Raw genomic sequence first — 57,671 nt, forward strand, 5'->3', positions numbered from 1 at the left:
CGCCAAATAGAAAAAAGCCCTTGTCTTGCGACAAGGGCTTTTTGAATTGGCTCCTCCTACTGGACTTGAACCAGTGACATACGGATTAACAGTCCGCCGTTCTACCGACTGAACTAAGGAGGAATTGTAATTGGTGCCCAGAGACGGAATCGAACCGCCGACACGGGGATTTTCAATCCCCTGCTCTACCGACTGAGCTATCTGGGCAAATGGTGCCGGCTACCGGAATCGAACTGGTGACCTACTGATTACAAGTCAGTTGCTCTACCTACTGAGCTAAGCCGGCACACTTTAAACCATTGTGCATGAACAAATTTTTTATTTCATGGCACCAAAATTGGTGCCCAGAGACGGAATCGAACCGCCGACACGGGGATTTTCAATCCCCTGCTCTACCGACTGAGCTATCTGGGCGTGGGCGCTATTAAACGGATTTTAAGGCGGATGGTCAACGGGAAATTTCACTTTTTGTCTCGTTCGTCTCTTTTTTGCGCAACATCGTCCATTTCTGCCATTTCCTCGGCACAAGCCGCGCGTTTTCGCCCCCAGACTCTGGGTTCCTCCCCCTTGAGCAGGCGGGAGATATTCTCGTGATGGCGGATCAGAATGAGGCAGGAGAGCAGGGAGACTGGCAGGGTATATTCGGGTTTGAGCAGATAGGTAAAGAGCGGCGTCAGCAGCACGGTAATAATGGAGGCCAGCGATGAGTAGCCGCTCACCAGCAGCACCAGCAGCCAGGTGCCAATCACGGCGCCCCCCATGGTAAAGCCGATGGGCATCATGGTGCCAAGAGCGGTGGCGACCCCTTTACCACCACGAAAATGAAAGAAGATTGGATACATATGGCCGAGACAGGCGGCGACCCCGATAAAGCCGAGGTAGACGGGTTTGATCTGCAGATACCAGGCGAGATAGACGGGCACAGTGCCCTTGAGCACATCGAGCAGCAGCACCACCAGCGCCGCCATCCGGCCACCGAGGCGCAGAACATTGGTTGCCCCCGGATTGTGGGAGCCATGATCCCGCGGGTCGGGAAGACCGGAGCAACGGGAGACCAGCACAGCACTGGATAGTGAACCACCCAGGTAGGCCAGAATAATCATCAAAATCGTCAGGGCCGTCATCTTGGTCGTTTTTACCACGATATGAATGGGGTATGATGCGGGCCACATACGCTGGCATGGGCCCATGCCCACCCAGAGCGCCTCGGCAAGCCTGTTGCCCGGCCAGCATCCCTGCGCTGTCATCACAGCCCATCAAGAGTAAAGAAGAAGTACAGTCATGGACAAGGTGTTTATTCGCGGACTCGAAGTTTTGACCACCATAGGTGTATATGAGTGGGAGAAGGGCATTCGCCAAAAGCTCCGTTTTGACCTCGAGATGGGGTTCGACAACCGCCCCGCGGCAGCAACCGACGACATCAATCTGGCACTGGATTATGCCGACCTCTCCAACAAGATTTGCGAGCATGTCAGCGGCAAGGTGGTTGAACTGGTCGAAACCATGGCCGAGCAGGTCGCCATGCTGGTTCTGACCGACGAGCGGGTACAGTGGGTCAAGGTGACCCTCACCAAGCCGGGCGCCGTGCCCAATGCCGCCGGGGTCGGCGTCGAGATCCTGCGCCATCGCACGCCGGCCGCGAGCAGCAACTGATGACCACCATCTATATCAGCCTCGGCTCCAACATCGAGCGGGATCGCCATATCCGTGCCGGACTCGATGCCCTGCACGCCGAATTTGGCGAGCTGCGGGTCTCCCGGGTATTCGAGAGCGAGGCGGTCGGCTTCAACGGCCGCCCCTTCTACAACCTGGTGGCGGCTGCCGAGACCGATCTGCCGCTGGCCACCGTCTGCCAGCGACTGCGGGCCATGGAGTTCGCCCACGGCCGCGAGCCGGATGCCAAAAAGTTCGCCCCGCGCACCCTGGATCTCGATCTGCTGCTCTATGGCGATCGGGTCTGCGACACCCCGCTGGTGCTGCCGCGCGGTGAAGTGCTCACCAACGCCTTCGTGCTGTGGCCGCTGGCCGAACTGGCCCCCAATCTGCGCCACCCCGTCGATGGCCGCACCATGGGCGAGCTGTGGCAAGCCTATGACAAGGCCTCCCAGCAGCTGTGCCCTATTCCCTTTCACTGGGAAGCGTGCGAATTGCAGCATCACTGATCCGCAAGGGCGCCTCACGGCGCCCTTGTGGTTTCCACAGACAGGGTTGCTTATCACGGATAAGAAAGTGTCATTGGGCCTGACCCTGCGAGGCTGGCAGGATAACGCCCACTACAGGAGAACCCCATGCCACTCGATACAATTCACCACTTTAACTGCCAGCTGCTGGCAGAACTGCCCCACCAGCACTATGAGCATGAACCCATTCTCGACTACGCCACCGATGAAAAGGTCAAGGCCCGCCTCGGCTGGCAGGCGGAGTTCAGCAAGACCCTGTTTCTCAAGTTCAAGGATGGCCGCTTCGCCCTGCTGCTGACCCACAGGGACGGACGGCTCGACAACAAGGCGGTCAAGGCCGCACTCGGTGCCAAGCCCTCCATCTGCACCGCCGAAGAGATGCAGGCGGAGATCGGCTGCCTGCCGGGGGCGGTCTGCCCCTTCCTGCCCCGCGCCGATATTCCGCTACTGGTGGATCCGCAACTGCTCAACCACACAGCCTTCACCTGGACTCCGGGCCACCCGGAGCAGACCTTTCTGCTGGCGACCGAGCATCTGGCCGAGGTACTGGCGCAGCTCCCCTGCGAGGTCAGCTATCTGCCCGCGCCGACGTCGTAGCCCCATCGCGCGCCAGCTGGGCGAAGATCAGCGCAGCCAGCATGGAGAGCAGCCCGACACAGAGGTAGGTAAGGTGGAACCCGGCCAGCCACTGGCCCTCGGCCACTAAGGTGCCCGCTGAGGTGCCCGCCGAGAAGAGCCCGAGCAGGCTGGCGGCAATCGCCACCCCCAAACTCATGGAGAGCTGCATCACCACCGAGAGCAGACCGTTGCCACTGCTGGCCAGGGTCGGGCTGAGATCTTGCAGCGTGAGAGTGTTCATGGCGGAGAACTGCAGCGAGTTGATGGCGCCGAAGATCGCCAGCCACCCCAGCAAGACTCCGTAAGGGAGCTGGTTGTCGATAAAGTAGAAGCTGGCGATCATCGCCCCCAGCAACAGGGTGTTGCCGATCAAAATGCGGCGATAGCCCACCTTCGGAATCAGCTTGTTCACCAGCGTCTTGGTCAGCATGGCGCCAATCACGGTGGGGATCATGGTCATCCCCGCCTTGCTCGGGGAGAAGCCGAGCCCCAGCTGCAGAAACAGCGGGGTGAGGAACGGCATGGCGCCGCTGCCGAGGCGGGCAAACAGGTTGCCCCAGATGCCGATGGCAAAGGTGGTGGTCTTGAACAGGTTCAGGCTAAAGAGCGGCTGCGGTGCATTGGCAGCATAGAGCCAGTAGCTCGCCATCGCCGCCAAGCCGAAGATCAGTGCAAACAGCGCCCAACCGGTGGAGATGCTGTGCTCCCCCAGACCCTGCAAGCCGACCGACACCAACACCATGCCGACGCTGAACATCACAAAGCCCTGCCAGTCGAACCGGGCGGTCTGCTGCCGCAGCTCCGGCATAAAGTGCCAGCTGGCGATAAAGCCGAGCAGCCCCACCGGCAGGTTGATGAGGAACACCCAGTGCCAGCTCGCCACTTCCACCAGCCAGCCACCGAGCGCCGGCCCCATCAACGGGCCGAGCAGCCCAGGGATGGTGACAAACGACATCACCCGCAGCAGCTCGTGCTTGTCATAGACCCGCAGCACCGCCAACCGCCCCACCGGCATCAGCAGCGCACCGCCAATCCCCTGAAGCACACGGGCGGCCACCAGCATGGAGAGCGAATTGGAGGCGGCGCAGGCGAGCGAGCCGAGGGTAAAGAGCGAGATGGCGGCCAGATAGATGCGGCGGGTGCCGAATCTGTCAGCCAGCCAGCCGGAGGCCGGGATCAGCAACGCCACCGTCAGCATGTAGGCGATGATCACCGACTGCATCTGCAGCGGGCTCTCTCCCAAGGTCTCGGCCATGCTGGGCAGGGCGGTGTTGAGAATGGTGCCATCCAGCGCCTGCATAAAGAAACCGACCGCCGCCAGCAGGGGCAGCCACTTGCGCTGGGCATCTGTCACTGTGTGGCTCATTGCCACCTCCATTATTTTTGCGGGGGAGCGGCGGCGGTCAGGAAGAGATCGACACAACTCAGGGTCCAGGCATCCTGCTCGGCAGCACTCTGGGTCAATGGCAGACCCAGCTCACGGAGCATGCGCTCCTTGCCCTGCCACATCAGCAACAGCTGCAAGGCGGCCTGTTCGCTGTCTTGATGGCACAGCAGGCCTTGCTGCTTTTGCTGCTCCAGCCAGTTGGACAGCATCTCGGTCACATAGAGCGGGCCCGCCTCGAAAAAAAGGGTGGCCAGCTGGGCATCGTTGCAGCTGATGCAGGTGCGAAAGATATTGATGGCATCATCGCTCAGGATCAACTTGCGAAAGCTGCGACCAAAGGCAATCAGACTCTCCCGCACATTGTTGCCACGCAGCAACACCTCCGGCATCAGCTCGCTGCTGACGCACTTGCTGCCCACCGCTTCGGCAAACAGCGACTCCTTGTTGGCAAAATGGCTGTAGACCGTCTGCTTGGAGACGCCCGCTTCACTGGCCACCATGTCCATGCTGACCAGATGCAGACCGTGCTGACAGAAGAGCCGCCCTGCAGCATCGAGGATCGCAGCCCGCTTCTGCTGACTACGGGGTGAAATGTTCATTTTTCCTCCACAATCAAACTGGACAGTCTAGTTTCGAAAAACTAGACTCACCGGTGTGATTTGATGTTATGTCAACCAGAGGATGATGTCATGACACTTTGCTTAATCCTGCTGGCGCTGTTACTGAGTGGCTGCAGCCCGGTCACAGAGTCAGAAGAAACACCCGCCCTGACCCGGGTGATCGCCCAGCCGCTGCAAGCCAGCGATCACTACCCGGTGCTGCACCGTTTCAATGGCCGGGTGATCGCTCCCGAGCACAGCCAGATAGGCTTCGAGCTGGCAGGGCGGATCGCCACTCTGCACAAGGGACGCGGAGAGCCGGTCGCGGCCGGCGAACTGCTCGCCACACTGGACACCCGGCTGCTGGCAGTGGAAGCCAAAGAGCTGGCCGCCCGGGCCGCCCAGAACGAGGCCGAGCTGACCCTTGCCCGGCAGACGCTCGAACGACTCACCGCCCTGCGCCAGCAGCAGTTCAGCTCCCGTCAGGCGCTGGATGAACAGCAAGGCAAAGTCCGCATGCTGGAGGCAAGCGCCAACCAGCTGGCCGCAGCCCTCGAAGCCAACCGGGTCAAACAGGAGAAATCACAGCTGCGTGCGCCCTTCAACGGAATCGTAGTCAGCCGCGAGCAGGCATTGGGGGCCGTGGTGGCCGCAGGCCAGCCTCTCTTCTCCCTGACCCGCAGCGGCCAGTGGGAGGCCGATATCGGCGTACCGGTGAAACAGGCCGAGTCCCTGATCGTCGGCCAACACTATCCCCTGCAAAGCGGGGCGCAATCACTGGAGGGGCGCCTGCTTAATCTGGGGGTACAAGTGGACGGGCAGACCCACACCCGCACCGCCCGCTTCCAGCTGACCCGGGGCGGCGAACAGCTGGCAGAGGGGCAACTGATCACCCTGTTGCATCAGACCCGCGAGCCCACCCGCGCCTACGAGGTACCGCTCACCGCGCTGACCCAGGGATTGCGCGGCAGCTGGACCCTCTATCTGCTCAATGATGAAACACCACCCCGGGTGGTCAGTCGGGACGTCACCCTGCTGCAGCAAGATGGCGAGCGGGCCTGGATCAGTGGTGCCCTGAATGGACAGGAACAGCTGGTGACCGATGGCCTGCATAAACTGGTGCCGGGCCAGCAGGTCACCCTGACCACCAGCGTGGCTCATCAGGCAGGCCATCCGGAGCCACAGTCATGATCCGCCCGTTTATCGAGAATGGCCGCCTGCTGTTGTTGACGGTCGCGCTGCTGCTGACGGCCGCCCTTGCGGCATTGCAGACCCTGCCCAGAACCGAAGATCCCCAGCTCACCAGCCGCTTTGCCAGCGTGGTTACCCACTTTCCCGGGGCCAGCGCCGAGCGGGTGGAAGCGCTGGTGAGCGAGCCCATCGAGAACCGGCTGCGGGCCCAGAGCGAGATCAAGCTGATCGAGTCGAGCTCTCGCCCCGGTCTCTCCATCATCAATCTGGAGCTCAAGGATGAGGTCAGCGATGTCGAGCCCGTCTGGTCCAGAGTCCGTGACCGGCTGGCAGATCTTGCCGCCGGACTGCCAGCCGGCGCCAGTGCCCCCAAGCTGGATGATGAGAAGGGCTACCCCTTCACCCGGCTGGTCAATGTGGTCTGGCGTGGGCCGGGCCAGCCACAACTGGATCGCCTCGCCCGCTACAGCGCCGAGCTGGAACGCCGGGCTCGCCAGCTGCCGGGCACCGAATACGTCGAGCGGGTCGGGGCACCGCAGGAGGAGATCGAAGTACGGTTCGATCCCCTCGCCCTCAGTGCCAGCGGCATGAGTGGCGAACAGCTTGCCCAGGCGCTGAGCGGTGCCGATGCCAAAGTGGCCGCCGGGGAGTTGCAAGGCAGCCACAATCGCTTTCAGGTGGAGATCCGTGGCGCCCTCGATACCCTGGAGCGGATCCGCCAGATCCCGCTGCGTACCGGCGAGCAGGGCCAGACCCTGCGCCTTGGCGATCTGGCCGAGGTACGGCGTACCCTGCACCAGCCGGAGAGCCAGCTGGCCTTTGCCAATGGTGAGCGGGCCGTGGTGGTCGGCCTGCGCATGACACAGGATCACCGCATCGACCTCTGGTCGGCACGGGTCGATACCATGCTGGCCCAGCTGGAACAGGACTTGCCGGATAATATCGGCCTCGTCACCAGCTTCGATCAGCAGCGTTATACCGATCAGCGGCTCGACACCCTGCTCATCAACATTGTGCAGGGCTTCCTCATCATAGTGGCGGTGCTGCTGGTGACCTTGGGGGTCAAGGCCGCCATTATCGTGGCCCTGTCGCTGCCGCTTACCGTGGCGTTCTCTTTCGCCTGCATGAACCTGATCAATCTGCCCATTCACCAGATGTCGGTCACCGGTCTGGTGGTGGCGCTCGGGATCATGGTGGACAACGCCATCGTCATGGCGGATCGGGTGCAGTATCAGCGCCGCCACGGCATGGCCATGAGTGCCGCCGCACTGGAAGCCATCGGCCACCTCTGGCTGCCACTGCTGGGCTCCACCCTCACCACCATGCTCGCCTTTATGCCGATCATTCTGATGCCGGGCCCGGCGGGCGAGTTTGTCGGCGGTATCGCCTGGGCGGTGATCTGCTCGCTGCTGGGATCCTACCTCATCGCCCACACCCTGGTGGCTGGCCTCGCAGCCCGCTGGATTGCCAGTGACCAGGGGGGACGCTGGTATCAGGATGGCTTGCACCTGCCCCGGGTGAGCGCCCGTTTCCAACAGAGCATCGCCATGGCGCTGGCTCACCCCTGGCGTACCCTGCTGCTGGTCAGTCTGCTGCCCCTGCTCGGTTTCTGGGTGGCGGGCCGCCTCACCGAACAGTTCTTTCCCCCTGCCGACCGGGACATGATCCACATCGAGGCCAGCCTCTCCCCACAGGCGAGCCTGGCGCGCACCCGCGAGCTGGCACTGGGGATCTCCGCCGAGCTGGCCAGTCTCCCCGAGCTGGTTCGTCAGGATTGGGTGGTGGGCGACAACGCCCCCAGCTTCTACTACAACCTGGTGCCCAGAAAACAGGGGCGGGCCGATTACGCCCAGGGGATGATTACCCTGCAGGATGCCGATGCTGCTGAGCGGCTCATTCCACAACTGCAGCAGCGGCTCGATGCAAAATTTCCCGAAGCGCAGATCCTGGTGCGCAAGCTGGAACAGGGGCCGCCTTTCAATGCCCCCGTCGAGCTGCGGCTGTTTGGCCCCGACCTTGAACAACTACACCGTCTGGGAGAGGAGCTGCGCAGTCTGCTCGCCAATACCCCAGCCGTGGTGCAGACCCGCGCCACCTTGCAGGCAGGGGCACCCAAACTCTGGTTGCAGGTCGATGAGGAGGCTGCTCGGCTGACAGGCATGAGCCTGACCGATGTTGCCTCCCGGCTGGCGGGCGCACTGGATGGCAGGTTGGGCGGCACTGTGCTGGAAGGCACCGAGTCAATCCCGGTTCGGGTGCGACTGGCCGAACCCTTGCGTCAGGATCCGGATGCGCTGCTCAATGTGCCGCTGTCGCTCACCGGCACCGGCCAGCAAGGGGTAGCCAATCTCACCTTGCGGGCACTGGCCACTCCCGAGCTGCTGCCAAGCTGGGGGGAGATCAGCCGTCGGGATGGTGAGCGGGTCAATGTGCTGGAGGCCTATCTGGCGGTCGGCGTACTGCCGCAAACCGTGCTGGAGCAGGTCAAAGAGAGGCTGGCCGCCCAGGCGCTGGCGTTGCCACCGGGCTATCGACTGGAGTTTGGCGGGGAAGCCGCCAAGCGAGATGAATCGGTGGGTAATCTGATGGCCCATGTCAGCCTGGTCGCCGTGCTGCTGGTGGCCGTGCTGGTGCTCAGCTTCAACTCGTTCCGGCTGGCAGGCATCGTCACCCTGGTGGCGATCCAGTCGGCTGGGCTCGGCCTGCTGTGGGTCTGGCTAATGGGCTACCCCTTCGGGTTTACGGTGATCATCGCTCTGCTGGGACTGATGGGGCTGGCCATCAACGCCGCCATCGTCATTCTGGCCGAGCTGAAGGCAGACCCGCTGGCACAGCAGGGCAATCTGCCGCAGATCCGCGATCTGGTGGCCGGTTGCAGCCGCCACATCGTCTCGACCACCATCACCACAGTGGGCGGCTTCATCCCGCTATTGCTGGGGGGCGGCGGCTTCTGGCCCCCCTTTGCCATCGCCATCGCCGGTGGCACAGCGCTGGCGACCCTGCTCTCGTTCTACTTTGTGCCGGTGGCGTTTGTGCTGTTCAACCGTCGCCGTCCTGACCCAGTGCAGGAGAGCTGCAACGCGCAAGATCAGTTGTCGGGCTGACCCAGCATGGCTTTAAGCCGCTCTTCCAGAGTGGGCTCGGGGGCCTTTAAGGTCGCCATAAAGAGCTGCTCGATACCGGCCTTGTCCTGACTTTTCACGATAAACACCAGTCGGGACTGGGCCTTGCCCTCCGGCCAGTCACCCAATGCCTGCAGCGGATAGAGCTGGCCGTGGACGCCGTGGATCACCACCGGCTGGCTCTCCCCTTCCAGCTGCAAGATCCCCTTGAGGCGCAGCAGGGCATCGCCATACTGCGCCTGCACCGCATCGATGGCGGCCAGCAGACGAGAGGGCTTGAGCGGCTCGCCGATACGCAGGGAGAAACTCTCGATGTTGCCGTGCTCGAAGTGGGTGGGCGCAGCTGTGCCCACCTTGGCGGCGAACGGTTGCATCTTCGGCTGCATGGGTGACGCCAGCCCCTGCTTGGGGGATTCGGTGCGCAGCCAGGCCAGCAGCTGACGCACATCGCGCCCCGCCGCTTCGTTGTAGGCGCCGAGCTTCTCCAGCACCTTGGGCGACAGCTCGCCATTGGTCACCTGCTGGATGGGGGCCGCCGGATTGAGTGCCGCCAGCTGGGCTTCGACCCGCGCCAGCTGTTCGCCGTCCACCAGATCCCCCTTGCTCACCACCAGCAGATCCGCCAGTGCTACCTGTTTCACCGCTTCATATTGAGCCGCCAACTGCTGCTCGATATGGCCGGCATCCACCACGGTGACGGTGCCATCGAAGCGGTAGCGCTGGGCGATAAAGCCCTCTTCCCTCAACGTGAACAGCACGGGGGCCGGATCGGCGAGGCCTGTGGTCTCGATAATCAGCCGCTTGAACGGTTTGACCTTGCGCTGGATGGCCTTCATAAAGAGCCCCTGCAACGCCTCCACCAAAGAGCCCTGCACCGAGCAGCAGATGCAGCCGGAGTCGAGCAGCATCACCTGCTCATCCACCTGTTGCACCAGATGGTGATCCAGCCCCACCGAGCCGAACTCGTTGATCAGCACGGCGCACTCACCAAGCTCCGGCTGCTTGACCCAGTGGTTGAGCAGCGTTGTCTTGCCGCTGCCGAGAAAGCCGGTCAGCAGGGTCACTGGGATACGGGTATCTTGCATATCGGTCATGTCAGATCCTTACCGGTTGGCAAACAGGTCGCTGAGCCAGCGGTTTTCAAAACGACCGTGGGGGTCGAGCTCGGCTTTCAACGCCACAAAGTCGTTCCAGCGTGGCAGCAGGGCCGGGAAGTCGTAGAGATCCATCGCCAGATGCTTGCCGAAATGGGGGATACCGCCAAGGGGCACCAGCAGCTGCTGTAGCTCGCGCATCTGCTCCATGGAGCCGTTGACGAAGGTGCCGTCCGCCGCCAGATAGACCAGAAAACCGATCCAGCAGACCGGCTGGCCATAAGCGGCACTGAGCCAGGCCTCGGAAGGGCCGGTGCAGCGCAGGATAAAGGGATAGTGCAACACGCCCGGATTGGCCTGCTGCCACGCTTGCAGAGTCTCCAGCGCCTCGTTCATGCGATGCAGCGGCACCGCCACCTCGCAGTTGATCTGGGGCGCCGGGATCCCCTTGCAGAGGATCTGGTAGACGTTGCCCACCAGATCGGAGGCATCCTTGAAGCGGCGTACTGTCTCGAAGTGCTCACCGGCCAGTGCCTCATCCTTGGTATCTTTCGCCATCTTCTGCAGGGTGGCATCTATGGTGGCGTTCATTCGGGCGTCGATATCGCCATCCAGCAGCAGCGGCTCGCTGCCACCGGCGCGGTAGCGGGCAACCTCCTCATCGGAGGCGGGATCCACCAGCCAGATGTGGCTCTCGCCGGTCCATGCAAACCACCAGCTCTTCACGAAGCCGTGCTCGCGGTTGAGCCGCTCGTTGTGCTCCAGGAGGAAGGGGTAATCGGTGGTGAACTTGGTGCAACGCATGATGCGGTTGGGCACGGTACGCAGGGTGACGTCGAGCAGGATGCCGAGCATCCCCATCCCCATCACGAAGGCGCCGAAGCGCGGGTCACTGCGATCCACCCGGATGATGTCGCTATTGGCCAGCATCACCGTCATCGCCTCCACCGCATCGCAGAGGGCGGACTGGTGCAGCCCCTGGCCGTGGGTGCCGGTGCTGAGGGCGCCGCCCAGGGTCTGGATACCGATAACGCCCGGGGATGCGGGCAACATCCGCTCCATGGCGATCAGCTCGGCATAAACGGTATCAAGGGGCGTCCCCGCCTGATAGGTCACTGTATCGGCGGTTTTCGCCAACTGGCCGCGCAGGTGGTGCAAGTCCACCAGCAGCGCCTGACTGCCCTCGGCATAGACGCTGTGGATGGGTTCAAAAGAGAGGCCGGAGCCGATAAGGCGCAGCTTGCGCTCGGGATGTTCCCGCAGCAGCGCTTGCAGCTCGTCGCGGCTTTTCGGGCGCCACACCTGATCCAGCGCCCCGAGGGGATTGGTTCTCGACCAGTTGAACAGCACCTCCCGATTACCGATCGCCTTGATGCTGTGAAATGCCTGGAACTGAACCGTCATACCGCGCCTCATCTTTTACTGACGTCAAAATGAGCGCCGATTCTACCGAAAAGCGAGCCACAAGGCATGGAAAACAAGCCCCTGCACTCGAGGGGGGATAGGGAGATAGCACTTCCCTACCCTGCCAGACAGGGGCGTGTCCGCCCGTCTGTCACCGATAGATCAGGTGGCGTTCGGGATGCCTCGTACCCCATCTGGCTGCCGGGTCTGTGCCTCTTCCGGCAGCAGCTCCTCGCAGAACTGGCGCAGCGGCATGGGGCGGGCAAACAGATACCCCTGCAGATAGTCGACCCCCTTGGCCCTGAGGTAGTCAGCCTGACGCTCGCTCTCCACCCCTTCTGCCACCAGCGCCAGACCGAGCCGGGTCGCCAGATCGATCACGTTGTCCACGATATGTTCCGAGAGCGACTCGGTACCGATGCGGGCGATAAAGGATTTGTCGATCTTGAGGTAATCCACATGGAACTGCTGCAGGTAAGCCAGGCTGGAGTGGCCGGTACCAAAATCGTCGATGGCGAGTTTGACCCCCATCTCGTCCAGCTGCCGGAACAGGGAGAGGGTCTGGGGGTCTGACATCAACAGTTCCCGCTCGGTCAGCTCCAGCACCAGTACCACCTTGCCGGGGAGGAAGTGGCCGAGGAAGGCGCGGCACTCGGCCAGCAGGGCAAAATCGTGGCAATGGGCGGCGCTGATGTTGAAGCTGATATGAAACCCATCGGGCAACTGCTCCTGAGAGCGGTTCAACCTTGTCGCCACCTGCTTCATGATATGGGTGGTCATGGGGACGATCAGTCCCGACTCCTCCGCTTGCGGAATAAAGAGATCGGGCCGGATCACCCCTTCATTGACATGCTCCCAGCGCATCAGCACCTCGGCGCCCATCATCTTGCCGTCGTGGCTGGCAATCAGCGGCTGCAAGTAGGGAACAAACTCCCTGGCTCGCAGGGCGCGTCGCAATTCATCTGTTGGCGAGCCGGGACGCCCCAGCACCCACCACACCAGCCAGGCCAGCAAAAGCGAGGAAACCGCCAGCCACGACAGCGCCACATGCCGCGCGGCCCACAGCGACTTCCAGTAGACCGGCATGACATAACCTGCATGGATGGTGAAAGGATAATGGGATGAGGTGAGGGCCTGGCTGATCCCGCGATGGAGGGTGGGCGCCTCGCTCAGATAGCGGCCAGACTCATTGAGCCAGGCCGACCCCACCTGCAGATAGAGCGCACTGGATTTTCCGCTCATGGAGAGCATGAAGCTGAGCTGGGTACTGTCGATGGCACTCAAGGCGGCATCCTTGCCCTGCTCGGTGCGCACCACCAGCAGCGGGTGATTTTGCCGCACCCGGTTGCCACTCATCAGCAACAGCTTGCGGCCGGTGTAGATGGAGCCGTCATCGGCATCATTGGCCTCACCAAACAGCGAAGTGCAATTGATGATGCCGTTTCGCACCAGATTGACCGAACGCAGGAAGGGCTCGATGGCGACCTTCTTGCGCAGCACCAGCAGGTTGTCGCGACAGGGAGCATTCACCAAGGGCAGCACGGAGCGATTGGCCTGCTCCGCATGATCCAGCATCGACTCCATCAGGGTTCTGGCCTTGTGGGCCGAGGCGCTGGATTCCGCTTTCAGCTCCTGCACATAATTGCTGTGGATGAGCCAACCTCCCACCAGCAGCGGCAGGGTAAAGACCAGCAAGGCACCGCCGAAGCGTAACCCGGTTCGGGAGAGATCGATCCTGAACAGAAACATAAAGAACCACGCCGCAATTCGTCAGGCCTGCCAACGCAAGCACCCAGTGAACAGATATCCACTTTCCCTCGATAACGATGCCTCATCATTACCGCACATAACCGAACAACATAACCCAAAGCGTTTATAAAACGAACCACCAAACAGGTGGTTGGATCTCTCTAGCAAGGATCGTGCAAACAATCTTCAAAAAAGACGGTGAATAACACACAAATAAATAATGCCGCGTAAATACGCGGCATTATTGGCTTCTTATCGCGCAAATCGCGCAAGAACTCCGTTAAACGGCTTGCTGCAGGATCACCGCATCGGCCTTCTTGGTGTAGGAGGCGATCTCGTTGAAGTTGAGGTAGCGGTAAGTATCTGCCGCAGTGGCATCCAGCGCCTTGGCGTATTGCAGGTACTCCGCCACAGTCGGGATCTTGCCGAGGATGGCGGCAACGGCGGCCAGCTCCGCAGAGGCCAGATAGACGTTGGCACCTTTACCCAAACGGTTCGGGAAGTTACGGGTGGAGGTGGAGACCACCGAGGCTCCTTCCGCTACTCGCGCCTGGTTACCCATGCACAGGGAACAGCCCGGGATCTCGATGCGGGCACCGACGCGACCAAAGATGCCGTAGTAGCCCTCTTCGGTCAGCTGATCCTTATCCATCTTGGTGGGCGGCGCGATCCACATGCGGGTCGGCAGCTCGCCCTGATACTTCTCGAGCAGTTTGCCGGCGGCACGGAAGTGACCGATGTTGGTCATGCAGGAACCGATGAACACTTCGTCGATCTTGTCGCCAGCCACGTCGCTCAGCAGACGGGCATCGTCCGGGTCGTTCGGCGCACAGAGGATTGGCTCCTTGATGGTGGCCAGATCGATCTCGATGATTTCGGCGTACTCGGCATCCTTGTCCGCTTCCATCAGGGTCGGATTGGCCAGCCACTCTTCCATCCCCTTGATGCGACGGGTGATGGTGCGCACGTCGCCGTAGCCTTCGGATAGCATCCATTTCAGCATCACGATGTTGGACTTCAGGTACTCGATGATCGGCTCTTTATCCAGCTTGATGGTGCAACCGGCAGCGGAGCGCTCGGCGCTGGCGTCCGCCAGCTCGAATGCTTGCTCCACTTTCAGGGTCGGCAGACCTTCGATTTCGAGGATGCGGCCGGAGAAGATGTTCTTCTTGCCCGCTTTCTCGACGGTCAGCAGCCCTTTCTGGATAGCGGCATAGGGGATGGCATGAACCAGATCACGCAGGGTGATGCCCGGTTGCAGCTCGCCCTTGAAGCGCACCAGCACGGACTCCGGCATGTCCAGCGGCATCACGCCGGTGGCGGCGGCGAAGGCCACCAGACCTGAGCCCGCCGGGAAGGAGATGCCGATGGGGAAACGGGTGTGGGAGTCACCACCGGTACCCACGGTATCCGGCAGCAGCATGCGGTTCAGCCAGGAGTGGATGACGCCGTCACCCGGACGCAAGCTCACACCGCCGCGGTTCATGATGAAGTCCGGCAGGGTATGGTGGGTCTGCACGTCGATGGGCTTGGGATAGGCCGCGGTGTGGCAGAAGGACTGCATGGTCAGGTCGGCGGAGAAACCGAGGCAGGCCAGATCTTTGAGCTCGTCGCGGGTCATCGGGCCCGTGGTGTCCTGGGAGCCGACCGTGGTCATCTTGGGCTCGCAGTAAGTCCCCGGGCGAATGCCCTTCACACCACACGCCTTGCCCACCATCTTCTGGGCCAGGGTGAAGCCTTTACCGGTATCGGCCACCGGCTGCGGGCGACGGAATACGGTGGAGAACGGCAGACCCAGCGCTTCGCGGGCCTTGTCAGTGAGGCCGCGACCGATGATCAGCGGAATACGGCCACCGGCGCGCACTTCGTCGATCAGCACGTCGGTTTTCAGTTCAAACTGTGCCAGCACCTGTTCGGTGCCGTGTTTGCAGATCTTGCCGGCATAGGGGTAGATGTCGATCACATCGCCCATTTCCAGCTTGGAGACGTCCACTTCGATAGGCAGTGCGCCGGCATCTTCCATGGTGTTGAAGAAGATCGGGGCAATCTTGCCACCCAGACAGACACCGCCAGCGCGCTTGTTCGGCACGAACGGAATGTCGTCGCCCATAAACCAGAGCACCGAGTTAGTGGCGGATTTACGGGAAGAGCCGGTACCGACCACGTCACCCACATAGGCCAGCGGGAAGCCTTTCTCTTTCAGGGCATCGATGGTCTTGATGGGGCCAACGGCGCCATCCTTGTCCGGAGTAATGCCGGGACGGGCGTTTTTCAGCATTGCCAGGGCGTGCAACGGGATATCCGGGCGGGACCAGGCGTCCGGTGCCGGCGAGAGGTCGTCGGTGTTGGTTTCGCCGGTCACCTTGAACACGGTGACAGTGATCTTCTCGGCCAGCTCCGGGCGGGAGAGGAACCACTCGGCATCAGCCCAGGATTGCATCACCTGTTTGGCGTGGACATTGCCCGCCTTGGCCTTCTCTTCCACGTCATGGAAGGAGTCGAACATCAGCAGGGTGTGGGAGAGCCCCTTGGCGGCAAGCGGCGCCAGAGTGGCGTGATCCAGCAGGTCGATCAGCGGCTGAATGTTGTAACCACCCTGCATGGTGCCCAGCAGCTCAACGGCTTCGGCGGCAGTCAGGATGGGAGAGTGGGCTTCGCCCTTGGCGACGGCGGTGAGGAAACCGGCTTTGACATAGGCCGCTTCATCAACACCGGGGGGAATACGGGAGGACAACAGCTCTTTCAGAAAGTCTTCTTCGCCAGCGGGCGGGTTCTTGAGCAGCTCAACCAGGGCGGCGACCTGCTCTGCATCCAGAGGTTTGGCAACCACGCCCTCGGCGGCACGTTCTGCGACGTGTTTACGGTATGTTTCAAGCACGACTAATTCCTCTTTGGTCTTTTTTTGGGGTTCGCCCAGGCTCGCGGCGATCGTCCTTGCGGGACACCCCGTAGGGTGCTCCCCACTATATAAGTTTTAACGACTAATTAAAATCCAAACCCTGTTTACTTATTCACCACAAAATCGTAACCAATTAAACAGACTGGTATTTTTTGAAAATTAATTGAACACCCTCAACCAGAGTTAACAAATTGGCATCATTTCGGCATTATTCGAACGTACTGCCCAATTGCAGATAGAAGACGTCATTGCCCCCCTCCGCCATGCCGTAACCGAGGAACACAGGGCCGAGGAAGCTCTCCACCCCGACATAAACCGAACCGGCGGTAAACGAGCTCTCCAGACTGATATCCTCCCCCTTGTTCCAGACCCCGCCCTGCTCCAGAGATCCACCCAGATAGAGCGGCATCTTGAGGGCACCGAAGTCATTGTCTGCCACCCGATAGATGTAGCGCAGGCCACCAAACAGGCTGTAGCGACCGCTCAGCTGGTAGCGCTGGAAACCGGAGAGGCGGAACAGCCCGCCCAGATCCTGAATATGCAGCGGCACCACCTCTTCACTGCCCGAGCCGCCCCCTTCGAGGATCAGATTGAGGCTGTGCCTGTCCCATGACCAGGGCTTGATCATCGAGAGCTGATAGTTCCAGCCTTCACTGCGACCATCTGCCGACTCGAGTCCATCCACACTGACGTGGGAGTGGCCCAGTTTCATATCCCACTTCACCCCCTGATAGGGGAAATAGCGGCTATCCAGATTGTCGTGTTCAAAGCGGACATAGGGGCCCCACGCCGTGGCATCCATCTCCAGCCCCTTGAAGTTCTTCACATCAATCGTGCCCAGTTGTCCCTCCAGCCCCATCGACAACCTGCTCCAGGGCTGGCGGTTCCAGCCCACCGCCAGATCGCCGCTGAAGAAGGAGTATTCGGAGTCGAGATAGCTTATCGAAACCGTCTCGGGATCCGGATTGGGGAAAAACAGGCGGCGCAGGGTCTGGTCATAGGCCAGACTCGCCTCACCATAGAAGGTCTGGGAGGGTTCGAGCGGGGTATAGAAGTCGGTCTTGATATGTTTGGCCGTGCCCAGCGACGCCTCGGTCAGCCACTCCGCCCCCCACTCGTTGACGTTGGTGAGGGTATAGGACATGCCGACGTTGTAGTTGGAGGTGTTCTCGAAGTCATCGGTGAAACCGAACTGGAAGTTGAGGTAGCCCGGCCCCCAGTTCTTCTCGCTGGCGTCCACCAGCAGCACGTTTTCCCCGTCACGCTCCTCCACCTCGTAGGTGATGCGATCGAAGGACTCCAGCGCGTAGAGGCGGCGAATGCCCGCTTCCAGACTCTCGTTGGTCTGCACCTTGTCCGGCCGCACTTTCAGCATGGCGCGCACCGTCTCGTCGGAGAGGCGCGACTTGTTGATGATCTCCACCTTGTCGATGAAGTAGGCGGGCTGACCGCTACGCTCGGCACGGCGGCTCAGCTTCTGGTTGCGATAGGCGTTGTACTGCGCCTTGGTGAGCGACAGCTTATCGAGTTGCAGCGACACCTTGTCAGCCGCCGCCTCACCGATCTTGATCCCCTCCGGCATCCGGGCAAAATCGGCGATCCCCATATCGCCAAACTCGGGGGCAATCAGAATATCCTTCGGTCCCATCAGCGCCTTCTGCTTGTCGGTGCCCACCTGGGTCATGTAGGTGGTGAGCTGGTCGATCATCGCCAACCCTGACTTGAGGGACTCCCGGGTACGCAGCTTGGCACCGATATCCACCGCGATCACCACGTCGGCCCCCATCGCCTTGGCGACATCCACCGGCATGTTGTTGACGCTGCCGCCGTCCGCCAGGATGTGCCCCTCCCACTCCACCGGCTTGAGGGCGCCGGGAATGGACATGGAGGCCTGCATCGCCTTGGCCAGGCTGCCGTGATCCAGCACAAAGGGGGTGACCGTCTCCATGTCGGTCGCCATGGCGCGGTAGGGAATGGGGAGATCATCGAAACTCGCCTGCACCGGCAGGTTGGAGGTGGCCCCCCGCAGCAGGCTGGCCATGGATTGGCCCTGGAAGAAACCGTCCGGCAACTGGGTGGTATCGCCATTCACCCCTATGTCGGTGCGCAGCTGATACTGTTCGTTCTGCTGCTTTTTACGCAACGACAGCTCGTCGCGGCCAACCTTGTCCTGATACCCCTTGTTCCAGTCGATGGCCAAAGTGGTGCGTTCCACCTCCTCGGCACTGAGCCCCATGGCATACATCCCCGCCACATAAGAGCCCATGCTGGTGCCGACTATGATGTCGACCGGAATCCGTTTCTGCTCCAGCACCTTGAGGATGCCGATATGGGCCGACCCCTTGGCGCCGCCGCCGCTGAGCACCACCGCAATTTTCGGGCGATCCCCCTGTGCCGCCACAGCCAGCAGCGGCATCGCCGCCAGCATCACCAAAAGCAGACGGGTCCATCCCGCACCTAAGCTGCGCATCATATTTTCCATATTATTCAGAGGGTCAGTCACCAAGGATGGCCTCTACTATAAGGGGCCCGGCAGTTAGCGCAACCGTCAATCCGCATCCCGCCTGTGCAGCATGCCGACGGGGCAAGCCGCCACCCCTGTGAGCGCAAACGTAATCCGCAAATAAAGGGCTGCAAGCCTCATGGGTAGCGCCGCGCTGCCGCTAATATGAGCGTCGTCAATCTCAACCTTTTGAGCACCTTTATGCTGGCAACCCTCACTCTTAAACAGAAAATACTGGCCACGGTCACCCTGGCTGTGGTCGTCTCCTGCCTGCTGGTAGGCTACTTCAGTCAACGCTCGGCCCAGCAACTGATCGAAAACCGGATGTTCGAGCAGGAGCTCCCCAACCTGACCCAGCGGATCAGCAAGGAGATTGAACAGGATCTCCACGGCATCGCCCAGGCCGCACGCCAACTGGCCACCGACCGCTTCATCCTCGACTGGGTGGATCGGGGCATGCCCAAAGAGCAGGAGCCAATCCTCATCAACCAGCTCAAGGATGTGGCCAACCAGTATGGTCTAGTGACCGCCTCCTTCGCCGATCGCCAGAGTGCAGCCTACTACAACCAGGATGGCTTTCTGCGCAACCTGACACCCACACAAGACGCCTGGTTCTATGACTACACCAAGAGCCAGAAGGAGATGACCCTCAGCATCTTCCGCGAGAGCAACGGCGAGGTGAAGCTGTTCGTCAACTTCCAGCAGCTCAACGGGCGCGGGCTGGCCGGCTTTGCCAAATCCCTCGACACCATGGTGACCATGGTCTCCAACTTCCGGCTGGAAGAGAGCGGCATCGTCTTTATGGTCGATGGCAGCGGCAAGGTGAAGCTGCACCCCGAGGCCAACCGCATCGAGCGTGATACCCTTAGCAACATTGCCAGCGGTGATACCGGCAGCCTGCTGGCCAAACGCCCCTTTGCCGTTATCAACGCCGAAGTCAATGGCGAGCCCATGGTTCTGGCCAGCAGCTATATCCCGCTGCTCGACTGGTATCTGGTGGCCCAGGTGCCAGAAGCCGAGATCTATGCCGAGCTGGATCAGACCCGCAACGAGATCCTGATGATCTCGCTGGTGATTGCGCTGGCCATGGGGCTGATGGGGATGCTGCTGGCAGGCTCGGTCAGCCGCCCGCTCAACGAACTGGCCCGCTTGTTCAAGGAACTGGGCAGCGGCGATGGGGATCTTACCCAGCGCCTCAAGGTGGAAGGACGTGACGAACTGAGTCAGGTCGCCACCGGTTTCAACAACTTCGTCGCCAAGATCCACGGCTCCATCGAGCAGGTGGCGGAGAACTCCCGCCAGCTCGCGGCCACCGCCAACGAGGTGGCCAACAAGGCGCAGCTGACCCAGCACAACTGTACTGCCCAGCGTGACCGCACCGTGCAGGTGGCCACCGCCATCCACGAAATGGGGGCCACGGTGAGCGAGATCGCCGGTAACGCTTCGCTGGCAGCCGAAGTAGCCAGACAGGCCAACGATCAGGCCGATGCGGGTGCGGTAGTGGTGGCGCAGGCGCGCCACGGCATCGTCGACCTCTCCGGCGAGATTGAGCAGGTGGCCGGGGTTATCGAGTCGCTGGCGAGCCAGACCGACTCCATCGGCAGCATCCTCGAAACCATCCGCAGTATCTCGGAGCAGACCAACCTGCTGGCATTGAACGCCGCCATCGAGGCCGCTCGCGCCGGTGAACAGGGTCGCGGTTTCGCCGTGGTGGCAGATGAAGTGCGCAATCTGGCCAACCGCTCCGCCGCCTCGACTGCCGAGATCCAGGGGATGATCAACCGCTTGCAGGAGCAGAGTGCCCGCGCGGTCAGCGCCATGGCACAGGGACGCAACCAGAGTCTGGAGGTGGTGAGCCAGGCCGATGAGGCCAACGCCGCCCTCGGCCAGATCACCGCCCACATCACCCAGATCAACGACATGAATATCCAGGTCGCCACCGCCACCGAGGAGCAGTCCAGCGTGGTCGGCGAGATCAACCGCAACGTAGAAGACATCAACCAGCTCACCATGGAGACCGCCGATATCGCCCACCAGCTGACCGAGTCCAGCCGCAGCCTGCAGCAGCTCTCCGGTCAGCTGGACAAGCTGGTTGGCAACTTCCGACTCTGACCCCGACCTTGGCCTTGACCTAAGCCATCAACAACAGAGAGCGCCGTGGCGCTCTCTGTTGTTTTGGTGGCGACTAATCCGGCATAGCCGTCAGCCCTTGCCATCCCGTTTGCGCTGATACATCAGCTCATCCGCGCGGGTGAGCAGCTCGGCCAGGGAGACACAGCCGTGCCCGTCATAGCAGACAATCCCGGTGCTGCAGGTCAGCGCATAACCGCAACCACTGTGCTGATTGTGCTCGGCCAACATGGCATTGAAACGCTCATAAGCCAGTTGTGCCTGCGCCTCCACTACATTGGGCAACAGGACGGCGAACTCATCGCCGCCCATGCGGGCAAACACGTCTGCGCCACGAAAAGCCCGCTTGAGCAGAGTGGCAAAGGCGATCAGAGCCCGATCCCCTTCTGCATGCCCCCACCTATCGTTGATCCCCTTGAAGCCATTGAGATCCAGATAGAGCAGTGCCAGTGGCATCTGCAAGCGACTGGCCAGCGAGAGGCTCTTCTCCGCCAGCATCACGAACCCGCGCCGATTGGAGATCAGGGTCAACTCATCAATGGTGGCCAGCTGCACCGCTTCGAGCTCCCGCACTACCATCGCAGCCAGATCCTTGAGCAACCCCACATCCTCCTCGCTCAATTCCCGCGGCACCGTATCGATGATGCAGAGCGTCCCCAGTTTGCAGCCGTTGGCGATCCGCAGTGGCTGTCCGGCATAGAAGCGGATGCCGGGCCCGCCTACCACCAGCGGATTGTCGGCAAAGCGGGGATCCTGCGAAGCATCCGGCACGATAAAGGTCTCATTGCCCATGATGGCGTGGCCACAGAACGAAATGTCCCGCGCGGTCTCGCGGACCTCCAGACCGATACAGGATTTGAACCACTGGCGATCTTCATCCACCAGACTTACCAGCGCGATGGGGACATTGAACACCCGTCGGGCCATGCGGGTCAGCCGGTCAAACCGCTCCTCGGCCTCGGAATCCAGCAAAGAGAGCCGCCGCAGGGTCTCCAACCGCAATGCCTCATCGGGGGGAATGGGGGCTTCTAGCATTGTGCCTCTCTCGTCTGTGCCAAAACCTATCTTTAGCATATGGGGCTTTGTCGAAGTAGGGGCTGCAAGGAGAAAACAAAAAGCCGCTCATTCGAGCGGCTTTTTAGACAAGCGGGGAAGAAAATCACTTTTTCTTCTTGGCCTTGGCGTTCGGCAGGTCGGTGATGGAGCCTTCGAACACTTCGGCAGCCAGACCCACGGACTCGTGCAGAGTCGGGTGAGCGTGGATGGTCAGCGCGATATCTTCGGCGTCCGCCCCCATCTCGATGGCCAGACCGATTTCACCCAGCAGTTCACCACCGTTGGTACCCACGATGGCACCACCGATGACGCGGCCGCTCTCCTTGTCGAAGATCAGCTTGGTCATACCGTCGGAGCAGTCGGACGCAATGGCGCGGCCGGAAGCAGCCCACGGGAAGGTGGCGACTTCGAAGTTCAGGCCCTGTTGCTTGGCTTCCTTCTCGGTCAGACCCACCCATGCCATCTCTGGCTCGGTGTAAGCGATGGACGGGATCACTTTCGGGTCGAAGTAGTGCTTCTTGCCGGCGATAACTTCAGCGGCAACGTGACCTTCGTGAACACCTTTGTGTGCCAGCATCGGCTGACCCACGATGTCACCGATGGCGTGGATGTGCGCCACGTTGGTACGCAGCTGCTTGTCCACCTCAATGAAACCACGCTCGGTCACGGCAACGCCAGCTTTCTCGGCATCCAGCATCTTGCCATTCGGCACACGACCTACGGCAACCAGCACGTTGTCGTAACGAACAGGCTCGGCCGGAGCGTGCTTGCCTTCATAGGAGACGTACAGGCCGTCTTCGCGCGCTTCAACTGCGGTGACCTTGGTCTCCAGCATGATGTTGAATTTCTTGGCGACGCGCTTGGTGTAGATCTTGACGATGTCTTTGTCGGCAGCCGGAACCAGCTGGTCGGCAAATTCCACCACATCGATCTCGGAACCCAGAGAGGAGTAAACGGTACCCATCTCCAGACCGATGATGCCGCCACCGATAACCAGCAGTTTGCCGGGAACGGTTTTCAGCTCCAGCGCATCGGTAGAGTCCCATACGCGGGGGTCATCGTGGGGGATGAACGGCAGCTTCACCGGACGGGAACCGGCCGCGATGATGGCGTTGTCAAAGGTCACGGTAGTCTTGCCGTCGGCACCTTCCACTTCAAGGGTGTTCGGGCCGGTAAATTTACCCAAGCCGTTAACAACCTGAACTTTACGCATCTTGGCCATGCCAGCCAGACCGCCGGTCAGCTGGTTGATAACCTTCTCTTTCCACAGACGGATCTTGTCGATGTCGGTCTGCGGGGCACCGAAGACGATGCCGTGCTCGGCCAGCGCCTTGGCTTCTTCAATCACTTTGGCAACGTGCAGCAGCGCCTTGGAGGGGATGCAGCCCACGTTCAGGCAGACGCCACCCAGGGTGGAGTAACGCTCGACGATAATAGTATCCAGACCCAGATCGGCTGCACGGAAAGCAGCAGAATAACCGGCAGGGCCAGCACCCAGTACTACGACCTGGGTTTTGATTTCTTTACTCATCATGACCTCTTTGTCGTTCTTATATCCCCGGACAGCGCAGTCTTATACCGAAACGGGTGGCTGCAGCCGTGAAAAAAACGGGGCAAGTTTACGATCATGTTAATGAAATGAGAAGTAAAAAGGGCAGGCTCTGGGCCCGCCCTCTCACTTACAGGACCAGTCGACGAATGTCGGACAGCACGCCGTTCATGGTGGTGATGAAGCGAGCCCCATCAGCACCATCGATCACGCGGTGGTCGTAGCTCAGAGCCAGCGGCAGCATCAGGCGCGGCGCGAACTCTTTGCCGTTCCACTTCGGCTTCATCTCGGACTTGGAGACACCGAGGATGGCCACTTCCGGCGCGTTGACGATCGGGGTAAAGCTGGTACCGCCGATGCCACCCAGGCTGGAGATGGTGAAGCAACCGCCCTGCATGTCGGCAGCGGTCAGCTTGCCGGCACGGGCTTTCTTGGAGATCTCGGCCAGATCGCGAGACAGCTCCATGATGCCCTTCTTGTTAACATCGCGCACCACAGGCACAACCAGACCGTTGGGGGTATCTACCGCCACACCGATGTGGATGTACTTCTTCATGATCAGCTTGCTGCCATCTTCGGACAGTGAGCTGCAGAAGCGCGGGTGAGCTTCCAGCGCCTTGGCGGCGGCTTTCAGGATGAACACCAGAGGGGTGATCTTCACGTCTGCCTTCTGCTTCTCGAGCATCGCATTCTGCTCTTTGCGGAACGCTTCCAGCTCGGTGGTATCGGCTTCGTCGAACTGGGTGACATGAGGGATCATGACCCAGTTGCGGTGCAGGTTCGGACCGGAGATCTTCTGGATGCGGGTCAGCTCGACCTCTTCCACATCACCGAACTTGCTGAAGTCTACCTTCGGCCACGGCAGTACGCCCAGACCGTTGCCACCGGCTACACCGGCAGAGGCAGGAGCGGACTCGGCACGCTTGATGGCATCCTTCACGTAGGCTTGCACGTCTTCTTTGACGATGCGGCCCTTGCGACCGGAGGCTTTCACCTTGGCCAGGTTTACGCCGAACTCGCGCGCCAGACGGCGTACCGCCGGAGAGGCGTGTACATAAGCGTCGTTGGCAACGAAATCGGTCGCAGCGGCAGCAGCCTGGGCAACCGGAGCCGGAGCTGCGGCAACAGGGGCAGCGGCGACAGGTGCGGCAGCTTGAGCAACCGGCGCGGCGGCAGGAGCTGCGCCAGCCACTTCGAAGACCATGATCAGGGAACCGGTGGAGACCTTGTCACCCGCCTTCACCTTGATCTCTTTGACCACACCGGCGAACGGCGCAGGCACTTCCATGGAGGCCTTGTCACCTTCCACGGCGATCAGGGACTGGTCGGCTTCAACCTTGTCACCCACGGCAACCATGATCTCGGTGACTTCCACTTCGTCGCCACCGATATCCGGTACGTTGACCTCTTTGGCAGCGGCGGCAACCGGGGCAGCAGCCACGGGCGCGGCAGCTTGAGCCGGAGCAGCAACGGCAGCAGGCGCAGCGCCAGCCACTTCAAATACCATCACCAGAGAACCGGTAGAGACCTTGGCGCCAGCGGCAACCTTGATCTCGACCACGCGACCTGCGAACGGAGCCGGTACTTCCATTGAGGCCTTGTCACCTTCCACGGCAATGATGGACTGGTCAGCTTCTACCATGTCGCCCACGGCAACCATGATTTCAGTCACGTCCACTTCGTCGTCACCGATGTCCGGTACGTGCACATCTTTGCGCACGGCAGCGGCAGGTGCGGCGGCCAGAGCAGCAGCAACCGGTGCAACCACTTCAGCAGGGGCGGCAGCGCCTTCTGCTTCGAAGATCATGATCTGGGAACCGGTGGCAACCTTGTCGCCCACCTTGATCAGGATCTCTTTGACGATACCGGCTGACGGGGCCGGTACTTCCATGGAGGCCTTGTCGCCTTCTACCGCGATGATGGACTGGTCCAGCTCGACCTTGTCACCCACGGCCACCATGATCTCGGTGACTTCAACTTCATCGGCGCCGATATCCGGCACCATAATCTGTTTGGACATTGTGCTTTATCCTCTTGCGTCGATCCGCGTGACTGGCTGATGCCGCCACGCACATCTCGCGTTAACCGTTTTAAATCCTGGCAGGGTCGCGCAGCATGACGGCGCGACCCTTGATCCACTTACGCGTACAGCGGGTTGACCTTGTCGGCATCGATGCCGTACTTGGCGATGGCGTCGGCCACAACCTGCTTGTCTACCTCGCCGCGCTTGGCCAGTTCGGTCAGAGCAGCAACCACCACGTAGAACTCGTTCACTTCGAAGTGACGACGCAGGTTGGCACGGCTGTCGGAACGGCCGTAACCGTCGGTACCCAGCACGCGGTAGTTCTCGGTCGGAACGAAGGCACGAACCTGATCGGCGAAGGACTTCATGTAGTCGGTCGCAGCGATGGTGGCTTCGGAACCCAGTACCTGAGCGATGTAGGGAACGCGAGCTTCGGCTGTCGGGTGCAGCATGTTCCAGCGATCCGCGTCCTGACCGTCACGGGCCAGCTCGTTGAAGGAGGTGACGCTGAACACATCGGAACCGATGCCGTACTCACTGGCCAGGATCTGGGCAGCCTTGCGCACGTGACCCAGGATGGAACCACAACCCAGCAGCTGAACTTTCGCCTTGGCACCGGCGACGGATTCCAGCTTGTAGATACCCTTGCGGATGCCTTCCTCGGCGCCTTCCGGCATGGCCGGCATGGCGTAGTTCTCGTTCAGGGTGGTGATGTAGTAGAACACGTTCTCCGGGTTCTCACCGTACATGCGGCGCAGGCCGTCCTGTACGATCACCGCCACTTCATAGGCGTAGGACGGGTCGTAGGAGATGCAGTTCGGGATGGTGTTCGCCAGGATGTGGCTGTGACCATCTTCGTGCTGCAGACCTTCGCCGTTCAGGGTAGTACGACCGGAGGTCGCACCCAGCAGGAAGCCACGGGCTTGCTGGTCACCGGCTGCCCACGCCATGTCGCCGATCCGCTGGAAGCCGAACATGGAGTAGTAGATGTAGAACGGGATCATCGGGCAATCGTTGGTGCTGTAAGAGGTCGCAGCAGCCAGCCAGGAGGACATGGCGCCCAGCTCGTTGATACCGTCTTGCAGAACCTGACCCTGCTTGTCTTCCTTGTAGTAGGAGACTATGTCGCGGTCTTGCGGGGTGTACTGCTGACCGTGCGGACTGTAGATACCGATCTGGCGGAACAGACCTTCCATACCGAAGGTACGGGCTTCGTCAGCCAGGATCGGAACGATGCGCTTGCCGATGGACTTGTCTTTCAGCATCACGTTCAGGGAACGCACGAACGCCATGGTGGTGGAGATTTCGCGCGCCTGCTCACCCAGCAGCGGGCCGAAGGCATCCAGTGCCGGGATTTCCAGCTTGGTGGTGCTTTCGCGCAGACGGGTCGGCACATAGCCTTTCAGGGCAGTGCGACGGTCGTGCAGATATTTGTGCTCGGCAGAACCGGCTTCGATCTTCAGGTACGGCAGATCGGCCAGCTGCTCGTCGGCCACCGGCAGGTTGAAGCGGTCACGCAGGTGACGCACGGAGTCCAGCTCCATCTTCTTGACCTGGTGAGCGATGTTCTTGCCTTCGGCCGCTTCACCCATGCCGTAACCCTTGATGGTCTTGGCCAGAATAACGGTCGGCTTGCCCTTGGTCTGGGTCGCCTTGTTGAATGCGGCGAACAGTTTGCGAGGATCGTGACCACCGCGGTTCAGGGCGAAGATCTCCTCGTCGGTCATGTCTTTGACCAGCGCGGCAGTTTCCGGATAACGGTTGAAGAAGTGCTCGCGGATGTAGCCACCGTCGCGGGACTTCATGGTCTGGTAGTCACCGTCCACGGTCTCGTTCATCAGCTGGATCAGCTTGCCGGAAGTGTCTTTCTTCAGCAGCTCATCCCACTTGCGACCCCAGATAACCTTGGTCACATCCCAGCCGGCGCCAGCGAACAGGCCTTCCAGCTCGTTGATGACCTTGCCGTTACCGACAACCGGACCATCCAGACGCTGCAGGTTGCAGTTGACCACGAACACCAGGTTGTCGAGCTTTTCACGCACAGCAACGGTCAGGGCGCCCTTGGCTTCCGGCTCGTCCATCTCGCCGTCACCCAGGAAGGCGTAAACGGTCTGCTCGGAGCAATCCTTGATGCCACGGTCGGTCAGGTACTTCAGGAAGCGAGCCTGATAGATGGCGGCGATGGGGCCCAGACCCATGGAGACGGTCGGGAACTGCCAGAAGTCCGGCATCAGTTTCGGGTGCGGATAGGAAGGGATACCCTTGCCGTCCACTTCCTGACGGAAGTTGTCCAGCTGCTCTTCGGTCAGACGACCTTCAGCAAAGGCGCGAGCATAGATGCCCGGGGAGATATGACCCTGGAAGTAAACCAGATCGCCACCATCCTTCTCGTTGCGAGCACGGAAGAAGTGGTTGAAGCAGACATCATAGATGGTCGCAGAAGAAGCGAAGGAAGACATGTGACCACCCAGGTCCAGGTCTTTCTTGGACGCGCGCAGCACGATCATCATGGCGTTCCAGCGGATGATGGCGCGAATGCGGCGTTCCATCTCCAGGTCACCCGGGTAGTCCGGCTCGTCGCTGGACGGGATGGTGTTGATGTAATCGCGATTTGCCTTGGCAGCCACGTCCACACCGCTTACGCGGGCTTTCTCGGCCAACTGTTCAAGGATGAACTGAGCGCGTTGCGGACCCTCTTCACGCAGCAGGGATTCCAGAGAGGCAAGCCACTCCAGCGTTTCTATCGGGTCCACATCGTTCTTCAGGATATCAGACATGGCTGGTTCCTATGTTGTTGTGATTGCACGGCATTGCACGGCGAAGGGCGCAAGCATTCGACAATAAAGCCTTGTGGGATTAGTTTTCCTGCTGACGGATCCGACGCATGGATCGCTGGATCCGGCTGTCTTCCCTCTGCATATCCAACAAGGTGTCCTCGATAAAGGCCAGATGCTCATGACAAGCTGTTCTGGCCCGCTCCGGAGCCCCCGAAAGAATAGCCTCGATCAGATTCGCGCGATGGCGACGTATCTTAGCTACCACTCCCGGGCGGCGATTCAAAATCTCGTTATTCTGCAGAATGTTCTGTTCGAGCATGGGGCTCATGGCCCGCAGCAGGTGCAGCAGCACCACGTTGTGGGACGCCTCGGCCACCGCCAGATAGAACTGGGTCACGGCTGCCGACTCGGCCACCAGCGAACCGAGTTGGCCCGCCTCTTCGATAGTGGTTTGCACCTGACGAATACGCTCGAAATCAGACCCGGTTCCCCGCAAGGCCGCGTAGTAGGCACAGATGCCTTCCAGCGCGTGGCGAAACTCCAGCAAGTCATACTGGGCTTCCGGGTGGGTACTGAGCAGTTCGAACAGAGGATCGGCGATCCCCTTGCTCAGGGCATTCTGCACATAAGTGCCGCCGCCCTGACGGCGATAAAGCAATCCGCGCGCTTCCAGTCGCTGGATGGCTTCGCGCAAGGAGGGGCGCGATACCTGAAACTGGATGGCGAGTTCCCGCTCAGGAGGCAATTTCTGCCCCGGCTGCAGGCTGCCTTCCAGAATCATCTGTTCCAGCTCGGCGACAATGGAGTCGGCCAACTTGGGTTGCGTAATCTTGCGATAGGGCATGAGGCTACTTTGTTAAATTGGTATTACCAATTTTATGGATGGGGCGAAAATTAGCAGAGGCCTTTTGAAAAGTCCACTCAAAAGATGATCTGAGTCAAGAATCAGCCCCACCACTTAAGAGGTAAAGCAGGGGAAACATGATTTAGCTCATAGAAAATGGTCTGACCAATATTCTTGACCACGCTCACAAATAACATTTGCGCAACCAGAGACAAAAATGGCCTGCCAGATAGGCAAGCCATTGATTTTAAAATCCAAACTAAATTTGAATATTTACTTTAGCTGTTTAGTAATTGCCGGTAGTAATCCCACTGGAAACTGGCTCCGGGATCCGTCTTGCGCCCTGGCGCGATGTCGCAATGGCCGACAATTTTTTCGTGGGTAATCGCCGGATAGCGCTCCGAGATGGCTCGAGTGAGCCCCGCCAGCGCCCGGTACTGAGCCTCGGTGTAGGGGATTTCGTCAGTCCCTTCCAGCTCGATACCGATGGAGAAGTCATTGCATGCCTCCCTCCCCTGCCAGCTCGAGACACCCGCATGCCAGGCGCGCGCGCCGAACGGCACATACTGCACCAGCTCGCCATCACGGCGGATCAGACAGTGGGCCGAGACCCGCAACTGATGGATACCGGCAAAATAGGGGTGAGCCTCGGGGTCGAGTCTCCCCATAAAGAGATCGTCGATAAAGGGGCCACCGAACTCCCCCGGCGGCAGGCTGATGCCATGAACCACCAGCAGGGAGATATCATCCGGCGCTGCCCGTTCGTTGTGATGGGGAGAAGGCACCCGGCGCGCCTGCTGGCACCAGCCAGCGGCATCGATAGAGAAACAAGGTTGCGAAGCGAGTTGAGTCATCGGCTACTCGAGTTGGCTGATAAATGGCGAGAAAACGAAGATACCTGATAGGCAATCCGGCACCAACTCACTGAAGCAACGGGAAATGGTATGTTAGGCTGAGTCATCTTCCGCTCGATATGGATGGGGTATGCAGCACACGGCACGCTGGATGTGGTTACTGGCCTGGCTCTCTTTGATGGGCCTGCTGACCCTCTATTTTCACTCCCGCAACCAACCCAGCGTCACCGCCAGCGGCGAGCTGTTGCTGCGGGCCGACCAGAACGGCCACTATCGTCTGGAGGGTGCCATCAACGGCCAGCCGGTGCAACTGCTGCTCGATACCGGCGCCACCCGTATCACCATCCCGCAGCAGGTTGCCGAGCGGCTCGGCCTGACCGCTTATGGCAGCAGCCAGGTCAATACCGCCGCAGGGCAGATCCGGGTTGGCAACGGCACCATCGAAACGCTGGCGATGGGGCCATTGACCTTGTACGATCTGGCCATCTTTATCAATCCGGCGGCAGACGGTGACGAAGTGCTGGTTGGCATGAACGCCCTCGGTCGGCTGGAGCTGGTTCAAAAGGAGCGGCAACTGCTGCTCAGACCCTTGCAGGAATAAGGCATGTTTCAACAGGATGTCAGCCGCGCCGTGCGCGCCGCACTACTCGAAGATCTGGGCGATGCCCTCACCACGCTGGACCAACCGGACGCCAACGCCGATATCACCGCCCAGCTGATCCCGGCCGACCGGATGGCCAGCGCCCGGGTCATCACCCGTGAGGCCGGTGTGTTCTGCGGCCAGCCCTGGGTGGATGAAGTGTTCGTACAACTCGGTAGCGACGTAAAGGTGGAGTGGAAGGTGCAGGATGGGGAAGTGCTCTCCCCCAATCAGGAGCTGTTTCGCCTCCACGGTCCTGCCCGCCAGCTGCTGACTGGCGAGCGCAATGCCCTGAACTTTGTCCAGACCCTCTCTGGCGTCGCCACCCTCACCGCTCGCTATGTGGCTGAACTGGAGGGCACCGACTGCCGCCTGCTCGACACCCGCAAGACCATCCCCGGGCTGCGCACAGCCCAGAAGTACGCGGTCACCTGTGGCGGCGGCAAGAATCACCGCATCGGCCTCTACGACGCCTATCTCATCAAGGAGAACCACATCCTCGCCTGTGGCGGTATTGCCGAGGCGATTAATGAGGCTCGTCATCTCAATCCGGGCAAACCGGTAGAGGTGGAAGTGGAATCACTGGCAGAACTGGAGCAGGCGCTGGCGGCAAAGGCCGATATCGTGATGCTGGACAACTTCGACGTGACCATGATGCGCGAAGCCGTCGCCATCAATCAGGGCCGCGCCAAGCTCGAAGTCTCCGGTAACGTGACACTCGATACCCTGGCCGAATTTGCCGCCACCGGCGTCGATTTTATCTCGGTCGGGGCGCTCACCAAGCATGTACGAGCGCTCGATCTCTCCATGCGCTTTATCCAGCAGTGAGATTCACCCCGCAGGCCTGAGCAAATACGCGACCTAACCGGATAAACAACTTGCAAAAGGCGCCATAGGCGCCTTTTCTTTATGCAGGATCCCTCAGCAAAGGAGTGTAATGACGGACCCGCTTCGCCTCATAAAAAAGAGTCGTTAGAAGCCTCTTATTTTATGATTTATATCATGTTTTTGGTAAATGATAGAAAAGTGGTTAACAAAGGCGGCAATCTCTGTTGCCACCCCTCACAGCTCGGATAAGATACTGACGTGCGGATGATTTTCCACCGACACTTCCCAGGAACCAAGGATAAAAGGATATTTTCCATGAACAGCGAAATGAAGAAACAATCGGGTTTTACCCTTATTGAACTGATGATCGTGGTCGCGATCGTGGCCATTTTGGCGGCGGTAGCACTGCCGGCTTATCAGAACTACACCAACAAAGCAAAATTTACGGCTGCAGTTTCGGCAACAGGACCAGTTAAGACGGAAGCCGAAATTTGCGCACAAACCACTGGTAACTTCGGGTGCTCAAATCTTTCGAATGCAAGCACCTTTTCAGTACCAGCTGGCGTGACCCTGACTCTTAGTGGAAACACAAGTGCAAGTACTAGTATCACTGTAACCACCTCAATGTCTAATCCGTCTGGAGCCTACAGTTTGGTGGGCGCTGCTAGTGGTGGAGTTGTCTCATGGACCGGGACATGCAGTCCAGCTAATCTCTGCTAACTGATGACCTCTAGCCCTAATAGCGGCCTGGCGTTAAGCCTGGCCGCCTCTTCACTGATCAGTGAAGAGGACTCCCAGCGCTATCTGAGCCAGGCCAAGGCTCAGCGCAAACCCTTTGTGACATTTCTGATAGAGAACGAGATCCTCGACAGCAAGGCGCTCGCCGATTTTTGCGAGCTGGAGTATGGGGTACCTCTGCTGGATCTTGCCGCCTTCGACTTGGCCGAGATCCCGCAGAAGTACCTCAATCAGAAGCTGATTGAGAAACACCATGTGCTGCCCATCTACACCCAGGGCCACACCCTCTATATCGCCATGTCGGATCCGACCAATGTCTCGGCGTTGGAGGACTTTGGCTTCAGCTTCGGTCTTCATACTGAAGCCCTGCTGGTGGAGGAGAACAAGCTCACCGCCGCCATCGGCAAGCTGCTGGAGAGCGAAAATGACGCTCTCGGCATGGAGGATATCGACGAGTCCGAGATTTCGGATCTCGAAGTCTCCGACGAAAACAGCCGACTGGACGAAAGCGTCAATACCGCCGATGACGATGCTCCCATCGTCAAGTACATCAACAAGATCCTGATGGATGCCATCAAGCGCGGCGCCTCCGACCTGCACTTCGAGCCCTATGAGTTCAAGTATCGGGTGCGCTTTCGCATCGACGGCATTCTGCATGAAATCGCTACACCGCCGGTCAACCTCTCCAACCGCTTTTCCGCCCGCCTCAAGGTCATGGCACGACTCGATATCGCCGAGCGGCGGCTGCCACAGGATGGCCGCATCAAGTTGAAGTTGTCGCGCAATAAGTCGATTGATATGCGGGTCAATACCCTGCCCACCATGTGGGGAGAGAAGATCGTTATCCGTCTGCTCGACTCCTCGGCGGCACGCCTCAATATCGAGCAACTCGGCTTTGATGACCGACAGAAGGCGCAGTACCTGCGCGCCCTCTCCAAGCCACAGGGGATGATCCTGGTGACCGGCCCCACCGGCTCGGGCAAGACGGTTTCACTCTATACCGGCCTCAATATTCTCAACACCACCGAGGTAAATATCTCTACCGCCGAAGATCCGGTGGAAATCAACCTGCCCGGCGTCAATCAGGTGCAAGTCAACCCCAAGGCGGGGCTCACCTTTGCCAGCGCCCTGCGCTCCTTCTTGCGACAAGACCCGGATGTGGTGATGGTGGGGGAAATTCGCGATCTCGAAACCGCCGAAATCGCTATCAAGGCGGCCCAGACCGGTCACCTGGTGCTATCCACCCTGCACACAAACTCCGCCGCCGAGACTCTGACCCGGATGATGAACATGGGGGTACCGGCCTTCAACATCGCCTCCTCGGTGACCCTGATCATGGCCCAGCGGTTGGCCCGTAAACTGTGCGACCACTGCAAAGCGCCGGAAGTGGTGCCGGAAGCCGAACTGCTGGAGCTGGGCTTTACGCCGCAGCAGCTGGCAGCCGGACTGCGACTGTTCAAACCGGTCGGCTGCAAGGAGTGTTCCGGCGGCTACAAGGGGCGGGTCGGCATATACGAAATCATGCTGATGTCGGAGAACATCGCCAAATTAATCATGCAGGGGGCCAACTCCCTGCAAATCGCTGCTATCGCGCAGAAAGAGGGGATGCGTACCTTACGTACCTCGGGACTGGAGAAGGCTCGGCTCGGGGTCACCAGTCTGGCCGAGGTCAATCGGGTCACCACCAACTGATCCGTGTGCGGAACGACCCGCCGGTTTGGTTGGCAGAGTCTATCAGCCGCGCACGAATACGGAACGGATTATAGTCCGGCCAACAGAGTAATCAGATATTCAAGTGACTGGGCTGGCGCCAAGCAAGAAGGTACCGCCCACCCTATCAGTACCCCGCAGGCATCAAGCCAGTCGGGCACCTTGACCAGGTTGGTGACGCGCAGAGTCCGACTCTGACAACCAACCCCATTGCAGGATGCAAAGATGGCAACCCTAACGAAAAAGAACAATGCCCCCAAGAAAGTCTTCGCCTTCCGCTGGCACGGGGTTAATCGCAAGGGGCAGAAGGTCTCCGGCGAGCTGCAGGCCGACAGCATCAACACCGTCAAGACCGAACTGCGCAAGCAAGGGGTCAACGTCACCAAGGTAGCCAAGAAATCCCAGGGGCTCTTCTCCAAGGGCGGCGCCAAGATCAAGCCGATGGATATCGCCATCGTCTCACGCCAGATCACCACCATGCTCTCCGCCGGTGTACCGCTGGTGCAGAGCCTGCAGATTATCGCCCGCAGCCACGAGAAAGCCTCGATGCGCGAGCTGATGGGGCAGATTGCCGCCGATGTGGAGACCGGTACCCCCATGTCGGAGGCACTGCGCCGCCATCCCCTCTACTTTGATGATCTCTATTGCGATCTGGTGGAAGCCGGTGAGCAATCCGGTGCGCTGGAGACCATCTACGACCGTATCGCAACCTATCGGGAAAAGTCGGAAGCGCTCAAGTCGAAGATCAAGAAGGCGATGTTCTACCCCACCATGGTCATTCTGGTCGCCATCGTGGTGACCTCCATCCTGCTGCTGTTCGTCATTCCGCAGTTCGAGGATATCTTCAAGAGCTTTGGTGCCGAGCTGCCGGTGTTCACCCAGTTTGTTATCGGCATCTCCCGCTTTATGCAGAACTGGTGGTATGTCTTCTTTGGTGGCACGGCCCTTGGCATCTTCCTTTACGTGCGGGCCTGGCGGGCCTCCCAGAAGGTGAAAGACAATACCGACAAGTTCGTCCTCACCATTCCGGTGGTCGGAATGATCCTGCACAAGGCGGCGATGGCCCGCTTTGCCCGTACTCTGTCAACCACCTTCTCCGCCGGTATTCCGCTGGTGGATGCGCTGATTTCGGCGGCTGGCGCCTCCGGCAATTATGTCTATCGCACCGCGGTCATGGCGATCCGCAACGAGGTGGTGGCCGGTATGCAGATCAACGTTGCAATGCGCACCGTAGATCTCTTCCCCGACATGGTGATCCAGATGGTGATGATCGGTGAGGAGTCCGGTGCCATCGATGATATGCTCTCCAAGGTCGCCACCATCTTCGAACAGGAGGTGGATGATCTGGTCGATGGCCTCACCAGCCTGCTGGAACCCCTCATCATGGTGGTGCTCGGGGTGCTGGTCGGCGGTATGGTTATTGCCATGTACCTGCCCATCTTCAAGCTTGGCGACGTGGTAGGCTGATTTATCAGGGCATGGCACCACAACCATGCCCTCCCCCTCATTCAATAACTGACGGTTGGTTATGACACTTCTTCTCGAGCTGGCTCACAGCTTGCCATGGCTCTACTTCTCGCTGGTTTTTCTCTTCTCCCTGATGATCGGCAGCTTCCTTAACGTGGTCATCCACCGCTTGCCCATCATGCTGGAGCGGGAGTGGCAGGCCGAGTATCGCAGCTACTTCGCCCCTGATGAGGAGGCCACTGCGCCAGAGCGCTACAACCTGATGGTGCCGCGCTCCGCATGCCCTCGCTGTGGCCACGCCATCACTGCGCTTGAGAACATCCCGCTGTTGAGCTGGCTCTGGCTCAAAGGGCGTTGCCGCGACTGTCAGGCCCCCATCTCGGCCCGCTATCCGCTGGTAGAGCTGCTGACCGCCCTGCTCTCGGTGGCCGTAGCCATGGTCATAACGCCGGGCTGGGGTACGTTGGCCGCCCTGTTGCTGACCTGGGTGCTGGTCGCCCTCACCTTTATCGATCTCGACAAGATGTTGCTGCCCGACCAGCTCACCCTGCCACTGCTGTGGGGCGGGCTGCTGTTCAATCTGGCTGGTGGTTTCGTGCCGCTGGCAGATGCCGTGATCGGTGCCATGGCGGGCTATCTGGTGCTCTGGAGCCTCTACTGGGCCTTCAAGCTGCTCACTGGCAAGGAGGGGATGGGCTATGGCGACTTCAAGCTGCTGGCGGCGCTGGGCGCCTGGCTCGGCTGGCAGGCGCTGCCCATAATTCTGCTGCTCTCATCTCTGGTCGGCGCCGTGATCGGCATCAGCCTGATCGCCTTGCAAAAACATCATCAGGGCAAGCCCATCCCCTTCGGCCCCTACCTCGCCATCGCGGGCTGGATTGCGCTGCTATGGGGCGATACCATCACCCGCTGGTATCTCTCTACCCTGCTTTGAGCAAGAGGTCCCCATGTATGTAGTTGCTATCACAGGTGGTATCGGCAGCGGCAAGACAACTATCGCCAATCAGTTTGCCGCGCTGGGTATCGAGGTGGTGGATGCCGATGTGATCGCCCGCGAAGTGGTCGAGCCGGGTACCCCGGCCCTTGCCGCCATCGCCGACCATTTTGGCTCGAATGTGATTGATCCGAGCGGTCAACTCGACCGTCGAGCCCTGCGCGAGCGGGTCTTCAGCGACCCACAGGCCAAGGAGTGGCTCAATGCCCTGCTCCACCCGCTGATTCGCAGCGAAATGCTGCGCCAGTGTGCTGCGGCCAGTTCACCTTACTGCCTGCTGGTGGTGCCACTGCTGGTGGAGAACAAACTCACCGGCCTCGCTAACCGGGTGCTGGTGATCGATGTGGATGAAGCCACCCAGATTGAGCGCACCTGTCGCCGGGATGGGGTATCGGCCGAGCAGGCCCGGGCCATCATCGCCGCTCAGGCGAGCCGGTCGGAACGTCTCGCGGCGGCGGATGATGTCATCGAAAACCACAATGGCTGCGAAATGGCGATTAAAACGCGGATTTTGGCGCTGCACGAGACATATCTGGCAATTGCCTCTCAACAAGGCCGCCAAGTGTGAGTACACTAGGCCGGTTTATGGCTGGCCAGGATTAGGCATGATTTACGATTTCCCCCTCAATGAAAAAAGCCGGACCTATCTTCGTCTGGAGTCCTTGTTTTCCCAGATCCGCGACAATCTGGAGAGTGAACAATCCTGGGCACATATCGCCTTCTTCAAGGGGCTGTTCGATCTGCAGGAGTTGCTTGAGCGTGGTGACCTGCGCGCCGACCTCATCAAGGATCTGGAACGTCTCGGCCAGCGTCTGAGCCACTGGGCCAGCCTGCCCGATGTCGATCTGGAGCAGATCAAACTGATGCAGCAAGAGAGCAGCCAGCTCTCTCGCAACCTGCTCAACTCGCCACGCCCGGGTGCCCGCCTGAAAGAGGATCGTCTGCTCGGCTCCATTCGCCAGCGTTTCTCCATCCCGGGTGGCCTGTGTGCCTTCGATGTGCCGCAGCTGCACCACTGGCTCGGTACCCCGGCCATCACCCGTCACCAGCAGATGCAGGGCTGGCTGAGCGACATCAACCTGCTGATGAATGCCATCACCCTGCTGCTGCGCCTGTGGCGTGAATCAGGCAGTTTCAGTGAGCAGGTTGCCAGCAACGGTTTCTTCCAGGACACCGCCGAGAGCGCCGAGCTGATCCGCATCAAGCTGCCGGGCAATCTGTTCTGCTACCCAACCCTGAGCGGCCACAAGAACCGCTTCGCCCTGCGCTTTCTGCCCACCGCAGAACAGCCGATTGGCGACGTGCCATTCCAGCTCGCCTGCTGCTAAGGAGGGCTTATGGTCACCAAGGTAAAGTGTCCGACCTGTCAGAGTGAAGTGGAATGGGGCCCGCAGAGCCCGTTCCGCCCCTTCTGCAGCAAGCGCTGCCAGCTGATCGATCTCGGCGAATGGGCCGATGAAGAGAAGCGGATCCCGGGGGAGATCAACCCAGATCTGCTGCCGGAACCGGAAGAAGGCGATCAGTGGCTATAAGCCCCAGATCACCTACCTCCGCAATATCAAAAAGGGCCGATTGGCCCTTTTTTCATGTTGGTTGATTACTACCGGCTCAAGCCAGCAGACCCTGTAGCCGCGCTACAATCGGGCCATTGGCATCGGGGAAGTGGTAGTTGTTCAGCTCGGCCACCGGCACCCACAGGCACTCCTGCCCCTCCTTGCCGAACGGCTCGCCGCTGAAACGGGTCACCTTCCAGATATCCAGCAATACCTGCTTCTCGGGGTAGTCGTGCTGCAGTTCCATGAAGGGGGCACAATCCAATACCCTGATGCCGATCTCTTCCCACAGCTCCCGATCCAGCGCGGTGAGCAGATCCTCACCGGACTCCACCTTGCCGCCGGGAAACTCCCAGCGATCCCCCTGATGGCGATCGGAGGAGCGTCTGGCGATGAAGATATCGCCCCGTTCATTCTCAATGACGCCAACCGCCACCCAGATCCGTTTTTTCTGTTCCATCAATTACCTCTGTTCGCTTGTTGCCACCAATAACAAGGCGGGCACTTGGCCCGCCTGTTATGGCATAGCGTCGATCAGGTCAACTGACCGTGGCAGTGCTTGTACTTCTTGCCGGAGCCGCACGGGCAGGGATCGTTGCGACCAACTTTCTGCTCGTCGCGCACGAAGGTGGTGTGCCCCTCTTCGCCTGCGGCCTGCTCATCGGCCCGCTGGCTCTCGGCTGCGGCGTGGGTATAGGTGCGGGGAGCGGCTTCCGCCTGCTGGCGCTGCTGCTCTTCCATCGCCTCCACATCGCGCTCCTGCACCTGCACACGGCTCAGAATGCTGACCACGTCGCGCTTGAGGGTTTCCAGCATCTGGGTAAACAGATCGAAAGATTCGCGCTTGTACTCCTGCTTGGGGTTCTTCTGGGCGTAACCGCGCAGATGGATGCCCTGACGCAGGTGATCCATGGCCGCCAGATGCTCTTTCCACAGACCATCCAGAGTTTGCAGCATCACCGCCTTCTCGAAGTTGCGCAGCACCTCTTTGCCGACCAGCTCTTCCTTGTGGGCATAGAGCTTGGTGGCTTCGTCCAGAATGCGCTCGCGCAGCTTCTCTTCATACAGCTTGTCATCTTCCGCCAGCCACTGTTGCAGCGGCAGATCCAGCGCGAAGTCCGCCTTCAGGCGCGCTTCCAGACCCGGCACGTCCCACATCTCTTCCAGAGACTGGGGCGGGATGTACTCGTCGATCACAGCGCCGTAGACGTCGTCACGGATCACGTGGATGGTCTCGGAAATGTCGTTGGTATCCAGCAGCTCGTTGCGCTGCTCGTACACCACCTTGCGCTGGTCGTTGGCAACGTCGTCAAACTCCAGCAAGCTCTTGCGGATGTCGAAGTTGCGACCTTCCACCTTGCGCTGGGCGTTTTCGATCGCCTTGGTGACCCACGGGTGCTCGATGGCTTCGCCCTCTTCCATGCCCAGCTTCTTCATCATGCCGGTCACGCGGTCGGAGGCGAAGATCCGCATCAGGGTATCTTCCATGGAGAGGTAGAAACGGGAGGAGCCTGGATCACCCTGACGACCGGAACGGCCGCGCAGCTGGTTGTCGATACGACGGGATTCGTGACGCTCGGTGCCGATAATGTGCAGACCACCGGCGGCCAGCACCGCATCGTGACGCACCTGCCAGGCGGCTTTCAGCTCGGCAATCTGCTCGCTGGTCGGGTTCTCCAGCTTCGCAATCTCTGCCTGCCAGTTGCCACCCAACACGATGTCGGTACCACGACCGGCCATGTTGGTGGCGATGGTGACCGCACCTGTCTGACCGGCCTGGGCGACGATCTCCGCTTCCATGGCGTGGAACTTGGCGTTCAGCACCTTGTGCGGGATCTTCTCCTTAGTCAGGATGCCGGAGAGCAGCTCGGAGTTCTCGATAGAGACAGTACCAACCAGTACAGGCTGGCCCTTGGCCACGCACTGACGGATATCTTCGATGATGGCGGCATACTTCTCATTGGCGGTCAGGTAGACCAGATCGCCCATGTCCTTGCGCACCATCGGCTTGTTGGTCGGGATAACCACGGTATCCAAGCCATAAATTTGTTGGAATTCAAAGGCTTCAGTATCCGCAGTCCCTGTCATCCCCGCCAGCTTGTTGTAGAGACGGAAGTAGTTCTGGAAGGTGATGGATGCCAGCGTCTGGTTCTCGTTCTGGATCTTCACCCCTTCCTTCGCTTCTACGGCCTGATGCAGACCATCGGACCAGCGACGACCCGGCATGGTACGGCCGGTATGCTCGTCAACGATGACGATTTCGTCCTTCTGAACGATATAGTCAACGTTGCGTTCGAACAGGGTATGAGCACGCAGACCAGCGTTCACGTGGTGCAACAGACTGATGTTGGAGGCGGAGAACAGGGAATCGTTCTCATCCAGCAGCCCCTCTTTCTTGAGCAGCTCTTCCACGAAGATCTGGCCGTTTTCGGTCAGCAGGGCCTGACGGTTCTTCTCGTCTACCGTGTAGTGACCGTCACCGGTGTACTCCTCGGTATCTTCCTTGTCCTGCTTGACCAGCAGCGGGATCAGCTTGTTGACGCGGATATAGAGCTCTGAGCTGTCTTCGGCCGGACCGGAGATGATGAGCGGAGTACGGGCTTCATCGATAAGCACCGAGTCCACCTCATCCACCAGCGCGTAGTTGAGCGGACGCTGTACCCGCTGCTCCGGCGAGAACGCCATGTTGTCGCGCAGGTAGTCAAAACCAAATTCGTTGTTGGTACCGTAGGTGATGTCGGCGGCGTAGGCGTCACGCTTCTGTGACGCATCCATACCTGGCACGTTGCAGTCGACGGTCATGCCGAGGAAGGCGAACAGCGGGCGGTTCGCCTCCGCATCACGCTTGGCCAAATAGTCGTTCACCGTTACCACGTGCACACCCCGGCCGCTCAGGGCGTTCAGGTAAGCTGGCAAAGTCGCCGTAAGAGTCTTACCTTCACCGGTTTTCATTTCCGCGATGCGGTTGGAGTTCAGCACCATGCCGCCGATCAGTTGCACATCGAAGTGGCGCATGCCAAACACCCGCTTGGAGGCTTCACGCACGGTCGCGAACGCTTCCGGCAGCAACTGCTCCAGGGTCTCACCCTGCTCGATACGCTGACGATATTCAGCCGTTTTGGCCTGCAACTCGGCATCGGACAGAGCCTCGAACTGCGGCTCCATGGCATTGATCTGTTTTACAATTTTGCGCAAAGCCTTGAGCGTTCTGTCGTTCCGGCTGCCGATAATCTTGGTAAGCAGTGTGCTAATCATGGGTACCAACTATTTCTGGTTATAAAAGCGTTCCGTCACTGGAACCTGAAGAAAAAAACCTAACCCCGTCTGGCACTGAGAAAGCGTGCGGGGTTGACCTGACGACCATCTTTCAACACTTCGTAATGCAGATGGACCCCGGTCGCGCGACCGGTGCGTCCCATCAAGGCAATCTTCTGACCCTGATCAACCAGAGTGCCCACCTCGACCAGCAACTTGGAGTTGTGGGCATAGCGGGTGACCAGGCCATTGCCGTGATTAATCTCCACCATATTGCCAAATTCCGGATGACGGCCCGCCCAGCTGACAATGCCGGGCCCGGTGGCCAGAATCGGGGTTCCGGGTTTGCCACGGAAATCGACCCCTTTGTGCATCTTGGCACGCCCGTTGAACGGATCGACCCGTCCACCAAACCCGGACGAGACCCAAACTCGCTCCTGTTTGACTGGCGTGCCGGAAATAAAACCGGCATCGGTGATATGGTGATTCATGATGAAAGATTCAAGTACCGACAGCTGCTCTTCGCGGCTGCTGAGCTGCTGGCTGAGGTGTTTCATCGAGGCTTGCAGCTCGTTGAGGCTCACTTCCAGCTCTTCATCATAAGAAGGACCGCCCATGGGGGGCAGCTCTTTGAAATTGAACTCGTCGGGATCGAGATCGGCCTGCTCGGTCAATCGTTCGCCGAGGGCATTGAGACGGCCAAGCTGGCCTTGCATAGTGCCCACCTGAGCAGCCAGCATTGCCAACTGTTCACGGGCTTCGTCGCCACTCTGGTCGACGGACTGTTGCTCGGCAACGGCAAGCGCCACTTCCAGCGCCTCCATTTTTTGGTGCCAGCTCTGCCAGAGCCAACCACCACCAAGGGCCAACAGGGAGAAGAGAATACCGCCGACCCAGGCCAGACGTTGTTTGGGCAGGTGCAACTTGCGTCGCTGCTTGCCGTGGAGGATCAGGGTAATGCTCATAGAAATCAGTCTGCTCGGTCAGGTGCGGCCAGGAGCCTGCACGGGAAATAAAACCGGGAGATAATCGGTATTAAAGGATGGAGTAAACAAATGACGGAACGTCGGTGCGGAGAGAGGACCGACGTTCCGTTGCACAGCTATCAGGCCAGAACCAGACCGTTATCGTAGTAAGCGATAGGCGCTTTGTCGCCCTCACCCTCGAAGGTCACCAGTTCCCAAGCCTCCTGCTCGGCCAGCAAGGCACGCAGCAGCTTGTTGTTCAGGGCATGTCCGGTCTTGTAGGCACGGAACTCACCGATGATGCTGCGGTTACACATATAGAGGTCACCGATCGCGTCCAGCATCTTGTGCTTGACGAACTCGTCCTCATAACGCAAACCGTCTTCGTTCAGCACCCGATAGTCATCCAGTACCACGGCGTTTTCTAGGCTTCCGCCCAGCGCCAGGTTCTGGGAACGCAGGTACTCGATATCGCGCATGAACCCGAAGGTACGGGCACGGCTGATCTCTTTCACGAAGGAGGCACCGGAGAAATCCAGTACGCAACGCTGATTGCGCCCTTCAAAGACCGGATGCTGGAAATCGATCTCAAGATCCATCTTGAAGCCGTTGCGATAGGGGTGGAATTCCGCCCACTTGTCGCCGTCTTCAACCCGGATGCTCTTCTTGATCCGCACAAACTGCTTGGCAGCATTCTGCTCACGGATCCCGACTTCCTGCAGCAGGTAGATAAAGGGATGCGCACTACCGTCCATTACCGGGATCTCGGGTGCGTCAACCTCGACGTAGAGGTTGTCGATCCCCATCCCGGCCAGCGCGGCAGAGAGGTGCTCAATGGTAGAGACACGGACACCGGCTTCGTTGACCAGAGCGGTACAGAGCACAGTATCGCGCACCTGATCGGCATTGGCTGGCAGCTCCACCACAGGATTCAGGTCGGTACGCAAGTAAACGATCCCTGTGTTCACAGGCGCCGGACGGAACGTCATGGTGACTTTCCGGCCCGAATGCAGGCCGACACCAGTCGCCTGTACACTCGTTTTCAAGGTTCTTTGTCTAATCATGGGTGTACCCTAAACAGCTTAAAATCCGGACCAGATGGTCGTTGGCAGGCCATCTTAGCACATTCCTTGAACAACAAACAAACGAGAGCCATAAGAGGCTTAGTCAGCTTGCTTGCGCAGGAACGCCGGAATATCCAGGTAATCCGGTTCACGACGAGCTTGCGGCTCGGCGTTGACCACCTTGGCCGGGGCTTCGTCCATCACGCGGCCTTGCATCATGTCGCTAACCAGCGGCTGACGCACCGGGCGCTCTTGCACCTGGCTGCTCTTGACCAGCGTGATGTCCGGCTTGCGCTCGGCACCGATACCGGTAGCAACCACAGTCACACGCAGCTCGTCGTGCATTTCCGGATCGATTACGGTACCCACAACTACAGTGGCGTTCTCGGAAGCGAAGGCCTTGACCGCGTTACCCACGGTTTCGAACTCTTCGATGGTCATGTCCATGCCGGCGGTGATGTTGACCAGGATGCCACGGGCACCAGCCAGATCCACATCTTCCAGCAGCGGGCTGGAGATGGCTTTCTCGGCAGCTTCTTCGGCACGGTCATCACCGGAAGCGGAACCGGTACCCATCATGGCGGTACCCATTTCGCGCATTACGGTACGCACGTCCGCGAAGTCGACGTTGATCAAGCCCGGGCGGGTGATCAGCTCGGCAATGCCCTGTACCGCGCCAAGCAGTACATCGTTGGCCGCCTTGAAGGCATCCAGCAAGGAGATACCGCGACCCAGCACCTTCAGCAACTTGTCGTTGGGGATGGTGATCAGGGAGTCGACGTTCTTGGAGAGCTCTTCGATACCGTGCGCGGCGAAGCCCATCCGCTTCTTCCCTTCGAAGGAGAACGGCTTGGTCACCACAGCAACGGTCAGGATGCCCATCTCGCGTGCCACTTCGGCCACGATCGGCGCAGCACCGGTACCGGTACCACCACCCATACCGGCGGCGATGAACACCATGTCGGAACCGGTCAGCAACTCACGCAGTGCTTCGCGATCTTCCATGGCCGCATCACGACCCACTTCCGGATTGGCACCGGCGCCCAGACCCTTGGTGATGCCACCGCCGATCTGCAGGGTAGTGTTGGCGCTGGAGTTGCGCAGTGCCTGGGCATCGGTGTTGACGGTAATAAACTCAACACCCTCAATATTTTGACGAACCATGTGCTCGACAGCGTTACCGCCGCCGCCACCTACACCGATCACTTTAATGACGGCTTCGTCAGTGTGGCTATCCATAAATTCAAACATGTTGTCTCTCCGCTTTATTTGCCTGACTCAGCAAAATTCTTAGAACTCGCCACGCAGCCAGTTGCTAACCCGTTTGACCAGGCCACCGACGCTTGCCTTGGCGGCATATTCTTTGTTGCTACCTGTGGCTTGATGGGTGCGGCCATATTGCAGCAACCCGACCGCAGTCGAGTACACCGGTGCCTGCACGTAATCACTCAAACCACGTATGTTCATGGGCTCTCCCACCCGGACCTGGCTCTGGAAGATCTGCTCTGCACACTCCACAATACCTTCAATCTGGGCAGCGCCGCCGGTCAAGACCACACCGGCTGCCAGCTGATGCTTGACCCCCTGCGCTTTCAACTCGCTTTGTACCCGCACCAGCTCATCATTCACCATGGAGAGCAACTCGGTGTAACGGGGCTCAATCACTTCAGCCAGTGTCTGCCGTTGCAGGCTGCGCGCCGGACGACCGCCGACACTGGGTACTTCAATATTGTCTTCCTTGCTGACCAGACGGCCGAGGGCGCAACCATAGCGCACCTTGATCGCTTCCGCGTCGAGCGGCGGCGTGCCGAAGGCGTAGGCGATGTCGCTGGTCACAGTGCTGCCAGCGTACGGGATCACCTTGGTGTGGCGCAGGGCACCGCCGGTAAACAGCGACATGTCCATGGTACCGCCACCGATGTCCACCACGCAGACACCCAGCTCTTTCTCGTCTTCGGTCAACACCGCATAACTGGAGGCCAGTGCGGAGAAGATCAGTTGATCCACACGCAAACCGACCTTCTCCACACATTTCTCAATGTTGCGGGCCATATCGTTATGGCAGGTGATCAGGTGAACCTTGGCTGCCATCCGCACACCGGAGAGGCCGACCGGATTCTTGATCCCTTCCTGATAATCGATGGCAAACTCCTGAGGCAGCACATGCAGCACGCGCAGCTCGTCGGAGAGGCGAACCGACTTGGCGGTGTGGATCACGTTGTCTACATCCTCCTGGGTCACCTCTTCATCGGAGATGGGCACCATGCCGGTCTCGTTGCGGCAATCAATATGCTTGCCGGACAACCCCAGATAGACCGAGCTGATCTGGCAATCTGCCATCATCTCGGCCTCTTCCACCGCGCGGCGCAGTGACTTGACCACGGAGTCGAGGTCATTGACCCCACCCTTCTCCATTCCGCGAGAAGCGTGACTGCCCATACCGATGACGTTCAGCTCACCGTCCGGCAATACTTCCCCGACCAGAACCGCCACCTTGGTTGTGCCGATATCCAGTCCGACAATCAAATTCCTATCTGCGGTGTTGGTCATGCACTTTCTCTTCGCTCTTCTTCCAGCCAACTGCCATTCCGGTGTCGTATCGAAGATCCACGTAGGCGACTTGCGCACGGGGTTCGATAACCGGGAAGGCATCGATAAACCGCTGCAGCCGGAGCGCAATGTCATTGCGTCCCAGGAACAGCTTGATATTGCCATCCAGGGTCAGTTCCCAGGCATGGCGGGGGGTCAGATTCACCCCCAGCAACTTGTATCCCTTGGCAGCCAGTTGCGACTCGTACTGCCGACTCTCTTTCAACACCCGGGCGGCCTGGTCATCCGGCCCTGACAGCTGCAACAGCGGCGTCTTGACCCGATCCGGGGCACTGAATACCTTGCCCTTGGTGTTGACGAAGCGGTTGCCATTCCAGCGCGCCGCCACATCTTGTTCCGTGAGGTAGATCTTGATCTTGTTCGGCCACTTCTTTCGTACCGAGACCGAGGCCACCCATGGCAAGGCATTGAGCCTTGCCTGCAATTCGTTGACGTCCAATTCGAAGAAGTTGCGCAGCTCGGCGCCATCCAGCACGGCCATCCGCAGCTCTTCGGTTTGCAAATACTGGTGTTGCCCCTGCAGCAACAGCTCGCTCATGGGCAACCGGTTGGCATCTGTCAGCCAACCTTTAACATCCAGCGCCGTCCGGTAGCAGCCCCATATCACCAGCAGGAAAAATGCTACCCCTGCGATGAAGCCACCCTTGGTGCGCCCCTGTGCCCTTGCCTCCACCCGATCGATCCCCGTGTAACGCGCTAAACCGGCCTTTGACAGACCGGTTCGCCATTATATAGGCCCCGGCTTGGCGGTCAAAATACTCATTGGGCCCTCAGGCGCCAGATTTCATGCTATCTATGCTCAATTTCATCTCTCCGAGGCGACGGGCCAGCGCCCCGACGTTCCCGGCGCCTTGAGTCAGCACCAAATCCCCCTCGCCGATCAGGTCGGCCAGCACGGCTGGCACGTCATCTGGCGTGGCGACGAAGATGGGTTCCAGGTTGCCACGCGAGCGAATGGAGCGGCACAGTGCCCGTCCATCAGCGCCCGGGATCGGCTCCTCACCGGCAGCATAAACCTCCAGCATCACCAGCACGTCTACCTTGGAAAGCACATCGGCGAAGTCCTCGTAGAGGTCGCGGGTGCGGGTATAACGGTGCGGCTGGAACACCATCACCAGACGCTTCTCGGGCCAACCGGCACGGGCGGCATTGATGGTGACCTTCACTTCGCTCGGGTGGTGACCGTAATCGTCCACCAGCATCGCCTTGCCGCGACCAGTGTCAAACTCGCCATACTGCTGGAAGCGACGACCGACCCCTTCAAATTTGGCCAAAGCAGAGATGATGGCCTCATCGCTGACACCGTCCTCTGTCGCGACAGCTATCGCCGCTGCGGCGTTCAATGCGTTGTGAATACCCGGCAAATTGAGGGTCACCTGCAGCTCACCGGCCTCTTTGCGGCGAACACGGAAGCAGCTGTGGTTGGTGGTCTGGACAAAATCCAGCACCTGCACGTCGGCATCATCAGAGAGACCGTAGGTCAGGGTCGGGCGGGCAATCTCGGGCAACATGCCACGGATCACCGGATCATCGATGCAGACCACCGCCAGTCCGTAGAAGGGCAGGTTGTGCAGAAACTCGATGAAGGTGGCCTTCAGCTTGGAGAAATCACCGCCGTAGGTATCCATGTGATCCGCTTCGATGTTGGTCACGATAGAGACCATCGGCTGCAGATGCAGGAAGGAGGCGTCGCTCTCGTCCGCCTCGGCAATCAGATAGCGGCTGCTGCCCAGGCGGGCATTGGTGCCGGCGCTGTTGAGCAGGCCACCGATGACGAAGGTCGGGTCCCGGTCCGCTTCGGCATAGATGCTCGCCACCAGACTGGTGGTGGTGGTCTTGCCGTGAGTACCGGCGATGGCGATGCCGTGGCGGAAACGCATCAACTCGGCCAGCATCTCGGCGCGGCGCACGACCGGGATCCGCAGTTCGCGGGCAGCCAGCAGCTCCGGGTTGTCCTGCTTGATGGCGGTAGAGACCACCACCACGCTGGCACCCTCAACGTGTTCGGCACTGTGGCCGACAAAGATGTGAGCACCCAGTCCGGCCAACCGCTCGGTTACGGCGTTGCGAGCCAGATCAGAACCCGTTACCTGATACCCTTCGTTGGCAAGCACTTCGGCGATCCCGCCCATACCGGCACCACCGATGCCGATAAAGTGGATGCGACGCACGCGGCGCATTTCGGGGATCACAGTACGCAGTTTTGCCAGTTCAACCTTGGTCATAATCGTCTCTTTAGTCTGCCGCAGGCTGTGTGCTGTCACACGGCGGCATCAATATAGTCAGGTACAAGGCTGCACGGTGTCATCGCTGCAACCTTGCTCATCAATCTTTACCACGCAGCCCGGTTGCGAGCTGTTTGCACTCATCTGCAACCCGCTCGGCCGCATCGGTGATGGCGACGCGGCGAGCCGCTTTCGCCATGTTAAACAGGGTCTCTCTGCGACCTGCCAACCAGGTCAAGCGTGCCGCCAGTGAGGCTGTGTTCAGCTCGGACTGGGGCAGAAACTCGGCCGCACCGCCGTCGACCAGTGTCAGGGCGTTACGGGTCTGATGATCATCCACCGCATGGGGCAGCGGCACGAAAATGGCGGCCACACCGGCGGCAGCCACTTCGGAAACAGTCAGCGCACCGGCACGGCAGACCACCAGGTCGGCCCAGGCGTAGGCGCTGGCCATATCCTTGATAAATTCGCTCACCTCGGCATTGATGCCGTGCTGGGCATAGGCAGCAGAGACAGTCTCGGCATTGCCCTTACCACACTGGTGACGCACTTCAATGGGCACGCCGGATGCCGCCACCGCAGCAGGTACCTGCTCGTTGAGCACCCGCGCCCCCAGACTGCCGCCGACGATCAGCAGATGCAGTGGCTCATCCCCGCTGCGCAGTTGCGGATCCGGCAGGGCGACCACTTCGGGACGCACCGGATTACCGACCACGGCGGTACGACGGCTCGGCGCGAAGGCACCCGGAAATGCCATCAACACCCGCCTGGCGATACGCGCCAGCAGCTTGTTGGTCATGCCAGCAGCAGCATTCTGCTCATGGAGCAGCAGCGGGATGCCGGAGAACCAGGCCGCCACGCCACCCGGGCCGGAAGCAAAACCGCCCATGCCGAGCACCACATCAGGGCGAACGGTCTTGAGCACCTGACGCGCCTGCAGGATCGATTTGACGATGCGATAGGGCGCCACCAGCAGTCGTTTGATGCCGTTGCCACGCACCCCCTGAATATCGATGAAGGAGATGGGATAACCGTGGGCGGGCACCAGCTCCGCCTCCATCCGGTCGGCAGTGCCGAGCCAGTGGACAGTCCAACCCTGGGCCTTCAGACGATCGGCCACGGCCAGACCTGGGAACACATGCCCACCGGTACCACCTGCCATCACCAACAGAGTCTTGCTCACTAAACCTCCCGCACGCGCGCCTGGGCTGTCGCCTGACGCAACTCAAAATCGATTCGAATCAACATGCTCACCGCCACCGACATGATGATGAGACTGGAACCACCGTAACTCACCAGCGGCAGGGTCAAGCCCTTGGTTGGCATCATGCCGCTGGCTGCGCCGACGTTAACGAAGGTCTGGAAGCTGAACCAGATGCCGATGCCGATCGCCAGATAACCGTCGTAGAGCCGCTCGGCAACCAGCGCGCGATGCCCCAGCTTGAGCGCCTTGACCGCCAGCGCAAAAATCAGGAACAGGGCGCCCAGCACCCCGACGTAGCCCAGCTCTTCACCGAGGATCGCAAACACGAAGTCGGTGTGCGCTTCCGGCAGGTACTCCATCTTCTGGATGGAGTTGCCAAGCCCTTCGCCAAACCAGCTGCCACGACCAAACGCCATCAGCGACTGGGTCAACTGGTAGCCGCTGCCGAACGGATCGGCCCAAGGATCCATAAAGGAGGTCACCCGCCGCATCCGGTAGGGCTCGACGATGATCAGCATCACCACCGAACCGAGGCCCGCGCCGATCAGGGTCAAAAACTGTCCCAATCGGGCACCGGCCAGAAACAGCATGCCGAACGAGGTAACGAACATCACCACGGTGGAACCCAGGTCCGGCTGCAACAGCAGCAAGACCGCCAGCACCCCGAACACCGCCAGCGGTTTCAGGAAGCCGATCCAGGCTTCACGCACTTCGCTCTGGCGCCGCACCAGATAGCCGGCCAGATAGACAAACAGCGCCAGCTTGCCAAACTCGGCAGGCTGCAGGTTGAAGGGGCCGAGCGGCAACCAGCGCACCGCACCGTTGACGTTCCGCCCCACCAGCAGCACTAGCACCAGCATCAAGATCGCCAGCAGTAACATGGGGCCGTTGTGCTGTTGCCAGCGCGCCATCGGCACCTGCAACACAAACCAGGAGATACCGAGCGCCATCACCAGAAACAGGGCGTGACGTTTCACAAACATGAAGGGGTCATCCCCCAGCGCAATCCCTTCGGGGATCGACGCCGAGGCCACGATGACCACCCCGACCGCCATCAGGGAGAGCGCCAGCAGTACCAACTGCCGATCGTAGAGACCGGCAGGACGCGCTGGTAACAACCAGCGCTGGAATAGACCTGCTGCTGCGCGAAGGGCGTTCATAGTGCCAGCACCATCTCGGTGAAACGATCGCCGCGCACCTCGAACGACTTGAACTGATCGAGGCTGGCACAGGCCGGCGCCAGCAGCACCCAGTCACCGGGCTTCGCATCGGCCGCTGCTTTGGCAACCGCAGCGGCCAGGTCGGCCACCCGTTCGGTCTGCTCGCCCAGTGCCAGCAGCACCTCGGCATCCTGACCGAAGCAGTACATGTGATCGATCTGGTTACCCAGCAGCGCCTGTATCGGGCCAAAATCCTGCCCCTTGCCCTGACCACCGGCCAGCAGCAGCAGGCGCCCCTTGACCGACTCGCGCACACCGGCAACGGCAGCCAGCGTGGCACCCACGTTGGTGGCTTTGGAGTCGTTGATCCAGCGCACCCCGTTCACCTCGCGCACGAAGCGGGCACGATGGGGCAAGCCCTCGAAACGACGCAGCACGGTAAGCTGAGCCGCACGGGGAATACCGACCGCATCGCACAGCGCCATGGCCGCAAGGGCGTTGGCCTGATTGTGGGCACCGACGATCTTCATCTCGTCCACTGCCAACAGCGGTTCGCCGTGCAGGGTCAACCAGTGGCGGCCATCCAGCAGACAACGGCCATAGCCATTGCAATCGAGACCAAAGCTCTGCCACACCTGACCCACATCGGGCAGGGTCTGGGCATCGTCACGATTGACCAGAATGTGTTTGGAGTGCTGATGGATCTCCATCTTGGCGGCGCGATAGTCGGCCATGCCCTGATAGCGATCCATGTGATCTTCTGAGAGGTTCAGCACCACGGAGGCGGCAGCACGCAAACTGTGAGTAGTTTCCAACTGGAAGCTGGAGAGCTCCAGCACGCAGAGATCCATCGGCTGCTTGAGCAGCTCCAGCGCAGGCGTGCCGATATTGCCGCCCACACCGACATTGAGACCGGCTTCGGCAATCATCTCGCCCACCAGGGTAGTGACGGTGCTCTTGCCGTTCGAGCCGGTGATGGCGATGACCGGGGTCTGGGTCTCGCGCACAAACAGCTCGATATCACCGACGATCTGCACGCCACACTCGGCTGCCGCTTTCAGTTCGGGGGTCGCCAGCGCGATACCCGGGCTCGCGACGATCATGTGCGCCTGCTTGAGCAGTGCCTCGTCGAGACCGTGAATGAGCTCCACCTCCGGCGGCAGTTTATCCTTGCCGGGTGGGTTGGCGCGGGTATCCATCACCAATGGCGTCACGCCACGGCCGAGGAAGTAATCGACACAGGAGAGTCCGGTTTTGCCCAATCCGATGATGATGACCATGGCCTTACCTCACCTTCAGGGTGGCAAGACCCAGCAGTACCAGCACGAGGGTGATGATCCAGAAGCGCACGATGACGCGCGGCTCCGGCCAGCCCTTCTTCTCGTAGTGGTGATGGATCGGCGCCATGCGGAAGATCCGCACGCCGCGCAGTTTGTATGACCCCACCTGCAGGATCACCGAGACAGTCTCCATCACGAAGACGCCGCCCATGATCACCAGCAGGAACTCCTGACGGACCAGCACGGCGATGGTGCCAAGCGCGCCGCCCAGAGCCAGGGAACCAACATCCCCCATGAAGACCTGCGCCGGATAGGTGTTGAACCAGAGGAAACCCAGACCCGCCCCGACGATGGCGGTACAGACGATCACCAGCTCGGAGGTATAGGGCACGTAGGGAATGTGCAGGTAGCTGGCAAAGTTGACGTTACCGGTAGCCCAGGCGATCAGGGCAAAGCCCCCCGCCACCATCACGGTCGGCATGATGGCCAGGCCATCGAGACCGTCGGTCAGGTTGACCGCATTGGAGGTACCGACGATGACAAAGTAGGTGAGCACGATAAACATCAGGCCAAGCTGCGGCATCACATCCTTGAGGAAAGGCACCACCAGCTGGGTCTGTCCCTCATGGGTTGCAGTCGCATAGAGGAACACAGCCACCGCCAGCGCTACCGCGGATTGCCAGAAATACTTCCAGCGTGCGATCAGGCCGTCGGTATTCTTGCGCACCACCTTGAGGTAGTCGTCGGCAAAGCCGATGGCGCCGTAGGCACCCAGCACAAACAGCACCAGCCAGACATAGGGGTTGTCGAGGCGGCACCAGAGCAACACTGAAGTGAAAATCGCAGCAATGATCATCAGGCCCCCCATGGTCGGGGTGCCCCGCTTGCTGAGGTGGGACTCGGGACCGTCGTTGCGGATCACCTGACCAAACTTCAGGATCTGCAGACGGCGAATGAGGCGTGGCCCCATCCAGAGGGCAACCCCCAGTCCGGTGATGATCGACAGGATGGCGCGAAACGTCAGGTAGGAGAAGACGTTGAAGAAGGTGAAGTGCGGGGTGAGCAGTTCGGCCAGCCAGACTAGCATGTGGCTGACTCCTGATGGCCTTTGACCATCTCGACGATATCTTCCATGCGGGAGCCACGGGCCCCCTTGACCAGAATCGAAATTTCCTGATGTGTATTTATCATTTGCGCAAGCACTTCAAACAACGACGCCTTGTTATCGAAATGTCGGCCCGCCGCGGCATCTGCGGTATGGCGACTCTCTTCCCCCACTGTCAGCACGGCATCCAGACCGCGCTCGCGGGCATGACGGCCAACCCGGGCGTGTTGCTCGGCAGACTCCTCACCCAGTTCCCGCATATCACCGAACACCAGCACCTTGAAGCCGCCCATGGCGGTCAGGGCATCGATGCCCGCCAGCACGGATTCCACGCTGGCATTGTAGGTATCATCCACCAGGGTCAGACCACCCCAGCGTTGGACGCAGAAGCGCCCCTTGACCGGTGCCATCTGCTCCAGCCCCGCCTTGACACAGGCGAGGGATGCGCCGAGGGCCAGACAGCCCGCGGCAGCAGCCAACGCATTGGCCACGTTGTGGCGACCCGGGATCGCCAGAGTCAGGCTCAGCTCACCCTGCGGGGTCACCATCACGAACTCGGCGCAGCCTTGTTCGTTGAGTACAAGGTTGCGCGCATGGAACGGCTGGCTCTGATCTTCGATGGAGAAGGCGCAGTGAATGCCGCGTTCCCGCCACTTCGGCCAGAATTCGTTGTCGGCATTGACGATGGCGGTGCCGCCTTCGCTCAAGCCCTCAAAGATTTCGCTCTTGGCGTGAAACACGCCTTCCAGCGAGCCGAAGCCCTCCAGATGGGCCGCCGCCACGTTGTTGATGATGGCGGCATCGGGTTTGGCCAGTGAAGTAGTCCAGGCTATCTCGCCCGGATGGTTGGCACCCAGCTCCATCACTGCAAACTTGTGTTGCGGTTCGAGGCGCAGCAGGGTGAGCGGCACGCCCACCTCGTTGTTGAAGTTACCAGCAGTGGCCAGTACTTCCCCTTCGTTGCGCAGGATGGCGGTTGCCATCTCCTTCACCGTGGTCTTGCCGCAGCTGCCGGTAATGGCCAGCACTTTCGGGTTGATGCGCTCGCGCACCAGTTTGCCGAGGCGGCCCAGTCCTTTCAGAGTGTCGGTCACCACCAGCTGGGGGATGGCCAGCGGCAGTTCACGCTCAACCAGCAGGGCAGAGGCCCCTGCCTGAACAGCCTGCTCGCAAAAATCGTGGGCATCGAAGCGCTCGCCGCGCAGAGCAACGAACAGGGCACCCGCGCCCAGAGTGCGGGTGTCGGTACTGACGACGGTGATCTCGCCGTCGTCACCAATCAGACGGGCATTGAGTACCTGCGCCAGCTCGGCAAGCTTGAGGGTCATCATTTGAATGACTCCAATAATGTGTGCAAGGCGGCCGCGACGGTTTCCCGGTCGCTATAGTGCCGCTTGTCGGTTCCAATGATCTGATAATCCTCGTGACCCTTACCGGCCACCAGGATGATGTCCTGTTTGCTCGCCTGACCGATGGCCAGCGCAATCGCCTTGACCCTGTCGTGTTCCACCTGCACCGCAGCAGGATCGCGAAGACCCGCCACCATGTCGGCCATGATCCGGGCCGGCTCCTCGGTACGGGGATTGTCGTCGGTCAGGATCACGCGATCCGCATACTGCTCGGCCATGGCGGCCATCATGGGACGCTTGCCGCGATCGCGGTCGCCACCACAGCCAATCAGACACCAAAGCTGGCCGGTGCAGTGCACCCGCAGGGCCTGCAATGCCTTTTCCAGCGCATCAGGGGTGTGGGCGTAATCGACCACCGCCAGCGGCGTATCACCACCGCCGAAACACTCCATGCGACCGGTCACCGGCTGCAATTGAGGCGCTGTAGCCAGCAGTTCGTTGAAGTCGTAACCGAGCACCAGCATCACGCCCATCGCGGCCAGCACATTGCTGACGTTGAAGCGCCCGAGCAAGGGGGCGGATAATACACCATTCCCCCAGCTGGAGTTAATCTGCGCACGAAAACCTTGCTGGTGAAAATCGAGCTGCTGCGCCGTTAATTGACGGCCAGAATGGTGTTCAATCGGGCCATCCACACTGAAGGCCACCGCTGCCGGGTATTTTCCGATCCACTTGGCACCCAGCTCGTCATCGCGGTTGATCACCGCATTCGACTCATCGACCAGCTGCAGCAACTGCTCTTTGGCCGCGCCATAGGCTTCCATGGTGCCGTGGTAGTCGAGGTGATCCCGGCTCAGATTGGTGAAAACCGCGGCGGCAAAGGGCAAAGCTGCCACGCGGTGCTGTACCAGACCGTGGCTGGAGACCTCCATCGCCACCAGATCCGCGCCCTGTTCTTGCAGCGCAGCCAGATTGGCTTGCACCTGTACGGCGCTGCCGGTGGTGTTTTCTGCTTCCACCAGCTCACCGAACAGACCGTTGCCAATGGTGCCCATCACACCCGCCTTGCCACCCAGCAGGGTGCGCCAGTTGGCGACCAGCAAAGCGGTAGTGCTCTTGCCGTTGGTGCCGGTGATCCCGACCAGATCCAATTTTTGGGCTGGCTGATCGTAGAAATAGCCCGCAAGAGCAGAGAGGTGAGCGGGCAGATCCCGCATCCCGATACAGGAAACCGGAGTCGATGGTGGGATAAATTCACCATCCTCCTCAAACACAACAGCGGTCGCTCCCTGAGCCACCGCCTGTTCGATAAACCGTCTGCCATCCACCTGATGACCACGAATGGCCACGAAAAGCGAGCCGGGGCCAACCCGCCGACTATCCAGCTGGATATCGGTCAGGGTGAGCGCCGGCGCCTGGATACCGAAGGGGCGCAGTAATGCATCAAGTGCGCGGGACAAGAGAAGCCTCCGTACGGGCAAGTTTGGTGGGCACCGCTGGCGGCACCGCATCGGGACGAATATTGAAGAGCTGCAGCACCCCGCCCATGGCCTCTGCAAACGGTGGGGTCGCCACGGCGCCGCCATAATAGGCGCTGCCTTTTGGCTCGTTGATCACCACCACCATGACGAAACGGGGATCACTGGCGGGTGCGAAACCGGCAAACCAGGCCATGTAATCCTTGCCATAGCCACCGGCGACGGCGACCTTGGCGGTACCACTCTTGCCGCCAACCCGATAGCCCGGGATCTTGGCTTTTGGAATGGCGTTGTCGACCACATACTCCAGCGCCTGCAACATGGCAGCGGCGTTGTTGTGATCAATAACTTGCTCACCCTTGGGCGGCGTAGTCACCTTGACGATGGAGAGCGGCACCCGCTTGCCCTTGTTGGCCAGGGTGGCGTAGGCGGAAGCCAGCTGCAGCGGGGTGACCCGCAGACCATAACCGAACGAGAGGGTCGCTCGCTCGATATCGGACCAGCGGCGACGCTGGGGCAGCATGCCGCTGCTCTCGCCCATCAGCCCGCTGCCAGTATCCATGCCGAAACCGAACATGCTGAGGGTATTGATCATCTCCTGCGCCGGCATCCGCAGCGCGATGCGTGACATACCGATGTTGGAGGAGTAGCGCAGGATGTCGTAGAGGTTGGTCGCCTTGTGGATACTGACGTCCTTGATCTGCTTGGCACCGATAAAGAGCGGACCACCGGGAATGAAATCCTTCCAGCTGGTGACACCTGCCTGCAAGGCACTTAGCAAAATCAATGGCTTGACGGTCGAACCCGGCTCGTAGGTATCGGTCACCACCCGGTTGCGTACCCGGAAGCTCTGATACTGGCCTCGGTTATTCGGGTTATAGGAGGGGGTGTTGACCATGGCGAGCACTTCACCGGTCTTGATATCCAGCATCACCATGGAGCCGGAGGTCGCCTTGTTCTCGTCGGTTGCCCGCTTGAGGGCACGGTAGGCCAGTGCCTGCACCCGCTGATCGATACTGAGCTGCAGATCGTTGGCGTTCTTGCCCTCTTTGACGATGCCAAGCCGTTCGATGACGCGCCCCTGACGATCCTTTCGTACCCGCATTTCGCCGGGGGTTGCCGTCAGCCACTCGTTGTAGCTGCGCTCAATCCCTTCAATACCGCTGCCATCGATGTTGGTCACCCCCACCAGATGGGCACTGATTTCGCCAGTCGGATAGAAGCGGCGCGCTTCTGGGCGCAGGTAGACGCCACCCAGCTTGAGCCCCTTGATGTACTCCGCCACCGCAGGAGTAACCTGACGCTGCAGATAGACGAAGCGCTTGCTGGGGTTGGCGATGCGGTGTTTGAGGGTATTGATGTCGAGCTTGAGCACGGCGGAGAGCGCCAGCCAGGCTCGCTCATTATTGATGGCACCGGATTCATGCACCGTCTTGGGATCGGCCCAGACCGCCTCGACCGGCACAGAAACCGCCAGCTGCTCGCCGTTGCGATCGGTGATCATGCCGCGCACCGCCTGGGTAGAGGTGGTACGCAGGGAGCGCATGTCCCCTTCCTGACGCAGACGATCCGGATTGATCACCTGGATCCAGGCCAGACGCAGGATCAGACCCACAAACGCGATGCCGATAAACACCGCAAGCGTGCGAAAGCGCCACGGATAGATCGATGGCGCTTTGACATTCGCTTTGGCAGCTTTGGCTGTAGCCTTGCGTTTCATGGTTGGGTAATTACCTTCTCGGTGGTCACCAGCGGACGACCCATCTGCAACTTGTCCATCGCCAGACTCGCCACCCGGGAGTGTTCAGCCAGGGTGCCCTGTTCCAGCAACAGGTGGCGCCATTCGATATTGAGGCGATCCTCTTCCGCCATCAGATCGTTCTGCTTGGCCGTCAGACCACGGGTCATGTTGGTCACCAGGATCACGGCAAACGCGGTCACCAGCACGGCGACCGAAAGAAAAATCTGCAGCTTGTGCCGCCAGAGATCGGCAACGATCTCCTTGGCCAGATGAACACGCACTTCGCTCATCGCTTACTCCGCCAGCCGTTCGGCAACCCGCAGCAC

General features: G+C 60.2%; 46 protein-coding genes and 4 tRNA genes (1 of these 50 running past the window's edge). 15 read left to right on the forward strand and 35 right to left on the reverse strand.

Translation table 11 applies throughout. The features are described 5' to 3' along the window. Positions 1 to 47 precede the first annotated feature (47 nt). From AB5Y92_RS13790 to plsY, 5 genes are all read right to left on the reverse strand, one after another. Positions 48 to 123: transfer RNA gene (locus tag AB5Y92_RS13790), tRNA-Asn, on the reverse strand. Positions 124 to 131: 8 nt separating this feature from the next. Next, positions 132 to 207: transfer RNA gene (locus tag AB5Y92_RS13795), tRNA-Phe, on the reverse strand. Between the two features lie 3 nt (positions 208 to 210). Continuing rightward, a tRNA-Thr gene (locus AB5Y92_RS13800) sits at positions 211 to 286 on the reverse strand. A gap of 52 nt (positions 287 to 338) precedes the next feature. Next, positions 339 to 414 (reverse strand) — tRNA-Phe (locus AB5Y92_RS13805). A 47-nt stretch (positions 415 to 461) separates the two neighbouring features. Further along, a complete protein-coding gene (plsY, locus tag AB5Y92_RS13810; protein ID WP_368226986.1) occupies positions 462 to 1,124 on the reverse strand; it encodes a glycerol-3-phosphate 1-O-acyltransferase PlsY in 663 nt (220 codons plus the stop codon). Positions 1,125 to 1,281: 157 nt separating this feature from the next. Between plsY and folB the strand changes: the two genes are divergently transcribed. The 3 genes from folB (at position 1,282) to AB5Y92_RS13825 (ending at position 2,777) form a co-directional block, all read left to right on the forward strand. After that, on the forward strand, positions 1,282 to 1,653 hold the full coding sequence (gene folB, locus AB5Y92_RS13815; RefSeq protein ID WP_040068960.1) for a dihydroneopterin aldolase: 372 nt from the start codon (positions 1,282 to 1,284) through the stop codon (positions 1,651 to 1,653). Continuing rightward, positions 1,653 to 2,162, forward strand: a complete 510-nt coding sequence (gene folK, locus AB5Y92_RS13820; protein ID WP_368226987.1) for a 2-amino-4-hydroxy-6-hydroxymethyldihydropteridine diphosphokinase — start codon at positions 1,653 to 1,655, stop codon at positions 2,160 to 2,162. The genes folB and folK overlap by 1 nt, the downstream gene beginning before the upstream one ends. 126 nt (positions 2,163 to 2,288) lie before the next feature. Beyond that, complete coding sequence (locus AB5Y92_RS13825; RefSeq protein ID WP_368226988.1) at positions 2,289 to 2,777, forward strand: YbaK/EbsC family protein; 489 nt, start codon at positions 2,289 to 2,291, stop codon at positions 2,775 to 2,777. Here the strand turns inward: AB5Y92_RS13825 and mdtD are convergent. Next, entirely contained in the window at positions 2,749 to 4,164 is a 1,416-nt protein-coding gene (mdtD, locus tag AB5Y92_RS13830; protein WP_368226989.1) for a multidrug transporter subunit MdtD, read from the reverse strand. The genes AB5Y92_RS13825 and mdtD overlap by 29 nt on opposite strands. Before the next feature lie 11 nt (positions 4,165 to 4,175). Beyond that, positions 4,176 to 4,784: a TetR/AcrR family transcriptional regulator gene (locus AB5Y92_RS13835; RefSeq protein ID WP_005355070.1), complete on the reverse strand. Its 609-nt coding sequence runs from the start codon at positions 4,782 to 4,784 to the stop codon at positions 4,176 to 4,178. A gap of 90 nt (positions 4,785 to 4,874) precedes the next feature. Between AB5Y92_RS13835 and AB5Y92_RS13840 the strand changes: the two genes are divergently transcribed. Both AB5Y92_RS13840 and AB5Y92_RS13845 read left to right on the forward strand, forming a co-directional pair. Then, the gene (locus tag AB5Y92_RS13840) at positions 4,875 to 5,975 is read left to right on the forward strand and encodes an efflux RND transporter periplasmic adaptor subunit (protein WP_368226990.1); all 1,101 of its coding nucleotides are present in this window, start codon (positions 4,875 to 4,877) and stop codon (positions 5,973 to 5,975) included. After that, complete coding sequence (locus tag AB5Y92_RS13845; protein WP_368226991.1) at positions 5,972 to 9,079, forward strand: efflux RND transporter permease subunit; 3,108 nt, start codon at positions 5,972 to 5,974, stop codon at positions 9,077 to 9,079. Before AB5Y92_RS13840 ends, AB5Y92_RS13845 begins: the two co-directional genes overlap by 4 nt. Here AB5Y92_RS13845 and AB5Y92_RS13850 read toward each other — a convergent pair. The 5 genes from AB5Y92_RS13850 to AB5Y92_RS13870 all read right to left on the reverse strand — a co-directional run bounded on the left by AB5Y92_RS13850 (position 9,064) and on the right by AB5Y92_RS13870 (position 18,713). After that, positions 9,064 to 10,191 carry a GTP-binding protein gene (locus AB5Y92_RS13850; protein ID WP_368226992.1) on the reverse strand — a complete coding sequence of 376 codons (1,128 nt, stop codon included), beginning with the start codon at positions 10,189 to 10,191 and terminating at the stop codon, positions 9,064 to 9,066. The genes AB5Y92_RS13845 and AB5Y92_RS13850 overlap by 16 nt on opposite strands. A 9-nt stretch (positions 10,192 to 10,200) precedes the next feature. Continuing rightward, positions 10,201 to 11,595 carry a D-arabinono-1,4-lactone oxidase gene (locus tag AB5Y92_RS13855; protein WP_368226993.1) on the reverse strand — a complete coding sequence of 465 codons (1,395 nt, stop codon included), beginning with the start codon at positions 11,593 to 11,595 and terminating at the stop codon, positions 10,201 to 10,203. A 162-nt stretch (positions 11,596 to 11,757) separates the two neighbouring features. Then, positions 11,758 to 13,344, reverse strand: coding sequence for an EAL domain-containing protein (locus AB5Y92_RS13860; RefSeq protein WP_368226994.1), 1,587 nt, complete (start codon positions 13,342 to 13,344; stop codon positions 11,758 to 11,760). 280 nt (positions 13,345 to 13,624) lie between these two features. Continuing rightward, positions 13,625 to 16,222: a bifunctional aconitate hydratase 2/2-methylisocitrate dehydratase gene (gene acnB / locus AB5Y92_RS13865; protein WP_005355080.1), complete on the reverse strand. Its 2,598-nt coding sequence runs from the start codon at positions 16,220 to 16,222 to the stop codon at positions 13,625 to 13,627. Between the two features lie 229 nt (positions 16,223 to 16,451). After that, positions 16,452 to 18,713 (reverse strand): patatin-like phospholipase family protein, encoded by a 2,262-nt coding sequence (locus AB5Y92_RS13870; RefSeq protein ID WP_368227009.1) that lies wholly within the window; start codon positions 18,711 to 18,713, stop codon positions 16,452 to 16,454. Positions 18,714 to 18,947: 234 nt separating this feature from the next. Between AB5Y92_RS13870 and AB5Y92_RS13875 the strand changes: the two genes are divergently transcribed. Next, positions 18,948 to 20,858 (forward strand): methyl-accepting chemotaxis protein, encoded by a 1,911-nt coding sequence (locus AB5Y92_RS13875; protein WP_069554263.1) that lies wholly within the window; start codon positions 18,948 to 18,950, stop codon positions 20,856 to 20,858. A 90-nt stretch (positions 20,859 to 20,948) separates the two neighbouring features. On the opposite strand, the gene AB5Y92_RS13880 is transcribed toward AB5Y92_RS13875, so the two are convergent. The 6 genes from AB5Y92_RS13880 to ampD form a co-directional block, all read right to left on the reverse strand. Next, positions 20,949 to 21,911: a sensor domain-containing diguanylate cyclase gene (locus AB5Y92_RS13880; protein WP_368226995.1), complete on the reverse strand. Its 963-nt coding sequence runs from the start codon at positions 21,909 to 21,911 to the stop codon at positions 20,949 to 20,951. A 124-nt stretch (positions 21,912 to 22,035) separates the two neighbouring features. After that, the gene (gene lpdA / locus AB5Y92_RS13885) at positions 22,036 to 23,463 is read right to left on the reverse strand and encodes a dihydrolipoyl dehydrogenase (RefSeq protein WP_005336123.1); all 1,428 of its coding nucleotides are present in this window, start codon (positions 23,461 to 23,463) and stop codon (positions 22,036 to 22,038) included. Positions 23,464 to 23,611: 148 nt separating this feature from the next. Continuing rightward, positions 23,612 to 25,501: a pyruvate dehydrogenase complex dihydrolipoyllysine-residue acetyltransferase gene (gene aceF / locus AB5Y92_RS13890; protein WP_100646861.1), complete on the reverse strand. Its 1,890-nt coding sequence runs from the start codon at positions 25,499 to 25,501 to the stop codon at positions 23,612 to 23,614. A 119-nt stretch (positions 25,502 to 25,620) separates the two neighbouring features. Continuing rightward, the gene (gene aceE, locus AB5Y92_RS13895) at positions 25,621 to 28,281 is read right to left on the reverse strand and encodes a pyruvate dehydrogenase (acetyl-transferring), homodimeric type (protein ID WP_005355086.1); all 2,661 of its coding nucleotides are present in this window, start codon (positions 28,279 to 28,281) and stop codon (positions 25,621 to 25,623) included. Positions 28,282 to 28,360: 79 nt separating this feature from the next. Next, on the reverse strand, positions 28,361 to 29,125 hold the full coding sequence (pdhR, locus tag AB5Y92_RS13900; protein WP_005336127.1) for a pyruvate dehydrogenase complex transcriptional repressor PdhR: 765 nt from the start codon (positions 29,123 to 29,125) through the stop codon (positions 28,361 to 28,363). 278 nt (positions 29,126 to 29,403) lie between these two features. Beyond that, positions 29,404 to 29,979, reverse strand: coding sequence for a 1,6-anhydro-N-acetylmuramyl-L-alanine amidase AmpD (gene ampD, locus AB5Y92_RS13905; protein ID WP_069554218.1), 576 nt, complete (start codon positions 29,977 to 29,979; stop codon positions 29,404 to 29,406). 130 nt (positions 29,980 to 30,109) lie between these two features. Between ampD and AB5Y92_RS13910 the strand changes: the two genes are divergently transcribed. The 9 genes from AB5Y92_RS13910 to yacG all read left to right on the forward strand — a co-directional run bounded on the left by AB5Y92_RS13910 (position 30,110) and on the right by yacG (position 37,888). Further along, positions 30,110 to 30,580 carry a TIGR02281 family clan AA aspartic protease gene (locus AB5Y92_RS13910; RefSeq protein ID WP_164535954.1) on the forward strand — a complete coding sequence of 157 codons (471 nt, stop codon included), beginning with the start codon at positions 30,110 to 30,112 and terminating at the stop codon, positions 30,578 to 30,580. 3 nt (positions 30,581 to 30,583) lie between these two features. Further along, positions 30,584 to 31,447: a carboxylating nicotinate-nucleotide diphosphorylase gene (gene nadC / locus AB5Y92_RS13915; RefSeq protein WP_164535953.1), complete on the forward strand. Its 864-nt coding sequence runs from the start codon at positions 30,584 to 30,586 to the stop codon at positions 31,445 to 31,447. A 315-nt stretch (positions 31,448 to 31,762) separates the two neighbouring features. Then, positions 31,763 to 32,167: a prepilin-type N-terminal cleavage/methylation domain-containing protein gene (locus tag AB5Y92_RS13920; RefSeq protein ID WP_272953589.1), complete on the forward strand. Its 405-nt coding sequence runs from the start codon at positions 31,763 to 31,765 to the stop codon at positions 32,165 to 32,167. A 3-nt stretch (positions 32,168 to 32,170) separates the two neighbouring features. Beyond that, the gene (tapB, locus tag AB5Y92_RS13925) at positions 32,171 to 33,877 is read left to right on the forward strand and encodes a PilB family type IVa pilus assembly ATPase TapB (protein WP_201986386.1); all 1,707 of its coding nucleotides are present in this window, start codon (positions 32,171 to 32,173) and stop codon (positions 33,875 to 33,877) included. 243 nt (positions 33,878 to 34,120) lie between these two features. Further along, the gene (locus tag AB5Y92_RS13930) at positions 34,121 to 35,362 is read left to right on the forward strand and encodes a type II secretion system F family protein (protein WP_005336136.1); all 1,242 of its coding nucleotides are present in this window, start codon (positions 34,121 to 34,123) and stop codon (positions 35,360 to 35,362) included. A gap of 61 nt (positions 35,363 to 35,423) precedes the next feature. Then, a complete protein-coding gene (locus AB5Y92_RS13935) occupies positions 35,424 to 36,296 on the forward strand; it encodes an A24 family peptidase (protein ID WP_164535951.1) in 873 nt (290 codons plus the stop codon). Positions 36,297 to 36,309: 13 nt separating this feature from the next. Further along, entirely contained in the window at positions 36,310 to 36,924 is a 615-nt protein-coding gene (gene coaE, locus AB5Y92_RS13940; RefSeq protein WP_368226996.1) for a dephospho-CoA kinase, read from the forward strand. A 37-nt stretch (positions 36,925 to 36,961) separates the two neighbouring features. Further along, the gene (gene zapD, locus AB5Y92_RS13945) at positions 36,962 to 37,684 is read left to right on the forward strand and encodes a cell division protein ZapD (protein WP_005336141.1); all 723 of its coding nucleotides are present in this window, start codon (positions 36,962 to 36,964) and stop codon (positions 37,682 to 37,684) included. Between the two features lie 9 nt (positions 37,685 to 37,693). Further along, entirely contained in the window at positions 37,694 to 37,888 is a 195-nt protein-coding gene (gene yacG / locus AB5Y92_RS13950; RefSeq protein WP_005336142.1) for a DNA gyrase inhibitor YacG, read from the forward strand. A 76-nt stretch (positions 37,889 to 37,964) separates the two neighbouring features. Here the strand turns inward: yacG and mutT are convergent, their stop codons facing one another. From mutT to rsmH, 17 genes are all read right to left on the reverse strand, one after another. Continuing rightward, on the reverse strand, positions 37,965 to 38,369 hold the full coding sequence (gene mutT, locus AB5Y92_RS13955; protein WP_042053534.1) for an 8-oxo-dGTP diphosphatase MutT: 405 nt from the start codon (positions 38,367 to 38,369) through the stop codon (positions 37,965 to 37,967). Positions 38,370 to 38,443: 74 nt separating this feature from the next. Continuing rightward, complete coding sequence (gene secA, locus AB5Y92_RS13960) at positions 38,444 to 41,164, reverse strand: preprotein translocase subunit SecA (protein WP_368226997.1); 2,721 nt, start codon at positions 41,162 to 41,164, stop codon at positions 38,444 to 38,446. A gap of 59 nt (positions 41,165 to 41,223) precedes the next feature. Then, positions 41,224 to 42,129, reverse strand: coding sequence for a M23 family metallopeptidase (locus AB5Y92_RS13965; RefSeq protein WP_005355107.1), 906 nt, complete (start codon positions 42,127 to 42,129; stop codon positions 41,224 to 41,226). A gap of 140 nt (positions 42,130 to 42,269) precedes the next feature. Continuing rightward, the gene (gene lpxC / locus AB5Y92_RS13970) at positions 42,270 to 43,193 is read right to left on the reverse strand and encodes a UDP-3-O-acyl-N-acetylglucosamine deacetylase (RefSeq protein ID WP_005336146.1); all 924 of its coding nucleotides are present in this window, start codon (positions 43,191 to 43,193) and stop codon (positions 42,270 to 42,272) included. Between the two features lie 99 nt (positions 43,194 to 43,292). Then, positions 43,293 to 44,444 (reverse strand): cell division protein FtsZ, encoded by a 1,152-nt coding sequence (gene ftsZ / locus AB5Y92_RS13975; RefSeq protein WP_005336147.1) that lies wholly within the window; start codon positions 44,442 to 44,444, stop codon positions 43,293 to 43,295. A gap of 39 nt (positions 44,445 to 44,483) precedes the next feature. Further along, a complete protein-coding gene (ftsA, locus tag AB5Y92_RS13980) occupies positions 44,484 to 45,743 on the reverse strand; it encodes a cell division protein FtsA (protein WP_005336148.1) in 1,260 nt (419 codons plus the stop codon). After that, entirely contained in the window at positions 45,724 to 46,476 is a 753-nt protein-coding gene (locus tag AB5Y92_RS13985; protein ID WP_005336149.1) for a cell division protein FtsQ/DivIB, read from the reverse strand. The genes ftsA and AB5Y92_RS13985 overlap by 20 nt, the downstream gene beginning before the upstream one ends. A gap of 97 nt (positions 46,477 to 46,573) precedes the next feature. Next, on the reverse strand, positions 46,574 to 48,028 hold the full coding sequence (gene murC / locus AB5Y92_RS13990) for a UDP-N-acetylmuramate--L-alanine ligase (protein ID WP_252656289.1): 1,455 nt from the start codon (positions 48,026 to 48,028) through the stop codon (positions 46,574 to 46,576). 100 nt (positions 48,029 to 48,128) lie between these two features. Continuing rightward, positions 48,129 to 49,211, reverse strand: coding sequence for an undecaprenyldiphospho-muramoylpentapeptide beta-N-acetylglucosaminyltransferase (murG, locus tag AB5Y92_RS13995; RefSeq protein WP_108612400.1), 1,083 nt, complete (start codon positions 49,209 to 49,211; stop codon positions 48,129 to 48,131). Next, positions 49,211 to 50,392: a cell division protein FtsW gene (ftsW, locus tag AB5Y92_RS14000; protein WP_005336154.1), complete on the reverse strand. Its 1,182-nt coding sequence runs from the start codon at positions 50,390 to 50,392 to the stop codon at positions 49,211 to 49,213. Before ftsW ends, murG begins: the two co-directional genes overlap by 1 nt. Next, a complete protein-coding gene (gene murD, locus AB5Y92_RS14005) occupies positions 50,389 to 51,672 on the reverse strand; it encodes a UDP-N-acetylmuramoyl-L-alanine--D-glutamate ligase (RefSeq protein WP_368226998.1) in 1,284 nt (427 codons plus the stop codon). The genes ftsW and murD overlap by 4 nt, the downstream gene beginning before the upstream one ends. A 4-nt stretch (positions 51,673 to 51,676) precedes the next feature. Next, positions 51,677 to 52,759, reverse strand: coding sequence for a phospho-N-acetylmuramoyl-pentapeptide-transferase (mraY, locus tag AB5Y92_RS14010; protein WP_005356635.1), 1,083 nt, complete (start codon positions 52,757 to 52,759; stop codon positions 51,677 to 51,679). Beyond that, positions 52,753 to 54,108 carry a UDP-N-acetylmuramoyl-tripeptide--D-alanyl-D-alanine ligase gene (gene murF, locus AB5Y92_RS14015; RefSeq protein ID WP_368226999.1) on the reverse strand — a complete coding sequence of 452 codons (1,356 nt, stop codon included), beginning with the start codon at positions 54,106 to 54,108 and terminating at the stop codon, positions 52,753 to 52,755. Before murF ends, mraY begins: the two co-directional genes overlap by 7 nt. After that, positions 54,105 to 55,637, reverse strand: coding sequence for a UDP-N-acetylmuramoyl-L-alanyl-D-glutamate--2,6-diaminopimelate ligase (murE, locus tag AB5Y92_RS14020; protein ID WP_368227000.1), 1,533 nt, complete (start codon positions 55,635 to 55,637; stop codon positions 54,105 to 54,107). The genes murF and murE overlap by 4 nt, the downstream gene beginning before the upstream one ends. After that, the gene (locus AB5Y92_RS14025; RefSeq protein WP_005336163.1) at positions 55,570 to 57,324 is read right to left on the reverse strand and encodes a peptidoglycan glycosyltransferase FtsI; all 1,755 of its coding nucleotides are present in this window, start codon (positions 57,322 to 57,324) and stop codon (positions 55,570 to 55,572) included. The genes murE and AB5Y92_RS14025 overlap by 68 nt, the downstream gene beginning before the upstream one ends. After that, positions 57,321 to 57,635: a cell division protein FtsL gene (ftsL, locus tag AB5Y92_RS14030; RefSeq protein WP_005336166.1), complete on the reverse strand. Its 315-nt coding sequence runs from the start codon at positions 57,633 to 57,635 to the stop codon at positions 57,321 to 57,323. Before ftsL ends, AB5Y92_RS14025 begins: the two co-directional genes overlap by 4 nt. 3 nt (positions 57,636 to 57,638) lie before the next feature. Continuing rightward, positions 57,639 to 57,671 carry the final stretch of a 16S rRNA (cytosine(1402)-N(4))-methyltransferase RsmH gene (rsmH, locus tag AB5Y92_RS14035; protein WP_005336168.1) on the reverse strand. It continues 906 nt past the right edge of the window, so only the last 33 of its 939 coding nucleotides appear in the window; its start codon lies off the right edge, out of view; its stop codon occupies positions 57,639 to 57,641.

The sequence above is a fragment of the Aeromonas sp. R1-1 genome (assembly GCF_040908495.1).
GTDB classification, from domain to species: domain Bacteria; phylum Pseudomonadota; class Gammaproteobacteria; order Enterobacterales; family Aeromonadaceae; genus Aeromonas; species Aeromonas veronii.

What these genes read in the sequence shown, in the direction of transcription:
- aceF (WP_100646861.1), bottom strand. Translation starts at nt 25,501, where the DNA reads ATGTCCAAACAGATTATGGTGCCGGATATCGGCGCCGATGAAGTTGAA.
- mraY (WP_005356635.1), bottom strand. Translation starts at nt 52,759, where the DNA reads ATGCTAGTCTGGCTGGCCGAACTGCTCACCCCGCACTTCACCTTCTTC.
- folB (WP_040068960.1), top strand. Translation starts at nt 1,282, where the DNA reads ATGGACAAGGTGTTTATTCGCGGACTCGAAGTTTTGACCACCATAGGT.
- murE (WP_368227000.1), bottom strand. Translation starts at nt 55,637, where the DNA reads ATGCGGTGCCGCCAGCGGTGCCCACCAAACTTGCCCGTACGGAGGCTT.
- plsY (WP_368226986.1), bottom strand. Translation starts at nt 1,124, where the DNA reads ATGACGGCCCTGACGATTTTGATGATTATTCTGGCCTACCTGGGTGGT.
- AB5Y92_RS14025 (WP_005336163.1), bottom strand. Translation starts at nt 57,324, where the DNA reads ATGAAACGCAAGGCTACAGCCAAAGCTGCCAAAGCGAATGTCAAAGCG.
- murF (WP_368226999.1), bottom strand. Translation starts at nt 54,108, where the DNA reads ATGATGACCCTCAAGCTTGCCGAGCTGGCGCAGGTACTCAATGCCCGT.
- aceE (WP_005355086.1), bottom strand. Translation starts at nt 28,281, where the DNA reads ATGTCTGATATCCTGAAGAACGATGTGGACCCGATAGAAACGCTGGAG.
- mdtD (WP_368226989.1), bottom strand. Translation starts at nt 4,164, where the DNA reads ATGAGCCACACAGTGACAGATGCCCAGCGCAAGTGGCTGCCCCTGCTG.
- coaE (WP_368226996.1), top strand. Translation starts at nt 36,310, where the DNA reads ATGTATGTAGTTGCTATCACAGGTGGTATCGGCAGCGGCAAGACAACT.
- nadC (WP_164535953.1), top strand. Translation starts at nt 30,584, where the DNA reads ATGTTTCAACAGGATGTCAGCCGCGCCGTGCGCGCCGCACTACTCGAA.
- AB5Y92_RS13965 (WP_005355107.1), bottom strand. Translation starts at nt 42,129, where the DNA reads ATGAGCATTACCCTGATCCTCCACGGCAAGCAGCGACGCAAGTTGCAC.
- AB5Y92_RS13870 (WP_368227009.1), bottom strand. Translation starts at nt 18,713, where the DNA reads ATGCGCAGCTTAGGTGCGGGATGGACCCGTCTGCTTTTGGTGATGCTG.
- murC (WP_252656289.1), bottom strand. Translation starts at nt 48,028, where the DNA reads ATGACCAAGGTTGAACTGGCAAAACTGCGTACTGTGATCCCCGAAATG.
- yacG (WP_005336142.1), top strand. Translation starts at nt 37,694, where the DNA reads ATGGTCACCAAGGTAAAGTGTCCGACCTGTCAGAGTGAAGTGGAATGG.
- AB5Y92_RS13875 (WP_069554263.1), top strand. Translation starts at nt 18,948, where the DNA reads ATGCTGGCAACCCTCACTCTTAAACAGAAAATACTGGCCACGGTCACC.
- AB5Y92_RS13850 (WP_368226992.1), bottom strand. Translation starts at nt 10,191, where the DNA reads ATGACCGATATGCAAGATACCCGTATCCCAGTGACCCTGCTGACCGGC.
- folK (WP_368226987.1), top strand. Translation starts at nt 1,653, where the DNA reads ATGACCACCATCTATATCAGCCTCGGCTCCAACATCGAGCGGGATCGC.
- ampD (WP_069554218.1), bottom strand. Translation starts at nt 29,979, where the DNA reads ATGACTCAACTCGCTTCGCAACCTTGTTTCTCTATCGATGCCGCTGGC.
- pdhR (WP_005336127.1), bottom strand. Translation starts at nt 29,125, where the DNA reads ATGCCCTATCGCAAGATTACGCAACCCAAGTTGGCCGACTCCATTGTC.
- AB5Y92_RS13855 (WP_368226993.1), bottom strand. Translation starts at nt 11,595, where the DNA reads ATGACGGTTCAGTTCCAGGCATTTCACAGCATCAAGGCGATCGGTAAT.
- mutT (WP_042053534.1), bottom strand. Translation starts at nt 38,369, where the DNA reads ATGGAACAGAAAAAACGGATCTGGGTGGCGGTTGGCGTCATTGAGAAT.
- ftsL (WP_005336166.1), bottom strand. Translation starts at nt 57,635, where the DNA reads ATGAGCGAAGTGCGTGTTCATCTGGCCAAGGAGATCGTTGCCGATCTC.
- tapB (WP_201986386.1), top strand. Translation starts at nt 32,171, where the DNA reads ATGACCTCTAGCCCTAATAGCGGCCTGGCGTTAAGCCTGGCCGCCTCT.
- zapD (WP_005336141.1), top strand. Translation starts at nt 36,962, where the DNA reads ATGATTTACGATTTCCCCCTCAATGAAAAAAGCCGGACCTATCTTCGT.
- ftsA (WP_005336148.1), bottom strand. Translation starts at nt 45,743, where the DNA reads ATGACCAACACCGCAGATAGGAATTTGATTGTCGGACTGGATATCGGC.
- AB5Y92_RS13880 (WP_368226995.1), bottom strand. Translation starts at nt 21,911, where the DNA reads ATGCTAGAAGCCCCCATTCCCCCCGATGAGGCATTGCGGTTGGAGACC.
- lpxC (WP_005336146.1), bottom strand. Translation starts at nt 43,193, where the DNA reads ATGATTAGACAAAGAACCTTGAAAACGAGTGTACAGGCGACTGGTGTC.
- AB5Y92_RS13935 (WP_164535951.1), top strand. Translation starts at nt 35,424, where the DNA reads ATGACACTTCTTCTCGAGCTGGCTCACAGCTTGCCATGGCTCTACTTC.
- secA (WP_368226997.1), bottom strand. Translation starts at nt 41,164, where the DNA reads ATGATTAGCACACTGCTTACCAAGATTATCGGCAGCCGGAACGACAGA.
- ftsZ (WP_005336147.1), bottom strand. Translation starts at nt 44,444, where the DNA reads ATGTTTGAATTTATGGATAGCCACACTGACGAAGCCGTCATTAAAGTG.
- AB5Y92_RS13835 (WP_005355070.1), bottom strand. Translation starts at nt 4,784, where the DNA reads ATGAACATTTCACCCCGTAGTCAGCAGAAGCGGGCTGCGATCCTCGAT.
- AB5Y92_RS13840 (WP_368226990.1), top strand. Translation starts at nt 4,875, where the DNA reads ATGACACTTTGCTTAATCCTGCTGGCGCTGTTACTGAGTGGCTGCAGC.
- AB5Y92_RS13845 (WP_368226991.1), top strand. Translation starts at nt 5,972, where the DNA reads ATGATCCGCCCGTTTATCGAGAATGGCCGCCTGCTGTTGTTGACGGTC.
- AB5Y92_RS13930 (WP_005336136.1), top strand. Translation starts at nt 34,121, where the DNA reads ATGGCAACCCTAACGAAAAAGAACAATGCCCCCAAGAAAGTCTTCGCC.
- AB5Y92_RS13860 (WP_368226994.1), bottom strand. Translation starts at nt 13,344, where the DNA reads ATGTTTCTGTTCAGGATCGATCTCTCCCGAACCGGGTTACGCTTCGGC.
- ftsW (WP_005336154.1), bottom strand. Translation starts at nt 50,392, where the DNA reads ATGAACGCCCTTCGCGCAGCAGCAGGTCTATTCCAGCGCTGGTTGTTA.
- murD (WP_368226998.1), bottom strand. Translation starts at nt 51,672, where the DNA reads ATGGTCATCATCATCGGATTGGGCAAAACCGGACTCTCCTGTGTCGAT.
- lpdA (WP_005336123.1), bottom strand. Translation starts at nt 23,463, where the DNA reads ATGAGTAAAGAAATCAAAACCCAGGTCGTAGTACTGGGTGCTGGCCCT.
- AB5Y92_RS13825 (WP_368226988.1), top strand. Translation starts at nt 2,289, where the DNA reads ATGCCACTCGATACAATTCACCACTTTAACTGCCAGCTGCTGGCAGAA.
- AB5Y92_RS13920 (WP_272953589.1), top strand. Translation starts at nt 31,763, where the DNA reads ATGAACAGCGAAATGAAGAAACAATCGGGTTTTACCCTTATTGAACTG.
- AB5Y92_RS13910 (WP_164535954.1), top strand. Translation starts at nt 30,110, where the DNA reads ATGCAGCACACGGCACGCTGGATGTGGTTACTGGCCTGGCTCTCTTTG.